This window comes from Ochrobactrum sp. XJ1 (assembly GCF_024701725.1).
GTDB lineage: Bacteria > Pseudomonadota > Alphaproteobacteria > Rhizobiales > Rhizobiaceae > Brucella > Brucella anthropi.
On the sequence record NZ_VDGD01000011.1, the window covers coordinates 172,418 to 228,460 of the forward strand.

The following is a 56,043-nucleotide window of genomic DNA, read 5'->3' on the forward strand; positions in this document are numbered from 1 at the left end:
CCTTGCCAGGCTTGACGGCGTTGGTCTTGACCGCAACCCACAAGCCGCCAGCATGTTCGATGACATTGCCGGGGCGGATTTCGTTACCATTGATCTTCATGAGCTTGATCCGGAATGAAAATGTGAAACCATGTGCGGTTCGACGCATGACGACGAAAAGGCAACCGTCCGGCATTATTCCGGAGATTGCGCACCTGCCTTATACTCGAACCACGATAATCGGCGTCTCAAGACCATAAAAAGGCGCTTGGCGCAAGCCTGAGCGCGAAAAGAGAGCCAATCCAGCCTCAAAATTCGCCCAAAAATCAGCGGACGCGCAGATTGTTGGCGGTTTCTATGGCCTGTTTAATCTGGTCATCAGCCAGTCCGTCCATCATGTCGTTGAGGTCTGGTGAGCGAAAACCGGCGCGCTGGGCAACAATATACCAGGCCGCTGCTTTGACGAGATCGCCTTCTGTGCCAATGCCATCGCGATAGAGGCGGGCGAGCCAGGCCTGTGCCATCACCATGCCGCGCTGTGCGCCAAGACGCATCCAGCCAAACCCCTGTTCGTAGTCGCGGTCGCCACCGCGGCCCTCAATCAGCCAGCGGCCCAGATCGAACTGCGCCGTATCATAACCCTGTGCGGCAGCAAGCAGGAGATAGACGCGCGCTTTCTTGTCGTCGCGGGGGATGGTCGGGGTACCGTTGGCATAAATCTGGCTGAGTGCATATTGTGCATCGGCCAGCGTGGCCCCGGCCGCCTTCTCGAACCACGGGAAGGCGAGATCGATGCCCGGCTTGCCCGGCGTTTTTTCCATCAGCATCTGGCCGTAGTTGAACTGCGCCATGGCATTGCCACCCTCGGCAGCCTTCTTCATCAGTTCCTCTGCCTTGACGGGGTCTTTCCTGGCGTAGGTGCCCTGAAGCAGAAGTGCGGCATAGCGGAACTGCGCTTCTACAACACCGTTATTGGCTGCTTTCTCGTACCATTCCGCCGCCAGTTTCTGGTTGGCGGGGATGCCAAGGCCGCGCGCATAAATTTCTGCAATGAGTGTCTGCGATGCCGGATCGCCCTTTTCAGCCTGTGGCTTGGCCAGATTGAAAGCGGTCAGATAAAGGCCACGCTGAAATGCACCGAAAGCCTCGTCTGCCGGTTTGTCGCCGAAACGGCTTGGGTCGATGTGGGGCATCGGTTCGGTCGTTGCCGGTTGCGGCAGCATCACCGGCTTGGCAGGCTTGTCGGCTTTCTTATCCTGATGATCGCCCTGATGGCTGTTCTTTTGACCGCGCACCGGCTCGCCCGCTGCCAGAGCAGGCAGGACCGGCAGCGCGATTGTCAAAATGGCAGCGAGAAGAAGTTTGTTCTTCATGGGCATCGGCAAGACCTTGATGAAGGGATCAGTTTTCAAAGCGTGGCGCGTTCTCATCGAGAAGCCGGTTGGCTTCCGCGACAGCTTTTGCAGGGTCTTCGGCGTCGAAGACCGCCCGACCGAGCGCAACGAAATCCGCGCCGGTTTCGGCTGCGGGGATGATGCTTTCCAGCGTGCTTCCGGCTTGCGCGATGCTGGGAATTTCCACCATCTGCGACCACCATTCGGCCAGCGACAGGTTGCGCGGATGGGCATCCGGCTTGTTATCCGCACCGATCTTGCCGAAGAAAACATAATCGGGCTGCAACTCGCCGATTTCCATTGCGCCATGGCGGTCGCGCAGATTGCCGGTGCCGACGATCATCTTCGGCGTATGTTTTTCGATCGCATCTGCCAGATCGGCAGCCTTGCCTTCGATATGAACGCCATCTGCACCGACGCGACCCGCGATGCGCGTATCGTTCAGGATAAGCGCGGCGGCGCCTTTTTCCTGAATGACGGGGATGACCTTTTCAGCCGTGGCCTGAAAAGTGGCTTCGTCGAGATCGCCGGTGTCGAGAATGACGCTTGCAACGTCACCGCCCGAGAGCGCAGCCGTCAAAAGCTTTGCGAGGGCCGCGCCGTCGGCAAGTGGAGGCGCAACCAGCACGATGCGGCAGCGTTCGGTTTCAGTCTGGTGAGCGGGCGTGTTCATGAGCCAAGCCTAACGGGAAAAACGTGATGGAATTCGGGCAATAGAGGCGTTCTGTTTACCGGAAACGGAAGCGGGGCTCTATCTATTTGTTTTGTCGCATTTATGCGACGCAACCGGGCTTCGGCAAGTATTCATTGGCGAAACCTTCTCGGGCCCGCGCCTGTCCGGGCTGGCATAATGTTATCCACTGGAACGAAAGTTGATCGGAACCAACCCGGTTCTGCCGGGATTAACGCGTATATAAGCCACACCAAGACCGGGCGCTGAATGCTCCGGCAGAACGTGTGAAACTGTTCCGGCACCCATCCGGAATGACACGAAGAAAAGTGGAAAGGCTCGCAATCCCAAGTGCAGGCACTTTCCTTCAAAGATAGGCAGGCTGGTAAATGAATATTGCGACCGCTAGAGAAGCGATGCCCGCACAACCGACGAAAATGCGCGACACGCGCATCGACGTGTTTCGTGCGCTCGCGCTGCTAACGATCTTCATCAACCATGTGCCCGGCACGATCTACGAGCATTTCACGCACAAGAATCTGGGCTTCTCCGATTCGGCTGAAGCTTTCGTGCTGATTTCCGGCATGGCCGTGGCGCTTGCCTATGGATCTAAATTCGCTCCCGGCAATCGCCTGCTTCTGTCGCTGAAAATGTGGCGCCGCGCTGGTGTGCTCTATACGACGCACATCATGACGACCATGGCGACCATCGCCATTTTCGCCGCTGCCGCTATCTTCCTGAAGCGTTCGGAGTTGCTTACGCAGATCAACATCGCGCCGCTGGTCAAGCACCCGGTCGAAGCGCTGTTCGGCATCGTCACGATGGGTCACCAGCTCGGCTATAACAACATTTTGTCGATGTATGCCGTGATGCTGGTTTTGACTCCGATCCTGCTTCTGCTGGCGCGCATCAGCCTGCCGCTCATGCTCGGTGTTTCCGGCACGGTCTGGTTCCTGTCAGGCCTCTATCACGTTGCGCCGGTAAATTATCCGACCGAAGGCGTCTGGTTCCTCAATCCGCTGTCGTGGCAGTTCCTGTTTGCAATCGGTATTGCAGGCGTGATTCATGTACGTCGCGGTGGCGAACTGCCGAAGCATCCGCTGCTGATCGGCCTTGCCGTTGGCTATCTGGTGCTGGCGCTGGCATGGGTGCGTATTCCGCTTTGGGGCATCGACGCGTCGATGGGCCTGCCCATGGTTCTTACCGGCTTCGACAAGACTTTCCTGTCGGGGCCGCGTCTGCTGCACGTGCTGGCGATTGCCTATCTCATCGCCGTCGTTCCGACGCTGAACAATATTGCCCGGACGGCGCCGGATAATCCTCTCGCCGTTCTCGGCAAGCATTCGCTGCCGGTCTTCATTGCCGGTACGCTGCTGGCAATGGTTGCGCAGGTGATGAAGCTCGTGAACCCGGGCGGCCTGCCTTATGACACTTTGCTGATCGCAACCGGCATCGTGATGCAGTTCGCACTGGCCTATTATCTGGAATGGCTGCCAACCATCGGTTGGGGCAAGAAGGGGGCTCCCGTTTCGGCAAAGCCCGCTGTTCCTGCTGCCGAACCCGTCAAGATGCAGGTTGCGTCAAACTCCAAACCCGCGATGCAGCGCTATTAAGCACCACTGATCAGCCGCCCATTTCGGGCGGCTTTTCTTTGAGTGAAAAGTGCCGGATTGCGTGAGATTATCCACAGCGCTACGCAGAAATTAACCATTCATTAATCTTAAGAATGTTAAATGGTTTACATCCAGTTCGGCTGGATTCTTACCGAGTGGTTTAGCCACTCTGTTTGACGCCTCCCTGTTAAACTCCTGAGAGCCGCCATTGCGGCTCTTTTTTTGTGCGCTTTTTGCTGCATATCGGGGGAATATCGCTTTCCACATGCAGGCGCGCGGAACGGAACAACTGCCCAATCCGTTCTATTTACAAGCTTTCGTCAAAAGCCTCTGAAAATGTTAACCGAATGTTAAACATAAACTTGCGCGACGGTGTATGAAGGTGCAGTTTATCGTGGACTTGTTTAGCACAGCTGTTCCGTCTCAGCCTCCCCCATGGTCGAACAGCGGTTCAATGGTTTCATTCGTATCCGTCTGGCATATCCCACTGGACGAATACGGCAACGGAATGGGCCGCCGATACAGGCGGTCATGCAAGGTGGCAGAGCAGTGATTAGCGAACAGAGCCAGATGCCGAGCAATATGATCAGCCTCGCAGAGCGCATGGTTTTCTCGGATTCGTTCAAGCCGATCTATGCAGAAGGCATGGATATGGTCGAGGAAGCGGCAAGCTATCTCGACGGCGAAGGCCGTGAGGATGCGCGCAATCTTTCGCGTGTGGCTGCGACGCTCTATGCCGCCGAATCGATGCGTCTGACCACGCGCCTGATGCAGGTTGCTTCGTGGTTGCTGCTCCAGCGCGCGGCGCGGAACGGTGAAATGACCCGTCAGCAGGTTGCAGCCGAGAAAGCCAAGGTGCGTCTTGATACGCCATCGGCGGGTGAAATCGCACAAGGCTGGTCCGAACTGCCTGCAGCATTCATGGAGCTGGTCGAACGTTCCATGCGCCTTCAGGCGCGTGTGCGCCGTATGGACCGCGAAGTTTACGGTGAAGTGGTCTCGCTGCAGGGCGTCCCACGTGGCAATCCGGTTTCCGAACAGATCGTATTGCTCAAAACTGCTTTTGGCGCTTCATAACGATCGATCATGTGCGCCCTTCGTGGCGCATGTTTCTCTTTTGTTCACTTTTCTGCTGTCAAGTGAATCCGTCTGAGGATAGGGTTCGCTTATGAAAGAAACGATTCGCATCATTGGTATCGATCCGGGCCTGCGCCGTACCGGCTGGGGCATTGTCGAATCGTTGGGCAATTCACTGCATTTCATCGGTTCGGGGACTGTGACCTCGAATGCCGAGATGGATCTTGCATCGCGCCTCTGCCAGCTGCATGAAGGTCTTTCCAAAGTCCTGCATGAATATATGCCGCATGAGGCGGCGGTTGAACACACCTTCGTCAACAAGGATGCAACGGCGACGCTCAAGCTTGGTCAGGCGCGCGGCATTGCCTTGTTGGCTCCCGCGCAGGCTGGACTGCCCGTTGCCGAATATGCGCCGAATGCCGTGAAGAAGGCTGTAATCGGCGTTGGACACGGTGAAAAACAGCAAATCCATATGATGGTGAAAGTGCTGATGCCGCGCGCATCGTTCGATACGAGCGATGCCGCCGATGCTTTGGCCATTGCCATTTGTCATGCGCATCACCGGCAAAGCATCGCAAGTGCGCGCCGGTTGCAACAACTTATCGCGTAGGTGGCCATGATCGGTAAGCTCAAGGGTGTGATCGATGAAATTGCCGAGGATCATGCTGTCATCGACGTGCATGGTGTCGGCTATGTTGCGTTTTGTTCGGCGCGCACGCTCGGCAATCTGGGCGGTGCGGGCGAGGCGGCCATCCTGTTTATCGAAACCTATGTTCGCGAAGACATGATCCGCCTTTATGGCTTTGCCAATCAGCTTGAGCGCGAATGGTTCCGCCTGTTGCAGAATGTGCAGGGCGTTGGCGCCAAGGTGGCTCTCGCCGTGCTCGGCACGTTGTCGCCGTCGGAACTCGCCAATGCAATTGCACTGCGCGACATCGCCATGGTTTCGCGCGCGCCGGGTGTCGGCAAGAAGGTTGCTGAGCGCATCGTGACCGAACTCAAGAACAAGGCGCCTGCCTTCGCCGGTGATGCGAGCGGCACGATCGGGCTCAAACAGGAACTTGGCGCGGGCGCTGCCCCGGCGCCGGTTGCCGATGCGGTGTCGGCGCTTTCCAATCTCGGCTACTCGCGTGATCAGGCCGCTAATGCTGTCGCCGCGGCCTTGAAGGAAGCGGGGGAGAATGCCGATTCGGCCAAGCTCATCCGCCTGGGTCTGAAGGAATTGTCGCGGTGATTTACTTGCCTGAGCGATATGTTCATGCGAGGAGGATGGCATGAGCGACCGCAACCCTCTCATTGATGCTGACAGACGCGTAGACGAAGACAATACGCTGCGCCCGCAGACGCTTGACGATTTTGTCGGGCAGGCGGCAGCGCGCGCCAATCTGAAAGTCTTTATCGAGGCCGCCAAAGTGCGTGGCGAGGCGCTTGACCACGTCCTGTTCGTTGGCCCTCCGGGTCTAGGCAAGACGACGCTGGCGCAGATCATGGCCAAGGAACTGGGCGTCAATTTCCGTTCCACATCCGGCCCGGTTATTGCCAAGGCGGGTGATCTTGCGGCTCTGCTGACCAATCTGGAAGAGCGCGACGTTCTGTTCATCGATGAAATTCATCGCCTGAGCCCGGCAGTGGAAGAAATCCTCTATCCAGCCATGGAGGATTTCCAGCTCGACTTGATTATCGGCGAGGGGCCTGCCGCGCGTTCGGTGAAGATCGATCTTGCGAAATTTACGCTGGTTGCGGCAACGACCCGTCTCGGGCTTCTGACCACGCCGTTACGGGATCGCTTCGGCATTCCGACACGGCTCAATTTCTATACGGTCGAGGAACTGGAATATATCGTGCGGCGTGGTGCGCGCATCATGCAGATGGGTATTTCGCCGGATGGTGCGCTGGAAGTCGCCCGCCGTTCACGCGGCACACCACGTATTGCCGGACGGTTGTTGCGTCGCGTGCGCGATTTCGCGCTGGTCGCCGGCGCCGATGTCATCGATCGCAAGATCGCTGATGAGGCGCTGTCACGCCTTGAAGTGGACAACCGCGGGCTGGATCAGCTCGACCGGCGTTACCTCAATATTATCGCACGCAATTTCGGGGGCGGTCCGGTGGGGATCGAAACCATTGCCGCCGGCCTGTCTGAGCCGCGTGACGCAATTGAAGACATTATCGAACCCTATCTGATCCAGCAGGGTTTCCTGCAGCGCACGCCACGCGGCCGCGTTTTGACGGCCATCGCATGGCAGCATCTCGGATTGCCCGCGCCTGCCGAAATCATCCAGCAGTCGCAATACGGCCTCTTCATGGAAGACGAATGACGGAACGACAGGAACAATCGGCGCAGGCTGCTGTGTCTGGCGAACTGAAAGACGGCGTGCATCTGCTCTATGCGCGCATCTATTATGCCGATACGGATTTTTCCGGCTTCGTCTATCACGGTCGCTATCTGGAATTCTACGAACGCGGACGCACGGATTTCCTGCGTTTGCAGGACGTTCATCATATCGAATTGGCTGAGGGCGCGCTTGGTGAAGAAATGGTCTGGGTCGTTCGCCGCATGGAGATCGATTACAAATCGCCCGCGAAGATGGATGATCTTATTCTGATTGAAACCCGCGTCAGCGAAATTCGCGGCGCGCGGGTCATCATGGCGCAGAAAATTACCTGCCGGGAGCGTCTGCTTTCGGAGGCGAAGGTAGAGGCCGTGATGATAACCAAAGAAGGCCATCCGCGCCGCATTCCCGACGAATGGCGGGAAGCTTTCACCAACAACCGCAAGAACTGAGTCCCAGGACCGCTCCAATGACTGTCTTCACTGGCATGTTCGTGCGGAATTCGATGCGCTAGCGGCAAATATACCTATTTGGGCGAATGCTAACGCATCTTTAACCATAATATTCCATTAATCACCCTGACGGAATCGGTGGAGAGGCAGGCTTGAAGCGCAGCGCCTTCCTTTCACCAAAATTAACCGTAACAAGCGCGTGATGGATTTAAAGTTGAAATCCGGAATGGCGGTTGCGGTGCGAAGTGTCGGCCGCTCGTCGGGCAGGTACGGCTTCAAGTTGAAAAGCTGCGCAGGTTTGGAGCGTCTGTTTTCAGACGTTGAGTAACGGATTTGCGATACCGCCCGGTCATGTGGCCGGGCGTTTGGATTCGAGGACGGTAGATCGATGGAAAATGTTGCGTTAGCGGCCCCCGCCGCCGATGTTACCCTCTGGGGCCTGTTCATGCAGGCGAACTGGGTCGTCAAGCTGGTTATGCTTGGCCTGCTGTTCGCCTCGATCTGGACTTGGGCTATCATCGTGGACAAGACGATTGCTTACGGACGGGCACGGCGCGCGATTGATCGCTTCGAGCAGACGTTCTGGTCCGGCCAGTCGCTGGAGGAGCTCTATCGCAATCTCGGCGAACGCCGTACCACCGGCATGGCGTCCATCTTCATGGCCGCGATGCGTGAGTGGAAGAAATCATTCGAGAAGGGCGCTCGCTCGCCCATTGGCCTGCAGATGCGTATCGACAAGGCCATGGATGTCGCGCTGGCGCGCGAAAGTGAAAAGCTCGACTCGCGTCTGGGCTTTCTGGCGACCATCGGCTCTGCAGCCCCCTTCATCGGTCTGTTCGGTACGGTTGTCGGTATCATGACCTCGTTCCAGGCAATCGCCGCTTCCAAGAACACCAGTCTTGCCGTTGTGGCGCCGGGTATCGCCGAAGCACTTCTGGCAACGGCAATCGGTCTTCTCGCCGCTATTCCTGCCGTTATTGCCTACAACAAGCTGTCGGCGGATGCGGGCAAGATCGGCGGACGGCTGGAAGGATTTGCGGATGAGTTTTCCGCCATACTGTCGCGCCAAATTGATGAGAAGCTGACGCCGCGTAATTAAGCGGCTTCAAGCATCGAGTGTAGTTTCAGCCTTCGGGAATCTTGCAATGGGCATGTCGGTAGGAAATCAGGGAATGCAGTCGGGCGGGCGCCGCAGGCGCGGCCGCAAGAAGGCATTGATGAGCGAAATCAACGTGACGCCGTTCGTCGACGTGATGCTCGTTCTCCTCATCATCTTTATGGTCTCCGCGCCGCTGCTGACGGTTGGCGTGCCGATTGACCTGCCCGATACGCAGGCCAAGGCGATGAATGCCGATACGCAGCCGATCACTGTTTCGGTCAACAGCGAAGGCAAGATCTTCCTGCAGGAAACCGAAATTCCGATCGATGAAGTGGTGCCGAAACTCCAGGCTATCGCCAAGACAGGCTATGAAGAGCGCATTTTCGTGCGTGGTGACAAGGCTGCCGATTACGGCACCGTCATGAAAGTCATGGCCCGCATTTCCGCCGCCGGTTTCAAGAATATCGGCCTTGTGACCCTCCAGGAGCAGGATAGCTGACGCCATCATGAAGGCTGGCCTGACATCTTCTGTTGCCTTGCATGCCGTTGCGGTCGCGCTGGCAGTGGTTTCGTTTTCCTCGCCGAAGGCTTTCGACGTGCAGGATTCGGAATCGTTCCCGGTTGATATCGTACCGATCGAGTCGATGACGCAAATCCAGCAGGGCGAAAAGACTGCGCCCATGAAGGAAAAGTCGGCTCCTGTGCCGACAACCAAACCGCAGACTGTTCCAAACGCCGAGAATTTTGGCGATCAGGATATCGATACCCAGACACCGCCAAAGCCCGATGCAAAGGCGAAGCCAATTGAGGCGGCGGAAGAACCCAAGGCGCAACCGGAACCGGTAAAAAAGCCGGAACCGAAGCCTGATCCGAAACCGGAACAGAAGCCCGAGACCAAGCCAACGCCGGTTCCGGCGACGGAAGTTCAGGCCAAGCCGGAAGAAAAGCAGGAAGTGAAGCCTGATCCGGTGGCTGAAGCCATCGAAAAACAGGCGGAAACCCCTGACGCTGAAACGCCGAAGCTGCCGGACAAGGTGCCAGCGCCCGACGCCAAGCCGAAGCCGCCGCAGGCGCAGACAGCAAAGACGCCGGACCGCAAACCGACGGAAGACAAGAAGCCGACGCAGAACGCCGCTCAGACTTCGAAATCGAAGAATGATGCGATTGCCGATGAGGTTGCTGCCCTTCTGAACAAGCAGAAGGCGGCAGGCGGCGGAGCCAAGCGTTCCACCGATCAGGCATCGCTGGGCGGCAAGAAGAATACTGGCGGCTCCAAGCTCAGCCAGAGCGAAATGGATGCGTTGCGCGGTGCGATTTCCAAATGCTGGAACGTGCCTGCCGGTGTGGCCGACGCGCCGGGACTGGTCGTGACCGTCAAGATGAAGCTGAATCAGGATGGCTCCATTCAGGGCTCTCCGGAAGTGACATCGGGTGGTGGCGGCGATGGTGTTGGTCGTGCAGCAGCCGAGAGCGCCAAGCGCGCTGTCGCACGCTGCGCGCCGTACAATCTGCCAGTCGACAAATATGATTCATGGTCGGAAGTGATCGTCAACTTCGACCCAAGCGAAATGTTCTGACCGGGTTTCCGGTCGCCAACCAACTTACTGCAAGGACAAAGAGGTCCCAGAAGACATGAAAATCGGCATCATCAATACAAAGATCCGGACGGTCTTTTCGGCTTTCGCGTGTATGATTGCCGCAAGCCTTGTCTGCACCATGCCGGCGCGCGCCGTCGTGGAAATCAACATCAACAAGGGGGTGATCGAGCCGTTGCCGATCGCCATCACCGATTTCCTTTCGGCTGATCAGCTCGGACCGAATATCACGTCGGTCATCGCGGCCGATCTTGAGCGGTCTGGTCTTTTTGCACCGATCGACAAAGGCGCCTTCATCGAGAAGATCTCCAATCCGGATGCGGCTCCGCGTTTCGAGGACTGGAAGGTCATCAATGCGCAGGCGCTTGTCACGGGCCGCATCACCAAACAGCCGGATGGCCGTCTCAAGGCTGAGTTCCGCCTGTGGGATACGTTCGGTGGCCAGCAGATGATCGGCCAGCAGTTCTTCACCACGCCGGACAACTGGCGCCGCGTCGCCCATATCATCGCTGACGCCATCTATGAACGCCTGACCGGTGAAAAGGGCTACTTCGATACGCGTGTTGTTTTCGTCGATGAATCCGGCCCGGCACAGAAGCGTGTGAAGCGTCTTGCCATCATGGATCAGGACGGCGCCAATGTGCGTTACATTTCCGACGGTCGCGCCATTTCGCTGACGCCGCGTTTCTCGCCGAACCGTCAGGAAGTCACCTATATGTCTTTCGAAGGCGGTTCGCCGAAGGTGTATCTGCTGCAGCTCGAAACCGGCCAGCGTGAACTCGTCGGCAATTTCCCCGGCATGACCATTGCTCCGCGTTTCTCGCCCGATGGCCAGAAGGTTGTGATGAGCCTGCTTCAGGACGACGGCAGCGCCAATATCTATACGATGGACCTGCGCAATCGTTCGACCACACGCCTGACCAACAGCCAGGCGATCGATACGAGCGCGTCCTATTCACCGGACGGATCGCAGATTGTTTTCTCCTCCGACCGTGGTGGACGTCCGCAGCTCTATGTCATGGGTGCTGATGGCTCCAATCCGCGCCGTATCTCGGCCGGTGACGGCAGCTATTCCACGCCGGTTTGGTCTCCGCGCGGTGATCTCATCGCCTTCACCAAGCAGTCGCAGGGCCAGTTCTCCATTGGTGTGATGAAAACTGACGGTTCGGGCGAACGCCTGCTGACCTCGGGCTTCCACAATGAAGGCCCGACCTGGGCTCCGAACGGTCGCGTGCTGATGTTCTTCCGCAAGGCGGCGGGTGCAGGCGGTCCGAAGCTCTTCACCATCGACCTGACTGGTCGCAACGAGCGCCAGATCCAGACGCCGAACTTCGCATCCGATCCGGCCTGGTCGCCGCTGCTCGAATAGCGGATTCGCGGATAGTTATGGAAAGTGAAGGCGCGAAACTCCAGTTTCGCGCCTTTTTCATGGATAGAACGGTTCCGGTTCAAGCGGAAACGGGAAACCGTTCTATCTCCTTGTTTTATCGCATTATCCTCACGCAAAACCGCTTCGCACTTTTGCAGGAAATGCTCAAATTGCCACAATCATTGCCAGGAAGCCGTGTTTCTGCCGTATTTTGCCCCCAAGGGCTAACACCAGAACTGCTGCCGGAAATCGCCGGTTGCATCTGGCCGCAAGAAAATATTAACCATACTTCTTGAGCCTGTCTTAACCTCAATATGATTATTGGATGGTTACGCAGGAACATCAAATCTTAAGGAGCTCCGGCCCATGCGCCGTATCCAGTCGATTGCACGTAGCCCGATCGCTATTGCCCTTTTCATGTCGCTCGCCGTTGCCGGTTGTGCGTCCAAGAAGAACCTTCCGAACAATGCCGGTGATCTGGGTCTCGGTGCAGGCGCTGCAACGCCGGGTTCCTCGCAGGACTTCACGGTCAATGTTGGCGACCGCATCTTCTTCGATCTCGATTCTTCGCTGATCCGCGCCGATGCACAGCAGACGCTTTCCAAGCAGGCCCAGTGGCTGCAGCGTTATCCGCAGTACTCGATCACGGTCGAAGGCCATGCCGACGAGCGCGGTACGCGTGAATATAACCTTGCTCTCGGCCAGCGCCGTGCAGCTGCCACCCGCGATTTCCTCGCTTCGCGTGGCGTCCCGACCAACCGTATGCGCACCATCTCCTACGGTAACGAACGTCCGGTCGCAGTTTGCGATGCCGACTCGTGCTGGTCGCAGAACCGTCGTGCCGTCACCGTTCTCAACGGTGCAGGCAGCTAATCTGCGGGCACCTGACAGTGTTACGGAAAAGCGGCTTTCGAGCCGCTTTTTTCGTTTTTGACCGCCTGTTTGGTCGTTTCGACAAACTTTGGCCGAAGTCGCACTTGTCATAGTGAGCGTCAAAAGGCCTTCGCTTTTCGCATTATCCGACGCAAAACCGCTTCGCACTTTTGCGGGAAATGCTCTAAAAGCGGAGCTGATCGTGCGGCAATCATGTTCAGCGTCTGTTCAGGCGCGGCACTCGATCATCGTGTTCGCCCCGAATTGGATGGGTGAATCGGATGGATGAATTAGCAGGGGCAAAAGGGAATGAGGAAACCAATGAGGAAAGTGACGCTGGCAATTGCCATGCTGCCGCTTTTGGTGAGTGCTCCGGTTCTGGCGGCATCTGTTTCTTCGCAAGGGGGGATTCAGCTCGCGCAGGCAGGTGCTCCCGGCGGCGATCAGTTTTCGCAGCAGGTCTGCAATCTGGCACATCAAAACGCCCAGTCCTATGCGCGCATCTTGCAGCTTCGCGACAAGATGCTGAAAATCCAGCGCGACAACGAAGCGCGTTTTCAGGCCTTGGAGAAGGGGCGTGGCGGCGCCCAGAATCCTGTCAGCATCGGTTCGACGGCAATTCTCGATGATGCCATGCGTGATAATGGCAGCGGCGGCGGTCAGGGCGGCGGCTATCAAAGCCCCGGCCTGCAGCAGGAACTGGTGCGCAACCTGACCGGAAAGGTCGAGGACGTGGACGCCCAGATTTCGTTCACCGATAATCAGTTGCAAAAGACGCAGGAAGACAATGAATTCCGGTTTGAAGAACTGGAAAAGAAGAACGGCGTAACCTCGCCTGCTTCCAGTGGTGCAGCTCAAGCGGCTCCCGCGGCAGCATCGCCGGGCGCCGATCTCTGCGCGCAGGGCATGGGCAACCCCGCTGCGATAGCAGATGCGCTGGGTGCGCGTGCGGAAGCCATGAACTTCCAGATCCTCGAAATGCAGGATCAGATGCAGAAGATGCAGGAAGCAAACGAAGGCCGCTTCCAGTTTCTGGAAACCGGCAAACGCGCCGATGCGGAAGTGCAGCAGGCTGGCGGCGACACGTCGCTCGCCGATGCCGGTTCCAGCCAAGGGACTAGTCAGGGCAATAACGGAAACCTCGATGGCGGGGTTTCCGGAAGCGCCCCCAAGAACGGTGGATACAACGCTTCTTCGCAGACTGCGGCCAACCAGTCTTCTGGCGCCGATTCCATGGCTATTGGTTCGAACGCACCCGCACAGGGTGGACCGGAACGTGGAGAGCCGCCGCAGTCGCTGGGTTCCATCCGGTTCGACGCCAATGGCAATGTAATCGGCGAAACGCTTGATGTCACACCGCGCACGGCACAGTCGGGTACGGCACCCGGCGCCACCTCGGGAGGAAATGCTGCAGGCGATACGGTCGCATCCCTTCCGACGGACGATAATCCCAGTTCGCTCTATCAGGCTTCCTATCAGTATCTGATGTCGGGCGATTACAAGGCAGCCGAAACCGGCTTCCGCGAGCATGTGAAGCGTTATCCGGCTGACCCCAATACGGCGGAAGCACGCTTCTGGCTCGGAGAATCGCTTTACGGTCAGGGCCGTTATCCGGAAGCGGCGACGGTATTCATTGATACGCAGCGCGATTATCCCGATTCGAAACGCGCGCCGGAAAACATGTTCAAGCTCGGCATGACGCTTGAAAAGATGGACAATCGCGATGTCGCCTGCGCCACCTTCGCGCAGATTCCAGAACGTTACCCCAAGGCAGCGCCCGCGATATTGAAGCGCGTTGCCGATGAGCGCAGCCGCGCAAAGTGCTGATTGCGGAGTTATTTCGTGGGGCTTAGCCCAAGCAATATTTCCAAATTATTCGAGCCATTCGGATTTGAGCAGGCCAAGGCCGTCATAGCCGCCGTTTCGGGCGGCAGCGATTCTCTCGGCCTGCTTTTCCTCCTCCGGGATTATATGGCCATGCTCCAGAACCCACCCCGGCTGATTGCTGTGACGGTGGATCATCAACTGCGCGCCGAATCGAAGGCCGAAGCCGAAAATGTCGGGCTGCTTTGCCGGCAATACGGGATTGAACACCGCATTCTCGTCTGGGACGAGGCCAAGCCTACAAGCGGGCTTGCCGCTGCTGCGCGGACGGCGCGCTATCGGCTGCTGGTGCAGGCCGCGCGGGATGTTGGCGGAGCCTTCATTGTCACCGGCCATACGCAGGACGACCAGATCGAGACCTTTCTGATGCGCAAGGAGCGTAGCGCCCATGCTGAGGCTCGCGGGCTTGCGGCCATGTCGTCGCGCTCGTTGCTGGACGGTCTTGGGCTCGAAGGCTCGGTTGAACTTGATCGTCCTCTGCTTTCTGTTTCCCGGCAGACACTGCGCGATGAATTGCGGGGCAGGGGTATCAATTGGGTGGATGATCCCAGCAATGCGAACACTGAATATGAACGACCGAGAATTCGTCTGGGCATTGCCGCCGAGGCTGACAGACAGGTGGTTCTCGATCAGATTGCCGAGGCTGGAGCGGCGCGTGAGCGGGACAATGCTGCCTTGATTGCTGCGCTGGGCGACCCGGCGAGCTTGCGTGTAGATGCTACCGGGGCCTTGCTTATCGATCCGCAGCTCTACGCCGTGCTTCCTGACAATGTGAGACGTCTCTTCGCAGGATTGCTTGCGGCCATCGCTGGCGGACGCCGTTTCCTGCCGGGTGATAGCGAGCGGTCGCGCATTGAACGGGTTCTGTCCGGAGATGATGACACGCATCGCTTGACTGTATTTGGCGCCCTCATCGAGCGGGGCGACAGCGGCTCACCGCATCGGTTTCTTCGTGAAAAACGCAATCTGCCAAAGCTCCATCTGGAGCCGGACAAGCCAATTGTCTGGGACGGTCGATTCCGTTTCTTGAACGAAGGCATGATGGATTTTGAGCTCGCTGCACCGGGACGGCAGGAACTTGCCGACTTCCTGAAGTCGCAGAATATCGAAATCGAATCTCGAAAACGTGAGGCCTTGCTGGTTTCGCCGGCTCTTTACAGAGATGGCAGGCTTTTCGCTCTACCTTTCCTATCCGACGGAAACTTTCTGCAAGACATTCATATCGAACGGCATTTTGCGATCTTCGATCACGTGTTGCCGGGGCATGATTTCGACCTTGCAAGGGCCATGGAAGCCCGCATCGGACGTATCTGCGCGGAAATGTCCTAATTTTTGTAAACCAGAGTGAGAAGAATCGAGGATGTGGGGTCGAACGCGCCTTGGCAAGGCCATCCTTCGATCCTATGTTAGACCGAAACATCGTTCCGTGCCCGCGGAATGGCCGTGGTATCGATTGGACCCGATATGAATCCGAACTATCGCAACTTCGCCCTTTGGGCGATCATTGCTCTTCTTTTGATCGCGCTGTTCAACCTGTTCCAAAGCCCAGGTCAGCGCTCCAATTCCCGTGAAGTTTCCTATTCGCAGTTTATTGACGACGTTTCCAACGGTCGCGTGAAATCGGTCACGATTACCGGCCAGCGGATCAGCGGTACGTTTGCTGATAATGGCTCGACCTTCCAGACCTATTCGCCGGGCGATACGGGTCTTGTTTCGCGCCTTGAAAGCAAGGATGTCGCGATTACTGCGCGCCCTGAAACCGACGGTTCCAGCTCGCTGATCGGCATTCTCCTGTCGTGGCTTCCGATGATCCTGATCCTCGGCGTATGGATTTTCTTCATGCGCCAGATGCAGGGTGGCTCGCGCGGTGCGATGGGCTTCGGCAAGTCCAAGGCCAAGCTTCTGACGGAAGCACATGGCCGCGTGACTTTCCAGGACGTCGCCGGTGTTGACGAAGCCAAGCAGGATCTTGAGGAAATCGTCGAATTCCTGCGCGATCCGCAGAAGTTCCAGCGCCTGGGCGGCAAGATTCCGCGTGGCGTGCTGCTCGTGGGCCCTCCCGGCACCGGTAAGACGCTTCTGGCGCGCTCCGTAGCAGGCGAAGCCAATGTGCCATTCTTCACCATTTCCGGTTCGGACTTCGTTGAAATGTTCGTCGGTGTTGGTGCAAGCCGTGTCCGCGACATGTTCGAACAGGCCAAGAAGAATGCGCCTTGCATCATCTTCATCGACGAAATCGATGCCGTCGGTCGTCATCGCGGCGCTGGTCTCGGCGGCGGTAATGATGAACGCGAACAGACGCTCAATCAGCTTCTGGTCGAGATGGACGGCTTTGAAGCCAACGAATCGATCATCCTGATCGCGGCGACCAACCGCCCCGACGTTCTCGATCCCGCGCTCTTGCGTCCGGGCCGTTTCGACCGTCAGGTTGTGGTTCCGAATCCGGATATTGTCGGTCGCGAACAGATTCTCAAAGTGCATGTGCGCAATGTGCCGCTTGCACCCAATGTCGATCTCAGGGTTGTCGCACGTGGCACGCCGGGCTTCTCCGGTGCCGATCTCGCCAACCTCGTCAACGAAGCTGCCCTCATGGCCGCGCGCCGCAACAAGCGCCTTGTGACCATGCAGGAATTCGAAGACGCCAAGGACAAGATCATGATGGGTGCGGAACGCCGCTCCGCCATGACGCAGGAAGAAAAGGCCAATACGGCCTATCATGAAGCCGGTCATGCCATCGTTGCGATCAACGTGCCGAAGGCTGATCCGGTCCACAAGGCAACGATCATTCCGCGCGGTCGTGCGCTCGGCATGGTGATGCAGCTTCCGGAAGGCGACCGTTATTCGGCGACCTATACCTGGATGGTATCGCGTCTTGCCATCATGATGGGCGGTCGTGTGGCCGAAGAGCTGAAGTTCGGCAAGGAAAACATCACTTCCGGTGCTTCCTCCGATATTCAGCAGGCCACCAAGCTTGCCCGCTCGATGGTGACCCAGTGGGGCTATTCCGACAAGCTTGGCCGTGTGGCCTATGGCGACAATCAGGAAGAAGTCTTCCTTGGCCATTCGGTGTCCCGCACGCAGAATATTTCGGAAGAAACCGCGCAGATCATCGACGCCGAAGTGCGTCGCCTGATCGACGAGGCCTATGCCGAGGCGACCCGCATCCTGACCAAGAAGAAGAAGGACTGGATCGCGCTTGCCGAGGGTCTGCTCGAATATGAAACGCTCTCCGGCGACGAGATCAAGGAACTGATTGCGGGCAACAAGCCGTCGCGCGATCAGGGCAACGATACGCCGTCGCGTGGTTCGGGTGTGCCGAAGGCTGGAAGCCCGCGCAAGCGCAAGGGCAGCGAGCCTGGCAACGAACCGGGTATGGAGCCGCAGCCGCAATAAGCTGCCTGAAAGCGAAACCAAGAAAGCCGGGCTTGTCCCGGCTTTCTTGTTATCTGGCTTTGTTTGGGCTTACCGCAAAGGCTCATTAAGGATTTCGGCGCATCATATTGCGTCAGATTACGACTTAGGACGTGGGAACGTTAAACCTGCCGCAAAAGGCGAAATTGCATTTGTGGGTGTTTTCGCGTTAAGAACAGCGAAAATCTGCTGTCCGGCAACCGGCAGCCATTGCTCGCCGATCAATTCAGGCGGCATATATTTGAAGACATAGAGAGCGGTTCATGGCTCAGCGCAAGGCGAAACAGATGACACGGAAATATTTTGGAACCGATGGCATTCGCGGACAGGCAAACAGCTTCCCGATGACACCGGAAGTTGCCATGAAAGTCGGTATGGCTGTCGGTCACATCTTCCGCCGCAAGGGCCAGACTTCGCGCGTTGTGATCGGCAAGGATACGCGCCGTTCGGGCTATATGCTTGAAAACGCGCTGGTGGCCGGTTTTACCGCTGCCGGTATGGATGTTTTCCTGCTTGGCCCGATCCCGACGCCTGCCGTTGCAATGCTCTGCCGCTCGCTGCGTGCCGATATCGGCGTCATGATTTCCGCATCGCACAATCCATTCTATGACAATGGCATCAAGCTTTTTGGTCCGGATGGTTTCAAGCTTTCTGACGAGATCGAGCTGAAGATCGAGGCGATGATCGATGGTGATCTGACCCCTTATCTGGCCAGCCACGGTGATGTCGGCCGCGCCAAGCGCGTCGACGGCGATATCTATCGCTATATCGAATTCGCGAAGCGTACACTGCCGCGCAATATCGACCTGAACGGCCTGCGCATTGTTGTCGATTGTGCCAATGGTGCGGGTTACAAGGTTGCCCCTGCCGCCCTGTGGGAGCTGGGTGCGGAAGTCATCACCATCAACAACGAGCCAAACGGCATCAACATCAACGAGGATTGCGGTTCGACGCATCCGATCGGCCTGATGAAGAAGGTTCACGAAGTGCGCGCCGATGTCGGCATCGCGCTGGATGGCGATGCGGACCGTGTGCTGTTGGTCGATGAAAACGGTACCGTCATCGATGGCGACCAGCTGATGGCCGTGATCGCTGAAAGCTGGGCTGCAAGTGATCGTCTCGAAGGCGGCGGCATCGTGGCAACCGTCATGTCCAACCTTGGACTGGAGCGCTTCCTTGCCGACCGTCATCTGACGCTGGCCCGCACCAAGGTGGGCGACCGCTATGTGGTCGAACATATGCGCGAACATGGCTTCAATGTCGGTGGCGAGCAGTCCGGCCATATCGTTCTGTCCGATTATGCGACGACTGGCGATGGTCTCATTTCGGCATTGCAGATCCTTGCTGTCGCGCAGGAGCAGGGCAAGCCAATCAGCGAAATCTGCCGCAAGTTTGATCCGGTGCCGCAGCTTTTGAAGAACGTTCGTACCTCGGGCGGCAAGCCGCTGGAGAACAAGCGCGTGAAGAGCGCAATTGACGAAGCTACCGAGCGTCTTGGCGTTCAGGGCCGTCTGGTTATCCGCCCATCCGGCACGGAGCCACTTATCCGCGTCATGGCAGAAGGTGATGATCGTGGTCTGGTGGAAAAGGTCGTCAACGATATCATCGACGTGATCTCGTCCGAGGGCAGCGCTGCGGCCTGATGCCTTTAAAGATAATGCGAGCAAAGGCGCGGGTTTTGTCCCGCGCCTTTTGCGTTTGGAATGCATTTTGTACATTAGCGAGTGTTAATGAACTTGGTAAAAAAACAAGGTTAAGTTGTATTTAACTTTTGCCGAATAGTCTCCCCTCAAACATCCGTACCCGTCGCTTTCAGCGGCGCGATTCTCCGATGGGGCAGACATATGAAAAGTTTTACGAAAGCTCTTTTTGCCGGTGTGGCGGCATCGGTTGCCCTGATGGCTGCAGCGCCCGTCGCTTCTGCGGCCGACATACTGGAGCCAGTTCCAGAAGTTCCGGAAGTCGTTGTCGCTCCGCCCGCCGTTGGTGGCTGGTATTTGCGCGGCGATATCGGTTACTCCAAGGCCAAGTTCAAGGACGCTGATTACGCGACCATCGATAATTGCGCGACCTGCGGCGGCGGCTCGCCGACCTTCGGCAGCAACACGCTTTATGGCGATCTCAAGGGGTCGTTCCTCGTGGGCGGCGGTGTCGGTTATCAGGTGACGGATTATTTCCGTACCGATCTGACGGTAGACTACATGACCCGCGCCAAGTTTGATGGCCACACTTATGGTTCGGCCTGTAACGGTGACATCAACTGCGCTTCCGACGAGCGCGGTCGCTTCTCGGCTCTCTCCATTCTGGCCAATGCCTATGTTGATCTCGGCAATTTTGCCGGCTTCACGCCTTATGTCGGCGCTGGCATTGGTGGAACGCGGGTGAAGTGGGGCGATCTGGACGATGTTCGCTATGGTGGTACGCAGGAAGGCGCTGCCAACTGGCGCTTTACCTACGCGCTCATGGCCGGTGCGTCGGTCGATCTCACACAGAACCTCAAGCTCGATGCGGGCTATCGCTATCGCCATATCAATGGCGGCAAGATGTTTGAAGGCAATCAGTGGATCGGTGACGGATACGACAACGGCATGAACGTGCATGATGTGCGCGTCGGCCTGCGCTATATGTTCGGCGGTGCAGGCCCGGCCTATGCTCCGCAGCAGGTTTCGACCATCGTAGACGGTCCCGTTTACAAGTAATTGCAAATCGCGCGATGAAAATAAGGCCCGGTCATCCGGGCCTTATTTGTTTAGAAGTACAGTAAACATATCCCTATATTTATGCGATCTTAACCATGTTCATTCATACATGATGATACATTCATAAGCGGGGATATCATCATGTCTATGCAATGGCGTGCTTTCTGTTCGTCGGCTGCTTTGCTGGCCGGATTATGCGTCGCATCGCAGTCTTTTGCCGCCGATCTCGATATGATCAGCTACGAACCGGGCGCTCCGGTGCAGCAGCCGGTCGAGGTCGGGTCCGGTTGGTATCTGCGCGGCGATATCGGCTACAATCTCTCCTCCAAGGTCAAGGTTCAGACAGAGACATCTTTCTGGAGCGCATCGCAAAGCTATGATCTGGACAAGAATGTCGTGCCGTCCGTCGGTGTCGGTTATCAGTTCACGGATAATCTGCGCGGCGACGTGACGCTCGGCTATTCCAAGCAGAGCTTCGACGACTTGGACGTCGATGTTCGTAGCTGGGACATGATGGCCAACGCCTATGTCGATCTCGGCAATTATTACGGCTTCACACCTTATCTCGGTGCAGGCCTTGGCTTCGCCAATGTGCGCTATTCCATTGATACGGCCTATGGTAACTACAAGACCGACGATGAATATCGTCTCGCCTGGGCGCTGATGGCGGGTGTGGGCATCGACGTGGCATCCAACATCAAGCTTGATATCGGCTATCGTTATGGGGTCATCGAGGGTGCTGATATTGCAAGTGCTGCAGGCCTCACGCTCAGCGACAAGGATATTCAGTCCCATCAGCTGCGCGCCGGTGTGCGCTTCACGACATGGTAATACCAAGTCTCATTGAGTTTGACTCATCGAGACCTGGTTAAGCCCGTGCGGTAATTGAGCATTTTCAGGGTGTGATGCGTTAGCATCTTAGCGCCCTGCTATAATTGCAGCGGGTCTTTCGGCCCGCTTTGCAGTTTATTGTTTTAGTTGTGTCGAATTTTTCGTTTTCATATGCGACCCGAATCCTTACAGGTGAAAGAACGCGTCGAGCGCGTTTCCTGAAAAGGGGAGGGTTATGAAAGCAATTGCAGCATTTTCAGATTTCGTAGGCCGGACTTTTGCCATCTGGGTCATTGTCTTTGCCATTCTCGGCTTTGTTCTGCCGTCTACGTTCAGCGTATTTGCGCCATGGATCGTGGTTCTGCTCGGCATCATCATGTTCGGGATGGGCCTGACCATTTCCGGCAAGGATTTTGCGGAAGTCGCCAAACGACCTTTCGAGGTCGCCATCGGTGTGCTGGCCCAGTTCATCATCATGCCGCTTCTCGCCGTGTTGCTGACGCGTATCATCCCGATGTCACCGGAAGTGGCTGCGGGCGTTATTCTGGTCGGTTGCTGCCCCGGTGGAACGGCCAGCAACGTCATGACCTATCTGTCGAAGGGCGACGTGGCACTAAGCGTGGCCTGCACGAGCGTCACGACCTTGCTGGCGCCTCTCGTGACGCCTTTCCTGGTCTGGTTCTTCGCCAGCCAATATCTGCCGGTCGATGCGATGAGCATGTTCATCAGCATCGTGAAGGTGATTCTCCTGCCTCTGGCGCTGGGTTTCATCCTGCAAAAGCTGGTGCCGGGTTTGGTCAAGGCGGCTGTGCCCATGTTGCCGCTCGTGTCAGTCATCGGCATTGTGCTCATCGTTTCCGCCGTCGTGGCTGTCAACAAGGCCGCTATCGCCCAGTCTGGCCTGCTGATCTTCGCGGTTGTCGTTCTGCATAACAGCTTCGGTCTGGTTCTAGGCTACTTCGCAGCGCGCTTCGCGGGTCTGTCGCTTGCCAAGCGCAAGGCGATCAGCATCGAGGTCGGGATGCAGAACAGCGGCCTTGGCGCGGCGCTCGCCAATGCGCATTTCTCGCCGCTGGCGGCTGTGCCGAGCGCCGTTTTCAGTGTCTGGCACAATATCTCCGGTGCGCTGATTGCGAGCTATTATGCGCGCATGGAAGAAGAGCTGTCTGAAACGAAGACAGCGACCCGATAACGAAATTCTACCCGCCCGAAGCAATTCGGGCGGGTTGGGTAAAAATATTCCCAGAAAGGCGTATTGATGAAAAATGCGCTTTCAGCTATCCCAGTAAGTGGGCCACGTCTCCCCAACGAGACGCGTGCTATCTGAGAGGATAGAAACAACATGACGACGATTGCGAAGCCGGCAGTTCGCCCGGCTAATCCTAATTTTTCATCCGGTCCCTGTGCAAAACGTCCCGGCTGGTCGCTGAATGCGCTGGTCGATGCGGCGCTTGGCCGTTCGCACCGTGCGAAAATCGGCAAGACAAAGCTCAAAGAGGCCATTGATCTTACCCGCGAAGTGCTGCAGGTGCCTGCCGATTACCGTATCGGTATCGTGCCTGCTTCCGACACCGGCGCTGTCGAGATGGCGCTGTGGTCCATGCTCGGCGCACGCGGCGTCGATATGGTCGCGTGGGAAAGCTTCGGTTCGGGCTGGGTCACGGATGTGACCAAACAGCTCAAGCTCGAAGATGTTCGCACCTTCGACGCGCCTTATGGTGAGATTGTCGATTTTTCGCAGGTCGATTTCGACCGCGATGTGGTCTTCACCTGGAACGGCACCACGTCCGGTGCGCGCGTCCCGAATGGCGATTTCATTCCGGCAGACCGCAAGGGCCTGACCTTCTGCGATGCAACATCTGCCGCTTTCGCGCAACGCCTCGATTTTCCGAAACTCGACGTCGTAACCTTCTCCTGGCAGAAGGTTCTGGGCGGTGAGGGTGCACACGGCATCCTGATCCTCAGCCCGCGTGCTGTCGAACGTCTGGAAAGCTACAAGCCTGCTTGGCCGTTGCCGAAGATTTTCCGCATGACCAAGGGCGGCAAGCTGATCGAAGGCATCTTCGTCGGCGAAACCATCAACACGCCGTCCATGCTCTGTGTGGAAGACTATCTCGATGCGCTGAAATGGGCGAAATCGCTCGGCGGTCTCGATGCGCTGGTTGCGCGTGCCGATGCGAATTTTGCAGTTCTCGACGGCTTTGTCGCAAAGACGCCGTGGATTGCCAATCTGGCGGTGAAGCCGGAAACGCGCTCGAACACCTCCGTCTGCCTTACGATTGTCGATCCGGAAGTGACGGCCTTGTCTGCCGACGAGCAGGCCGCTTTCGCCAAGGGCATTGTCACTGCGCTCGACAAGGAGGGCGTTGCCTATGACATCGGCGCTTATCGCGATGCACCTTCGGGTCTGCGCATCTGGGCCGGTGCCACGGTGGAAACTTCCGATCTGGAAGCGCTGACGCATTGGCTGGATTGGGCTTTTGCAACGCAAAAGGCTGCGCTGAAAGCTGCTGCCTGAGCATTTCGTGCATGACGCCGTGGTCCGCGTTGGGGCGGCCACGGTCCGCATCCCCCATTATTCATAGCATTTCCTGAAGCAGATCGGTCTGTGTTTACGGGAAATGTTTGGTCTGAAAATGTTTGAAGGAGGCCTCCATGGCACCTCGCGTTCTCGTATCCGATAAGCTTTCGCCCACTGCCGTCCAGATTTTCAAGGATCGCGGCGTGGAAGTCGATTACCTGCCTGATCTCGGCAAGGACAAGGAAAAGCTTCTCGAAGTCATCGGCGATTATGATGGTCTGGCGATCCGTTCGGCCACCAAGGTCACGGAAAAGCTGATTGCAGCTGCCAAGAAGCTCAAGGTCGTTGGTCGCGCCGGTATCGGCGTGGACAATGTCGATATTCCGGCGGCTTCGCGCCGCGGTATCATTGTCATGAATACGCCGTTCGGCAACTCGATCACCACTGCCGAACATGCCATTGCGCTGATGTTCGCCGTGGCGCGGCAATTGCCGGAGGCAGACACCTCCACCCGCGCAGGCAAGTGGGAAAAGAACCGCTTCATGGGCGTGGAAATCACCGGCAAGACGCTGGGTGTCGTCGGTTGCGGCAATATCGGTTCGATTGTCGCGACCCGGGCCATCGGCCTGAAGATGCATGTGGTGGCTTTCGATCCGTTCCTGTCCGAATCTCGTGCGCAGGAACTGGGCGTTGAAAAGGTTGAGCTTGACGAACTGCTTGCCCGCGCCGATTTCATCACGCTGCACACGCCATTGACCGACAAGACCCGCAATATCATCAATGCGGAAAACCTTGCCAAGACAAAGCCGGGTGTGCGTATCGTCAATTGCGCCCGCGGTGGCCTGATCGTGGAAAAGGATCTGGTGGCAGCGCTGAAATCCGGCCATGTGGCCGGTGCCGGTATAGACGTTTACGAAACGGAACCGGCGACGGAAAACGAACTTTTTTCGCTGCCCAATGTCGTCTGCACGCCGCATCTCGGTGCATCGACCTCGGAAGCGCAGGAAAATGTTGCGCTTCAGGTGGCCGAACAGATGTCGGACTATCTCGTGAAGGGCGCCGTTTCCAACGCGATCAACATGCCGTCGATCACGGCGGAAGAAGCGCCGCGCCTCAAGCCGTTCGTAAAACTTGCCGATGTGCTTGGCGCTTTCGTCGGTCAGGTCACGGATGAGCCGATCCAGGAAGTGGAAGTGCTGTTCGACGGTTCCACCGCCACGATGAACACGCGCGCATTGTTGAGTGCGGCTCTGGCCGGTCTCATCCGTCCGCAGGTCGCCGACGTCAACATGGTTTCCGCACCGATCATGGTGAAGGAACGCGGCATCATCGTTTCGGAAGTCAAGCGCGACAAGTCCGGTATCTTCGACGGTTATATCAAGCTGACGGTGAAGACCACCTTGCGTGAACGCTCCATCGCCGGAACCTGCTTCTCGGACGGCAAGGCGCGTTTCATCCAGATCAAGGGAATCAATCTCGATGCCGAGGTCGGCCCGCACATGCTTTACGTCACCAACAAGGACGTTCCGGGCATGATCGGCCTGCTTGGCACGATCTGCGGCAAGCACAATATCAACATCGCAAACTTCTCGCTCGGACGTGACCATCCGGGTGGCGATGCGATCGCCATGCTCTATGTGGATGAACAGATTCCACAGGCAGCACTTGACGAACTGACGGCTCAAGAGGCAATCAAGGCGGCAACACCGCTTGAGTTCAACGTCGGAGAAGTTTGAGAAAATGGTTGAAGAGATGGTACAGCCGGAATGGCGGCGCATGCACGAGCAGGATATTGCGGGCGTGACTGCGGTTGCTAATGTTGTCCATCTCGACTTCTTTGAAGATGAGGCGGTCTTCCGGGACCGCTTCAAACTCTATCCGGCGGGCTGCTTCGTGCTCGCCCGTGATACTGAAATCCTTGGTTATGGCATCAGCCATCCGTGGAAGCTCGATACGGTTCCGGCTCTCAACGCCGTTCTGGGCGAACTGCCGGATGATACCAACACCTACTATATCCACGATATCGCGCTTCTGCCTGATGCCCGTTCCAGCGGTGCTGCCACACGTGTCGTGGAACTGATGGCCACGCAAGCCGAACGCGACGGCTTCGTTACCATGTCTCTCGTTGCAGTCAACGGCTCGCAAGGCTTCTGGGAAAAGAAGGGCTTTGTCGTCCGCGATCTTCCGGCGCTTGAGGAAAAGCTCAAGAGCTATTCGGATGATGCACTCTATATGGTCCGCGCCGGCTAGGTCGCGGATATTCCGTTTCTGACGGTCTGCAAATGGCGTGATTTTTCGCTTCCGGTGCTCATGTACATCTCCTGGACGCATAGTCTTGTCCGAAAAATCTGCAACTTTTCGGGACTATGCTTGAATGTACATTCCGCTCCGGGTCTCAAATCCCACCATTTTCGCCACGCAATAAACGGAATCTCAAGCGACCTAAGCGCCCTCCGTTTCCGACGGCTGTTCAAAAATAGCAAATTCTTGCACGAAAGAGTCGCGCAATCCCGTTTCAATCTGTATAGAGACGAGGGATCAGCACCCTGTAGCCTCAACTGGCGATGACCGGGCCGCTTCGATCCTTGGATTTTCAAATAGAAGCCAAGGAGTTTCTTCAATGGCAAATGTGGTTGTCGTCGGATCGCAATGGGGCGATGAGGGCAAGGGTAAGATCGTTGACTGGCTGTCCGAACGCGCCGATGTCATCGTGCGCTACCAGGGTGGTCATAACGCAGGTCATACGCTTGTTATCGACGGCGTCAGCTACAAGCTTTCGCTGCTGCCATCCGGCCTCGTGCGCGGCAAGCTGAGCGTCATTGGCAACGGTGTCGTTGTCGATCCGCATCATTTCGTTGCTGAAACCGAGAAGCTGCGCGCACAAGGTATCGACATCAACCCGGATGTGCTGCGTATTGCTGAAAACGCTCCGCTCATCCTTTCCATCCATCGCGATCTCGACGCCATGCGCGAAGGCTCCAATTCGGGTCTCAAGATCGGCACGACCAAGCGCGGCATTGGCCCAGCCTACGAAGACAAGGTCGGCCGTCGCGCCATCCGCGTGATCGATCTGGCCGAGCCGGAAACGCTGCAGCCAAAGGTCGAACGTCTGCTGGCGCACCACAATCTGCTGCGTCGCGGCATGGGGCTTGAGGAAATTGCGGTCGAAACCATTTTGACCGAACTGACCTCGGTTGCCGATCAGATTCTGCCCTATATCGATCAGGTCTGGCGCGTTCTCGACGAACGTCGCAAGGCGGGCGACCGTATCCTGTTCGAAGGCGCGCAGGGCGCACTGCTCGACAACGACCACGGCACGTATCCGTTCGTGACGTCCTCCAACACGGTTGCCGGTCAGGCTGCCGCCGGTTCGGGCCTCGGCCCGACGGCCATCGGTTATGTGCTTGGCATCACCAAGGCCTATACGACCCGCGTTGGCGAAGGTCCGTTCCCGACCGAGCTGAACGACGAGATCGGCGAATTCCTCGGCACCAAGGGCCATGAATTCGGCGTGGTAACGGGTCGCAAGCGCCGCTGCGGCTGGTTCGATGCCGTCATTGTGCGCCAGACGGTTCGTACTTCCGGTATCACCGGCATTGCGCTCACCAAGCTCGATGTTCTCGATGGTCTGGACGAAATCAAGATCTGCGTCGCCTATGAACTCGACGGCAAGCGCATCGACTATCTGCCGTCCTCCATGGGCGCGCAGGCACGCGTCAAGCCGATCTATGAAACGCTGCCGGGCTGGTCCGAAACGACCGCCGGTGCGCGTTCGTGGAATGATCTTCCGGCGCAGGCTGTCAAATACGTCCGTCACATCGAAGAACTGATCGGTGCGCCGGTGGCGATGCTCTCCACCAGCCCGGAACGCGAGGACACGATCCTCGTCACTGATCCGTTCCACGACTGATTGTTTGCAGTCAATGAGCGATATGTTCGGAGCAGCTTTTCCGGAAGCTGCTCCGATTTTGTTTCGACCGTTGTACAAAGAACGCAATGGGCCGTACAAAGCTTCGCATCAGGGTGAATTTTGCCACTATTTCACCGCATCATTTTGAAAGTCTTCGCTAAATCGTAGCCAGAGACTTTGCTTTCCCTTGATTATTGTGATTATTGGGACATTTATTGCATCCTGTGCTTATTGTTCATCTGGACGGGCGGAAACCGGGTAAGACGGAATGGCGGATTTTGTAGCGGTACTGAAAAAGACGATCGATGCGCAGGCGGACAAATCGCCCGAATTGCGCCAGCGCGTTTACGCGAAAGCGCGCGCAACGATCGAGCAAAAGCTTGTTACGGCAAATGCCTCGCAGGCTGTAGCTGTCCGCCAGCGCAATATTCTCGAAGATGCCATTGCCGAGGTTGAAGCCTTTTATGCGCCGCCAGCCGCCGTACCGGAAGAGCCGGTTGAGGATGCGCTGGAAGATTTCCTGCAGGAGGCGAATCAGGACGCAGCAGAGCGCGCGCAGGCGCATGAAGATGATGACGAACCCGCATTCTCCAGTGCACCGCGCGACGAGCGTCGCGACAATTTCTCCAGTGAAGATGATGACGCACCGGCCTTTGCAGCCGAGCGCAGCGACGACTGGAAACTGGACCGCGCCAAGGAAAAGGCGCAGGCCCGCCGCAGCGAATATATCGAACGCACCTCCAAGAAGGAGCAGCGTTCCTATAAGGGGCTGATTGCAGCTCTGGTCGCCGTTCTGGTTCTCGGCGGTGCTGGCTATGCGGTCTGGGCCAACAAGGACAAGATTCAGGAACTGGCGTCGAGCCTTGGACGCAGCGATGCGCCTGTGACCGGTTCCGATACCGGGACGCATCCCGAAGATTCGACGACTCCGCCAGCCGACACCAACACGGCGACAACGGGTGGCGAGCAGACACCGGAACAGCCGCAGCAGCCTGCAGGCGAACCGAAAATGACGCAGCGGCTGATGCCGGATGGCAGCGAAACCGATAGTGGATCTGCCGGTGCTGCAAACGGAATCGGCGAGGGTACGTCGACCGCTGCTTCCACGCCTGCGCCCGCTGAAACGAATACGCAGAACGGAGCGCAGCCCGGACAGAACCAGACCGTTGCCGTCGGCCAGCAGGCGCTTCTTTATGAAGAACGCGGTGGCGCCGGTTCGGATTCGGTCGAGCGTGGCAATGTGGTCTGGTCGACGATCGAGGAAAGCCCGGAAGACGGCAAGCCTGCTGAACCGGCAGTCCGCGCGACCGTTACAATGCCGACCAGCAAGGTCGAGCTGAAGATGACCATCCGCAAGAATACGGATCAGTCCATCCCGGCGAGCCATCTGATCGAGCTGGTCTTCACCGTGCCAGAAGGGTTTACCGGTGGCGTCGTGGACAATGTACAGCGCATTACCTTCAAGGACACGGAACAGGCGGCAGGCAATCCGCTGATCGCCGTGCCGTCGAAGATCGGCGACAACTTCTTTATCGTGTGGCTGAACGACGCCCGCACGGCGCAGGACACCAATCTTTCACTGATGCGCCGCCTGCAGTGGATCGATATTCCGATCTCCTACCGCAACGGTCGCCGCGCCCTTATCAGCCTTGAAAAGGGCGTGCCGGGCGAGAAGGCGTTCAACGACGTGCTCGGCACGAACTAGTCTTACATATCGAAACAGAAAAAGGCCGCTTTGAGCGGCCTTTTTTATTTTGACGCGAGCCGAGATAGTGCCGGTTACTTCTTTTCAGCGAAAGCCTTGATGGCCTTGGCGATTTCGTTTCGGGCTGCTTCGGCGCTGTCGAAACCGCCCAGTTCAACGACCTTACGGCCTTCCGGCAACTGCTTGTAGACGCGGAAGAAAGCTTCGAGACGCTGCTGTTCGATCTTCGGCAGATCGGTGATTTCCTTGATGTTGTCATAGGTCGGATCGATGTCCGTGGTCGGGACGGCGACGATCTTGTCGTCCTGGTCGCCACCATCGATCATCTTCAGGACGCCGATGGGACGAACCTTGATAATCGCACCCGGAACAATCGGCTCACGCGTATAGATGAGCGCGTCGAGCGGATCGCCGTCGCCAGCAAGCGTGCTGGTGATCGAGCCGTAATTGGCCGGATAGATCACAGGCATGGACTGGTAGCGATCGACGACGATGTGACCGGTCTTGTCATCGATTTCGTATTTGGTGAAGCTGCCTTGCGGGATTTCGATGGCTGTGAAGAACTCCGTCCCGTCCTGTTCCTTCTGCGGATAATCGAGGAAGGAGACATATTCGGAAGCAGATGCGGCGGTGGCAGCGGTAAGCGCAAGAGCTGCGGCGAGCAGGAGCTTTTTCATGGGATGACCTTCGGGCTGGAGCATGTCTCCCGAAAGTGGGAACCGGTTTCGGGACAAGACATGCGTAAAAACAAAAGGCTGGAGCGGTTCCGACGAATCCGTTTCAACTGGCCCGCTCCAGGGTGAAACACACCCTCGTCCCTAAAGCCAATCCATTACAGTTGTTTGACGGTTTTATATTGCTTGGATGACAGTTTCCGTGAGGAACCGCCTGCGATATTCCGCCGGACTGATCCCGATCTTCTGACGGAAATGATGGCGAAGCGTGTGCGCGCTTCCAAAGCCGACTGAAGCAGCAACATCGTCAATACTTGCCTGTCCCTGAGAGAGCAATTCCCTGGCAGCCGCGATACGCTCCATGGTGAGCCAGTCGCCGGGCGTGGCGCCGGTTGCCTCAGTAAAGCGCCGCAGGAATGTGCGTGGGCTCATCCGGCACGCAGCCGCCATGCGCTCGATTGTCCATTCCGCGGCAAGATCGGCACGCATCCTGTCCAGAACCGGGCTGATTGTGGTGCCTTCGCGCCTTGTGACCGGACGTTCGAGAAACTGTGCCTGTCCACCCGTGCGGTGAGCGGGCATGACCAGCCGCCGGGCAACGGAATTTGCGGCGGCGGCTCCGAAATCCTGTCGAACGATTTCGATGAGGAGGTCTATTCCGGCTGCGCTGCCGGCCGAAGTGAAGATGCGATCATGTTCGCGATAGAGCGACGCATCATCGACATCTATTGCGGGATGTTTGTTACGCAGCGCGTCGGCATAGCGCCAGTGCGTGGTGGCGGTGCCACCGTCGAGCAGTCCCGTCGCAGCCAGGACGAAAGCCCCTGAACAGATGGAGGCGAGGCGCGCTCCGCGCTGGTGCGCGTGTCGCAGCCTTTCGCTGATGGCTTCCGGCACCGGAACGTCTGCACCTTTCCAGCCCGGAATAATGATGATGTCGGCCTCGTCAATGAGATCGGGACCGCCATCGGGCGTGATGACGAACCCGCCATGTGCACGCAACGGGCCGTCTTCAATCGGGCAACTGGCGAAGCGATACCATCCCGGTCCCATTTCCGGGCGGGGCAGGCCAAAGATTTCGGCGACTATGCCGAATTCAAAGGTGCAAAGCCGGTCATAGAGAAGCGCTACGACGAGTGGGCCTTTAAGGTCTGGTATCTGGTTTGTCATTATCTTTACGTATATTGTCAATCACGCCAATTGCAAGTGAATTGGAAAATGGGCGACAATCTTTCCGAAGACAAAGGAGATCGCCCATGGATAGTGTGACAAAGACCGACAGGAAATCAGCCGTAACTGCCATCCCGCCAGCGCCTAGCGCATTGGCGTGGGATCATTTCGCAGCCGAATTCACATTCGAGACGGATTGCTGGGACGTGCACGATGCCTTGTCCAAAGGAGCCGATTTCGTGCTTCTCGACGTGCGTAGCCCTGTGCATTTTGCAGAGGCGCATATTCCGGGCGCAATCAATCTGCCGCACGGCAAGATTATCGCGTCCAAGATGGCGGAATGGTCGCAGGAAACGATTTTCGTCACTTATTGTGCAGGACCGCATTGCAATGGCGCGGCGCGTGGCGCCTTGCGGCTCGCCAATCTCGACCGGCCGGTCAAGATCATGGCGGGCGGGCTGACAGGCTGGATAGATGAAGGATTTGAACTCGCCAAAGGCGAGGGGGCTCAGTAACGCCCAAATAATTCTGCCGCAGAACGGTTGTCCGTCTGCGGCAGAAAGAACTTGTCAGCGTCGGTTTGGTGCCTTGTGACTTTAGGCGTGCGCTTCCTCGACATGGTTCAGCGCCTTCTGCTGCTTGTAGGCAGCGGCCTTCACCGCAGCCTGCACCTTTTCAAACGCACGCACTTCGATCTGGCGCACGCGTTCGCGGCTGATACCGAACTCGCTGGAAAGGTCTTCCAGCGTCATCGGGTCGTCCGAGAGGCGGCGCGCCTCGAAAATGCGGCGTTCACGGTCATTCAGCGTATCCATCGCCTGTTCGAGCATGGAGCGGCGGTTTTCCAGCTCGTCCTGCTCGATCAGAACCTGCTCCTGGCTGCTGCTGTCATCGACCAGCCAGTCCTGCCATTCGCCGGATTCGCCTTCCGAAGCGCGTAGGGGCGCATTCAGCGACGCGTCACCGGACAGACGGCGGTTCATGGAAACCACTTCGTCTTCGCTGACCTTGAGCTTGGTCGCGATCTGCTTGACCTGATCCGGGTTAAGATCGCCATCATCGAGCGCCTGAATCTTGCTCTTCATCTTGCGCAGATTGAAGAACAGGCGCTTCTGATTGGCGGTCGTGCCCATCTTCACAAGGCTCCACGAGCGCAGGATATATTCCTGGATCGAGGCCTTGATCCACCACATGGCATAGGTGGCAAGACGGAAACCGCGTTCAGGTTCGAAACGCTTCACGGCCTGCATGAGGCCGACATTGCCTTCGGAAATTACTTCACCAATCGGCAGGCCGTAGCCGCGATAGCCCATGGCGATCTTGGCCACGAGACGCAGGTGGCTTGTCACCAGCCTGTGGGCGGCCTTGGGATCGGTATGTTCGTGGTAGCGCTTGGCCAGCATGTATTCTTCCTGCGGCTCAAGCATGGGAAAGCGACGAATTTCTTCCAGATAACGGGTAAGGCCACCGTCACCGGACGTGATGCTTGGGAGATTCATCTGGGCCATAGAGCACCCTCCTTTATAATTTCAGGTTCCCGTTTGGCGAACCTGTCGCGGGGGCTGCCTCCTGCACTTCCCTCTCGCGAGCCCTCATATATAGGCATGATTTTGGCGAAAACACGATCCTTTAACTCATGAAACAATCTGTCACTACAATGTGAACGCTGCTCGGGGCCAAAGGTTGCGTGGCTGGAGTATCTTCTGCATTTCCCGAAACACAGAAAATACCCTGTCTTTTTATTTTGCGCGCATCTTGTCCCGAAAACCGGTTCCCACTTTTCGGGATGCGCTTTGGTCTGAAATGAATTGTTTTTTGCGGCAAGAGAGCGGCTTTCACTGCAGCCGCGCCCCCGATCTTGATGATGGAAACAGCCTGTTGTTTATCAGCTATCCATCCTTTCGGCCAACCACGATAGTTGCCAGTATTATATAGAATGCTTCCGGAAATTTTCCAGAAGGTGCTCCATATCTTCCGGTACCGGCGCTTCGAAACGCATCAGTTCCTCCGTGGCCGGATGGGTGAAGGCGAGCAGCCAGGCATGCAGTGCCTGCCGGTGGAAACCGCGCACGGCCTCTTTCAACGGTTCCGGCAGCTTGTTGGCCTTGGTCTTGTAGGCGCTGCCATAGTCCATGTCGCCGACAAGCGGATGGCCGATATGCGCCATGTGCACGCGGATCTGGTGGGTGCGACCGGTCTCAAGGCGGCATTCGACGAGCGAGGCCAGTGCGGTTGCATCTTCAAGGGGGGCGAATTTTTCGACCGTCACATAATGGGTGATGGCGTGTCGGGCATCCTCGCGCTCTTCATTGACCACGGCCTGCTTGGTGCGGTCGCGATGCGAGCGTCCAAGATGTGCATCGATGAAGCCCTGCGGGCGCTCTGTCATGCCCCAGACGAGTGCGAGATAGGCGCGTTCCAGATCGCCGGTGCGGCCATGGTCGGCAAATTGTTCGCTCAAATGCCGATGCGAACGGTCATTCTTGGCCACGACCATGACGCCGCTCGTATCCTTGTCGAGACGATGAACGATGCCGGGGCGGCGAATTCCACCGATGCCCGACAAGCTATCGCCACAATGATATATAAGGGCATTGACGAGTGTTCCCGTCCAGTTGCCGTTGCCTGGGTGAACGACAAGCCCGGCGGGTTTGTTGATCACGATGAGATCATCATCCTCGTAAAGAATATCGAGCGGTATGTTCTCGGCGATCGGTTCGGCTGGTTCCGGCTCAGGCAGTACGATGGCGATTGTCATGCCTTCGCGCAGCTTCTGCTTGGTTTCACGGGCGGGCGCGCCGTCGATGGTCACATGGCCATCGGCAATAAGGGATTGAACGCGGCTGCGCGAGAGTTCCGGCCCCAATGCTGCGGCCAGCCACTGGTCGAGACGCTTGCCTGTGGCGTCGGAGTCGGTCGTAAGCTCTTTCAATCGTGTCTTTCCTTTAAGAGAATGGGCCTCTATGAGAGCGAGCCTGTTTTAACGAAATCGTCAGAACTGCTCTATCTCTTGGTTTTACCGCATTATGCGACGTCAAATGTTTCCATTTGGCTGCAAAATGCTCTATCACGCGCCACACGCCATAACATGGCGAAGTTCGAACCGGAGTCGTTGAATGCAGGATCCACACTATCCGAGATACCAGAATCATCAGGATTCAGGCTATCAGGACTATCAGCAGGGCTATTACCCGGATGAACAGGCTGAGCCCGCGCTTGATCCAGCCATGGAACGTGTGCGCCGCAAAATGATCCGGCTTCTGGCCGTCTCCATCGGTGTCATGCTGATCGGTCTTATGGCCGTGCTTGTCGCCGTTGTCTACAAGATCAATCGCGCGCCGGAAACCCCGCCAGCGGAAGAAGCCCGTTCCGATATTCCCGGACAGGCCGCTTCCGCTCCGGTAAAGCCGGAACCGCCGAAGCTGATCGAATCGCAGATCAACCTGACGCCGGGCACCCGTCTTCTCTCGCAAAGCCTTTCCGGCAATGAACTTTCGCTGGAAACCCTGCTGCCGGATGGCGGTACGGAACTCATCATCTATGACTATCGCGAGTCGCGCATCATCGGGCGCATCAAGCTCGGCAATGTCGAATAATACCAAGTCGCGTTGAGTTTGACTCACCGAGACTTGGTTAAGCCCGTGCGGCGATTGAGCATTTTCAGGGCGTGGATAGCGTTAGCATCTTAGCGCCCTGCTATGAAGCGGATAGAGGCTGATCAGGGCGGCATGATTGCCGCCTTGTTTGTTTCTCCCTTCGAGGATTGCACTTTTTCTCTTTGGCGATTATATCAGCGACATGGCTTAAGCGCCCATCGTCTAGCGGTCAGGACGGCGCCCTCTCACGGCGCAAACAGGGGTTCGATTCCCCTTGGGCGTACCATCACTTCTTCCGGAGACAGTATTTTACACTTTCGCGGATGCGCGTTAGGGTCGATCCCGACAAGAGATCAATCAGGCGCGGAGGAACGATGAGCGTTTCAATCAAGACCGGATCGGCGAACCTCATCTGTGATGGTATCGATAAAGGTGCGGTGGAATATAGCGTCGCTATTCCCGATGACGGCGTGGACCTCACAAAGCGCGGCAAGTTCTGGGGCAGCAAGGATGCAATATCCGATGCGATGGGGGCATCGACGGTCGGCCTCCAATCACATGAAGGCGACATCTATCCGGTAGCAGTCGAAGAGCTGGATCGCGACGGAGCAGCGCTCTTTACCGTGCTTGCTCCAGCCGACTGACAATCACTGGCAATGGCTCTGAATAAAGCGGGTACGCACCGATTAGTGCGCAAGCGGGACTGGTGTTTTTCTGCTGTGGTGTCGCTGGCTTTTGGTGCTGCGACGGCACTCATATTCTTCTATATCGTGCTTTTCGGCGTCGGCGATGATGGATATCTTGTCATATTCAGCATCTATACTGCGCCTGTGGCGATAGTCTTCGGCCTTTGGGGTCTGTTTTATCGGCGCAGTTTTGTTGCGTTCATCGCCCTCTTCCTCTGTCTGTCCCCGCTCATCTATCTGAGCATTTTCTGATTTTTCCATGCCCTTCATTCGTGGATTTGGGAGAAGAGTTCCGCAATGGCGGAACTCTAAACAGGGGATCACTTCTTGCGGGGAGGCGGATCAAATTTAGTACATGCGTAATAGCCATTCTTGCATTTCACACACATGCCCATGTCACATTGCTTTGTGCAGTCAGAACCGCTGGTATAATAGCATTGGCCGGACTGCCCGGGTGCTATCAGCAGACTTGCGGTCTTGTATGGTGTCGGCAATTTCGTTTGGTTTTGAGTGATACTGTCGTTGGATTGGGCCATCGCACCGAAAGACGTGAGAGCTGCAATTGCCATTCCAAAGAATAAGATTTTTGCTTTCATGAATTTCTCCATAGTTACCGGATAAGCGTATTTCACAATCCGAAACAGCGCATTCGCAATAGAACGGGAGACAAAAAGTAGCGCTAGATCACAGATGATTACATGAGCGTTTTGGCGGCGAAGTCTGGACGTTACATTCGAAAAATCTGCAATTATCCCGTGTTCGCGGGATATGAATGTTGCGTGTGCTGGTGATAAAGTTAATGCATGTGGAAAAATGGATCGAATATTTATCCTCAAATCCATAATGCTGTCCGGGTGAAAGGTATTCTTTCCGAACCTTTCTCGCCTAGAGATGTGCGCCGGGTTGCTCCAGGCTGGCCTTATTCCAGATACTTCTCGTTCCTTGCCGAAAACTGCACAGACAACCAACCGGAAGGCAACGCGCTTTTCGTGCGGGTGGGCAGGGGACAATACCATCTGAACGACAAGGCTGTCGGGTTCGATTTCGAACGGTTAGTGGATCTTAGTCACTAAAGTACATTCACAGGAATGGGTTGGGGAGATCGCGGTCGGTCCAGTTGCAAAAATTTGCAACTGGCGGTGCGACGGTGCATAATCGGGGCATGAGTGAATCATACAAGAAACCCGATTATGAACAGGAACTGCGCCAGGCAGGTGTCCGCATCACGCGACCACGCCGGATCATCCTGAACATATTGACCGAGACGGAAGATCATCCCGACGCGCTGGAGATTTTTCGCCGCGCGGTCGAGATCGACAGCAGCATCTCGCTTTCGACTGTCTATCGCACGATGAAGCTTCTCGAAGAGCGCGGTGCCATCCACCGGCACGCCTTCGCCGGAGGGCCTTCGCGTTTCGAACAGGCGAGTGGCGCGCATCATGATCACATCATCGATATGGATTCCGGCGATGTGGTGGAATTCCGCTCCGACAAGATCGAAAAACTGCAGGAAGAGATCGCCCGATCGCTCGGTTACGAGATTGTGCATCACCGGCTGGAACTTTATTGCAAAAAAATACGAAACTGACGGAACCAAGTTTCTTCTGCGGCGTTAAGCGCGCATGAAGGTCGTGACCCCGCCCCCACAACGCGGCCTTCAGAGTTCGCCTCAACCTCCCCGCACGAGGCGAGCGGCGAGAATGCCGCGCTAACCGTCAAACGTTATGCAGCTGGCGTTCCGCAAATTCAGAGCAAGCCGCCGTGGTTCAGGCTCAGGTCTGACCATGGCGGCTTTTTTTGTGGCTGTTGAGGAGCTGCCGCCTGATCAGGCGTCGAACTGTTCGGTCGGGATGACGAGCGAATAAACGGCCCCGGTTCCGTCGATACGATAATCGGCGTGACCATTGACGGAGGCGGGGACGATGCGTTGCAGCACCGCGCTGCCGAAGCGCGGATCGTGCTCGAAAACCTCGGGCATCGCCGGATTGGTTTCTTCCCAGCGGAATTCCAGCCTGTCATCGCCGCTGGCGACATGGATGACCTTCGCCGAAATCTTTACCCGGCCATAAGGGATCGAAAGACCGCCGAAGGAGGTCGCATTGACCACCAGCTCATGCAGCGCAAGGCCGACATGCAGTGCGGCACCGGGGAAAAGATAGGGATTGTCGCCATCGATGCTCAGGCGTTCGTCGCTGACGTCGATATATTTTTCGACCTGTGAATGCACGAGATCGCGAAACAGTGCGCCGCGCCAGTTCGAATCGGTCACCAGATCCTGTGAATAGGATAGGGACTGGATGCGTCCGCGGAACTTCAACAGAAAGTCGTCGATGGAATCGGTGAAGCGTGCCGTCTGGCTGGCAATGCTTTGCACGATGGCCAGAAGGTTCTTGGAGCGATGACTGACTTCACGCAAGAGGGTTTTCAGCACCTGCTCGCGTCGCTTCAGTTCGCTGATTTCAATAGCCGTGGTGACAAGGCCCAGTATATTGCCGTTATCGTCACGATCGCAGTCGATGTGAAATTCGATCCAGCGCAGCTTGTCGCCATCATTGATGGCGATCTCCACATTCTGCGCTTCGCCGGTATCCAGCGCCGCGCGCTTCGCGCCGTCGAGTTTGTGCAAGGTGACGGAGAAAATGAAATCGCAGTCACTTCCACCGATTTTCCACTTTTCCTGCCAGTAGAGCGGAATGTTCTCCCCCCAGGAATAGATCAGATCGGGTGTCTGGTAGAGAACGCAGACATTGCTGTTGCGCACGGCCCTCAGCAAGGCTCGCAGCCGGGCTGCGTCAGGTTCCGTTTCTTGCAGGGTAACTTTTGCGCCAGCGGTCATGTCTGCCCCGATTATCCCGCAACCGAATTCAGAGCATTTCCAGCAAAAGTGCGAAGCGGTTTTGCGTAGGAGAATGCGACGAAACAAATATTTGGGTCGCGCATTGGCAAAGCGGCAAAAGCTCCGGAAAAGTTATGCGGAAATTTGCGTGCCATGGCATCCATTTCATCGACTGGTCGGCGGGTCTCGATCGAGTGATCGTCTTGTGATCCTTGAACTGGCCCGAATTCTGGAACCGATAAACCGCCGCATGACGTGATGCGGCGGCGAATTTCATTAAGAAGCAATATAGGCTGGTGAGTCAGAAGGTCAAAAACAGCCTTTGATTTTATATCTGTTACGCCTTGCGGATCGCCGAAGCGATGAGCGAAATAACGAGCAGAGCAAGGAACACGAAGAACAGAATCTGCGCTATACCGGCTGACGCACCAGCGATGCCGCCGAAACCGAGCGCACCTGCTACGAGTGCCACCACAAGAAATACGAGCGCATAATAAAGCATGTCCGGTCTCCTTTTTATTGTGTGAAGGAGAAACGACATCCAGGCCAGGTTGGTTCCGTGCTTCCGGGGAAATTAAGGCGCTCACAACTCTAAATACTCATGTCAGGACCTAAGGCGGTGTGATTTGGCGGTGTATTGAAGCGCCAACATTAAACTCCCGAAAGCTGTCGCTTTTCGGGAGTTTATGACCTTTGGATTTAAGCTGCGACCTGCGAGGCTTCTTCGAAGAAGAGTGCCTGGCTGATCAGCGCCTTCACCATATCCGGATTGAACGGCTTGGTGACGAGGAAGGTCGGTTCCGGGCGCTCGCCCGTCAGCAGACGTTCCGGGAAAGCGGTGATGAAAATGACCGGGATCGTGTCGTTCTGCAGGATTTCATTCACTGCATCGATGCCCGAGCTTCCATCGGCCAGCTGGATATCAGCCAGAACCATACGCGGCTTTTCCTGTTTGTAGAGCGCCAGGGCCTCATCCTTGGTGCGCGCAATGCCGACGACTTCATGGCCGAGACTTTCTACCATCTGCTCGATATCCATCGCGATCAGCGGTTCGTCCTCGATAATCATGATGCGCGTTGCCACCTGACGCGAAATCTCGGTCGATGCAGCCGAGAGAACACGGCTCAGTTCAACATCGTCCAGTTCGAGAATTTCGGCGGCTTCCTTGTCGGAAAAACCTTCCACCGCCACAAGCAGGAATGCCTGTCGCGGAAGGGGCGCGATATGCGAAAGATTTCTTGCAGCCTGCTGTTCCCATGCAAATTCCGATGCTGGTTCCGGTACGCGAACCGAGGCCGTCTTATAAAGATCGCAGAAAAGGCGATAGAGGCCGATCCGGTCGGACGAGGCGTCCGGAAAAATGCTCACATCGGCAATCAGGGCTTCAAGGGCAGCCGCAACATAAGCGTCGCCGGAAGCCTGGGAGCCGGTAAGAGCACGAGAAAAACGACGGAGATAGGGAAGATGCGGCGCGATACGCGTCGATAACGTCATGGTATTGGAACTCCTCAACTGCCGCTTTCGTTCATTGAATGCACATTGGCGGACACGGTTCTAGAACCCTCCCGCCCATGCTTTGAGCGCAGCATTATGGTACTCTAAACGGGGCGTTTTGAAAAAAGTTCCGAGATTGGGAGATATATTAGGGAACTTTTTGGTAAGCCGCGCATTTCCCGGACAAGCAGGGGCTTAGATTAATAGGGTAGGGCATTTAGCCCGGAACGATCAAGATATGGCAGAAAAAGAGAACCTTCACATGAACGGAGCCGGGGTCAGGTCGTCTCGTCGCGTTCAGAAGGATATACTAGGACCAAATTGTGAAGTCGGATTGAAACTAAAGGCACTGTACACCTCGATACAGGATGAGACGATCCCGGATCGCTTCCTCGATCTTCTCCAAAAACTCGATCAGGCTGAACAGGAGAGTATGCGTGAACACAGCACCCGGTCCGTCGGTTGAGAGTAATGCACAGTTCAAGCGAGAGCTTCTGTCATCGCTGCCGAGCCTGCGCGCCTTTGCGGTGTCGCTGATTGGACAGCACGACAAGGCGGATGATCTCGTACAAGATACGATCATGAAAGCATGGGCCAAGCAGGAGTCCTTTGAAATGGGGACCAATATGAAGGCTTGGCTTTTCACCATCCTGCGCAATGAATTCTACACGCAGATGCGCAAGCGTGGCCGCGAAGTGCAGGACACGGATGGCGTGTTCAGCGAACAGCTCGCCGTGCATCCTTCGCAATATGGCACGCTTGATCTGCAGGATTTCCGCGCAGCATTAGAGCAATTGCCCGACGATCAGCGCGAAGCGATCATTCTGATCGGCGCTTCGGGCTTTGCCTATGAGGAAGCTGCGGAAATCTGCGGCTGTGCTGTCGGCACGATCAAGAGCCGTGTCAGCCGTGCTCGCACGCGCTTGCAGGAAATCCTCAAGATCGAAGGCGAAGGCGACTACGGTCCGGATGCCGATTCATCGCGGGCGACCTTGAGAAGCTTTGCATAACACTTGATCAATTGCCCCTCTTTCCCATGAAAGGGGGGCTTATCACGCTAAAACCTCAAACCTTCGCCTGTTTTCGCCCACAACGATTGCTTTTTATCCTGCCACTTGTAGGTTAGCAGCTGCTGATATTTCCTGTCGGCAAAGTGATCGTTTGTTTGTGGGTTGCGTTCTTGCCATCAGCCTTGTTGCAAAAACTGCTTCAATCGTCATCGAAGCCGGTTGCGGTTATCGTTTCGCTCGGCCTTGTGCTGCTGTCGGCCATCATGACGTTGTTTCTGTCGTCCGGGGTCAATCATCAGGTCGTCGATATTTCCCGCAATTATGCCTTGCGCCAGCAGGTCGACAAGGTTGCGCGCCTTGCCAGCAATATCGAGATGAGCCGTCGCGGCTATCTTCTGACGCTGGATGAGACTTATCTTGATCTGTATCGCAACACGATTCTGAGCGTCGACAAGACGCTTGCCGACCTCGAAGCCCTGACAGACCAGAGCCCGCTGCAGGATGCGCGGGTTCAGCAGATCCGCGCGCTGGTCGAACGCGAACAGGAAGATGTGCGCGAGACGGTCAATCTTGCCCAGTCGGGTGATGTGGCGGCGGCGGTTGAAAAAGTGCGCGGCGATGAGGGCAAGGTGCTGATGGATCAGCTTGCCAATACAGTCACGCAATTCATCGATGCGGAAGAACAACAGCTTCTTGAACGCAACAAGCGGATCAACCGCATGCGCTACTGGATGACGGCGACGTCTATCGTGGCGCTGGCTTCCGCTGCCATGCTGGCGCTTCTGCTGTTCAGCCGGGTTCAGCGTTATGCGCGGTCGATGTTCGAGGGGCAAACGGCGCTGCGTTCGGAAAAGCAATTGCTGGAACAGCGTGTGCAGGAACGGACCGCCGAGCTTGAGCACGAGCGCCGCATCGCCGAGCGGGAGCGCCAGCGGGTCGAGCTTCTGCTGCAGGACACCAATCATCGCATCGGCAATTCATTGGCCACCGTTTCATCCCTGCTTGGCCTTCAGATGCGGCAGACGCGCAGCGAGGATGCTCGCGCGGCTCTCGCCGCCGCTCGCGATCGCGTCCAGACGGTATCGACAGCGCACCGGCGCTTGCGTCTCGGCGAGGATATGGAATCGGCCCGCGTCGACGATTTTCTCGGAACCGTCATCAACGATATCCGAACCGCTATCGGTCAGGATCGCAAGATCGAATTTTCGACCGATTTCGCGCCGCTTGATCTGAAGGCGCGCGATGTGACGACAATTGGCATCATTCTGGGCGAGCTTGTCACCAACGCGATCAAGCATGCTTTCAAGGGACGTCCGGAAGGGCATATCCGGATCAGCCTGAAGCCGGGTGAAGATGCTATCCCGGTGCTGGTCGTGGAAGATGACGGTGTGGGCTTCGACAAGGACCAGCAGAAATCCGGCGAGAAGAACGGTCTCGGTACGCTGGTGATCGAACAGCTTTGTATGCAGTTCGGCGAAAAGCCCGTCTACTGCAAGACCGATGATGGTGTCGGAACCAGAGTGATTGTCCGCTTGTCGTCGCTAGTGGATTGAATTTGACGTTTGATACCCGTCCGATACGAATCTCGTTTCAAACGTCAAATTCGAAAAATCCACCAGAATCATAAGATTACTAGTGGTCTTTTTGATTCCGACATTTGCTCAGCGCTCATATCCGAGGAATTCAAATGTCGGAATCAGACCACTAGCCGAAGAAGGCGAAATGCCGGTTGGCAAATAAAGCTGGCGGTGAAGGGGAAAACAAAACGCCGGCTTGAAAGCCGGCGTGTTTGCGTTTGCGTGAAGCTATCAGCTCTGCGGCGGGCGCTTTTTCTTGTCAGAAAGCAGCGAGACCAGAGCAATGCCTGCAAGCGGCAGGGCGGCGGCGAGTATGGGCCGTTTGAGGATGGCAGGCACGGTCGCGATTGCTGCCGCTGCTACCATCGCTGATTTGTCCGCCTCCATTTTCTGCTTGCGCTTTTTGGCCTCGGACGCAGCCTGAATTTTCAGGACTGCGAGAATGAGAAGCGCCGCGATCAGCGACAATGCAGCCAGAATGAGAGCCGCCAGCGGCCCGCCATAGTTCTGCGCCAGTGCCAGAAAGGCGGCGACGCAGAAAAAGGTGATCGCGATGATTGCGAAGACGGCGATGGCCGCACCGAAAATCGCTGCACGTTTCGTTTGACCCGCGACGAATTTCAGTTCTTCGCCTGCCATCGCAGACAATAGGGGCATGAGAGCTTTCAGCATGATCCGCCTCAGCGGCGCGAGAGCAGGGCCAGCAAATAGCCGACGCCGAGTGCAGTGGCGAGTGCGGCAATCGGGCGTTCGCGCACCGTTGCCGTCAGCTGGGCTTCAACATCCTGCGCCTTGTTGCGCAAATCGTCGATGGCGTCCTCGCCCTGAATATAAGCGCTCTTGTAGGTTTCCTTCGCGCTGCGTTTTGCGTCGCGGACGGTCTGCGAACCGAGATTGGCAAGTGTTGCCGCAATGGCAGCGATATCTTCCTTCAGCTGCTCGACCTGGGCCTGCAGGTCTTCCGTGCTGGCATCGGTCAGCGCTTCCTCGATCTTTTCTTCGATCTTGCTCGTTTTCGCAGATGCACGCGCCATATCAGCTCTCCTGTTCAGTCTCTGGTTATCGTTTGGATAACGTGCGGCTGGCTTAATGGTTGCATGCCAAGCCATCAGCGGCAACAAGACCGGCCGGTTGTTGCAAGTCATGGTAAATGGCGGGGTAAATGGCGGGAAAGTGCGGAAGCACTACAGATAATGCCTCCGCAAATATCGTGAAGCCTTACTCCGCTTCGCCATGAAGGATCGTGCCTTCCGGGTCCTTCTTGTAGGCTTCGTCCGAATAGGCGGACTGTGCCTGCAGCTGTTCCTTGGTGAACTGCGTGAAGACGTTCAGCTTGTCGTCCTTGCCGGTCGCAACGTCGAGATTGGCGATGGAAACGGCCACCGGCTTGGAATTGATGCCAAGGAAACCGCCCACGTCGACAACGAATGCCTCTGTCTGCCCGTCGGCGGTCATCAGGACATCGCCGACCGTTCCGATCTTCGTTTCATCCGCACCGAAAACCGTGGCTCCGATGAGCTTGTCCGCACTTAGTCCCTCGGAGGGAACCGGCTTCATGCCATCAGGCATGATCCTGTCCGCCTTCTGCGTGGTAATGGTCTTTTCGGCGGCTGGCGGTTCGGCGCGCGGTACGCCATCTGCTTCGAAAGCTGCGCTGCGGTCGAATGCCGGTGCCTTTTCGAGCTGCTCCTTGGTGGCATCCACGATCAGCCAGCGCTTGCCGTCTTCGCGAACCACCCATGACACGTGATCGAAGCCGATTGCGACGTTCTTCTCCCCGACACCGAGAAAGCCGCCGACCCCGATCACCACCGCTTGCGGACTGCCATCGGCACCGAGGATCATGTCATTGACCGTCCCGATATTCGCGGCATCGTTGGATGGGCCGTTATAAACCGCCTGTCCGATGAAGCCCGACACCAGAAGCTGGCCGGGGGATGCCACGAAATATCCGTTCTCGCTGGCAATCGGCTTTTCCTGTTTCTCGTCGGAGAAGATCGGTGAACCACCCTGCGCGAAGGCGGGCAAGGCAATCAGCGCGGCAAGAGCCGTCGAGGCGAGAAGTCTTTTCATGGAAACTCCTGTCGGTAATTAAGGCAAACCGAAGGCGAGAGGCAATCTCACCGTCTACAGGAGAAAAAACGAGGGGAAACGGTTTCCGTTCCGCTCAAAATCTGTGTTATTCAAACGTCAAAATTGTGAAACCCGCGTCTTTTCAGTGGCAAAAATGGGGCAAACAACGCTTTTGAGTTGAAAATTTCTGGCTCAAGCAAGCATCAGGCCAGCATCAGGTAAGCAGCACCGGCCAGCATGATAAAGGCCAGTCCCACATGTGATGGCTTCAGCGAACGCTGTTGTACCGGCAGCGGATCATCATTTCCTGCCATGGCAGTACGGGCCGCATGTTCAAGTGTCTGGATATCCTTGAGCATCATAGGCATGTCCTCCGGATTCCGGCTTGGCCGGAATTGCATTTCCTCCCGAGCACCGGGAATTTGTTCTTAAATCCAATCCTCAAGCGCTGCGGTTAACCATATCAGGTCTGATTTGGCACGAATGTGCAACTGGCAAAAAGCCGAGAGACGAAAAATGTTCGCTAATCCTTGGATTGCAAGACGAAAATGCCCTTAAATTGAAAACATGACTTGCGCCATCATGTTATTGGGAGTTAAGAAGAGGCCCAACAAGCGGCGCGACGGCCTGCATGAGGGTTTAGTCATGTGCTCGCGGATTTGAACAATCAAAAGGCGATCAAAATGACTGGTTTCTGGCGAAAAGGCTTCATGGCTGCGGCGATGGGCATCGGCTTGCTGGGTGCGGCTTCTGCATTGGCCCAGGACGTAACCCCATCGACGAATGCCCCGGCCGCCCCCGCCGCAGAGGCGCCTTCCAGTTCTGCACCAGCCAATACAGCGCCTGTCGCTGCTCCGGCGCCTGCGAACGAACCGGGAGCGTCTGCCCCGGCCGCAACCACACCGGCTACGGCACCTTCGCCTGAATTGATCCAGTCCCAGACAGCTGCGCCTGCTGCTGCACCTGTCGAAAGCGAGAACGGTTTGATCCTCCCGCACGATCTTTCGCCATGGGGCATGTTCATGGCTGCCGACTGGGTCGTGAAGGCCGTGATGATTGGTCTCGCGATCGCTTCGCTTGCCACATGGACGGTCTGGGTCGCCAAGACGCTTGAACTGGCCGGTGCGCGCCGCCGTGCTACCAAGGCATTGAAAGTTATCGGTCATTCGGCAACGCTTGCCGAAGCAGTCCATGCGTTGGACGGTGCAAAGGGACCGGGTGCAGTTTTGGTCCGTGCTGCAGAAGATGAGGTGCGCTTGTCGGGTCCTGCGCTGGCGCGCGCCGGTGGCGAAGGCCTCAAGGAGCGTGTTTCCTCGCGCCTGTCGCGTATCGAGGCCAAGGCCGGACGCCGTCTTTCCAAGGGTACTGGCATTCTTGCGACCATCGGTTCGGTTGCGCCGTTTGTCGGTCTGTTCGGCACGGTCTGGGGCATCATGAATTCGTTCATCAATATCAGCCAGGCGCAGACGACGAACCTCGCCGTCGTGGCGCCGGGTATTGCCGAAGCCTTGCTTGCAACCGCCATCGGTCTCGTCGCAGCTATCCCTGCTGTGGTTATCTACAATGTGTTCGCCCGTTCCATCACCGGCTACCGGTCGCTGCTGGCCGATGCTTCGGCAGGGGTCGAGCGCCTTGTCAGCCGCGATCTCGATTTCAGAACGGCCGGTGTGCGTGAAGGCACGCTGCACGCAGCGGAGTAGGCACCATGGCTGGTAAAGTTCGCGAAGGCGGCGGTGACGATCTCGAGCTGAACCACGAGATCAATGTGACGCCATTCATCGACGTCATGTTGGTTCTGCTCATCATTTTCATGGTGGCAGCGCCTCTGGCGACTGTGGATGTGAAGGTGGATCTGCCTGCCTCGACGGCAGCGCCTGCACCCCGTCCCGACAAGCCGCTTTATGTGACCCTGAAGGACGATCTCAGCATCAGTGTCGGCAATGACACCGTTGCCCGCGAGCGCCTTGGTGTGGCGCTGGACGGTCTGTCCGAAAAAAACAAGGAAGCGCGTATCTTCCTGCGCGCCGACAAGAATGTCGGCTATGGCGAATTGATGCGTGTGATGAATCTTCTGCGGGAAGCCGGTTATCTGAAGATTGCACTGGTCGGTCTTGAAACCGTCGGTGCGGATCAGAGCGGAGCCGCACCTGCCAGTGTGCCTGCGCAACCGGCCCCCACCTCGCAAACTCCCGCAGCGCAGGGAGCAGCGCAATGAACGCACTTCCGCCCGACCATCCTCCTGTAAAGGTGGCTTCGGCTGACACTCATCATCATTCCTTTTGGCATGATGCGGGGCGCTGGCTCGGTGCGGGTATTCTCGTTCTGACCGTTCATGCTGCCGGTGCCTATGCCATCCATATGGCGCAGGAGCAGGATCAGCCTGACGGTTCGCAGGTTGCCGCCATGGTGGTGGAACTTGCGCCGGAGCCGGAAGCGCCGATGGAAGAACAGGTTGCGGAAGAAGCCCAGCCGGAAACGGCTGAAGCACCGCAGGAACAGGCAGAGCCGGAACCGGCCCCGCAGCCAGAACCGGTGCAGGAAGAACCGACACCACCTGAACCGGAAGAGGTGAAACCGCCCGAGCCTGAGCCGGAACCACAGGCCGTTCAGGAACCGGAAGAAGTCATTCCGGATGTGGTCGAGGCAGAAAAGCCCGAAGTGGCTGTTCCGTTGCCGGTCGAAAAGCCGGAAGTGAAACCGGAACCCAAGCCGGAGCCGAAGCCAGAACCGAAAAAGGTTGAGAAGCCGAAACCGGAAAAGCCGAAGCAACCCAAGGTCGAGAAGCCCAAGCCCAAGAAGGCCGAGAAGGCGCCAGAAACCCGTCAGGCTGCTGCGCCGCGCATGGATGCAGATGCGGGCGAGAAGGCTGCTGCGAATCGTCGTGGCGAGAATTCTGCGTCGGCGGGCGTCGCCTCCAACAAATGGCAGGCAAAGATGAATGCGCATATGGCGCGTAACACGCGTTTCATGCAGCGCAAGGCACGCAACGCCAAAGGACGCGTGGTCATCAACTTTGTGATTGATCCGTCTGGCAACGTGCTTTCGGTCAAGCTGGCCGGTTCGTCCGGTAATTCGGAGGTTGATCAGCTTGCACTTGAAGCAGCGCGTCGAGCTTCGCCTGTGCCTGCCCCGCCGGCAGCCATTGCCAAGGCGCGTATGCCAATCACCTTGCCGCTGCTGTTCAAGTAAGCAATGCAGAATGTGTTATCTGAAAGGCCGGTCTGAAAATCAGATCGGCCTTTGTTTTGTCCATGGCAAACTATGGATCGCATTGCCTTTGCCGCCCCACGGTCCTATCGATGGGACATGATGCATCCAGACCAACTTCATATTGATGCCGACCTCGTGCGTGTGCTGATCGCCGACCAGTTCCCACAATATGGTCGCGAGAAGGTGGAGAAGCTGGAGACGACGGGTACGGTCAACGCAATTTTCCGCGTCGGATCGAATATCGCTGCAAGATTTCCCCTACAGGCAACGAACCCGGCTGAATATGCAAAGATATTGCGGAACGAAGCTGCTGCCATGGCGGAATTTGCACAACATTCGCCCGTACCGGCGCCTCAGCCAATGGGCATCGGCCACCCCGCTCGCAACTATCCCATGCCCTGGATGATGCAGAGCTGGATTGAAGGGGATGTTGCCACGCCTGATGGGCTTTCCACTTCCAACAATTTTGCGCTGGATACTGCAAATCTCATTGCTTCACTTCGTCTGACTGATACCAAAGGCCGTTCTTTTTCAGGAACTGGCAGAGGCGGCGATCTGACGGATCATGATGAGTGGATCGAGACCTGTTTCAGGAACAGCGAAGACCTGCTGGATGTAGCGCGCCTTCGCTGGAAATGGGAGCAACTGCGCGCATTGCCATCCAGTGGTGCTGACGTAATGAGCCATTGCGATCTCATTCCGGGAAACCTCCTTGCGCGCGACGGACATTTGGTCGGTGTGCTCGATAACGGTGGCTTCGGACCCGCCGATCCGGCGCTGGACCTTGTCGCAGCCTGGCATCTTTTCGATAGGGAGCGACGCAATATTCTGCGCAGGCATCTTCAATCTGGTGATTTCGAATGGAAACGCGGCGCGGCCTGGGCGTTTCAACAGGCGATGGGGCTGGTCTGGTATTATCGTGTCAGCAATCCGGCCATGAGCATGCTCGGACGAAGCACGCTCTCCCGCATTCTTGATGATTCGGAAATTTGACCGCCCTCATTGAATCAACCCGAAGATCGGGCCGTAACCGCCGTGCCACGAGACATCATTCCGTCCCAGCGCTGGAACGTAGATGCCTGCACCGCCGCCGCCATCCAGAAACAGGGCATTGGGGCATTGGAGATGGTCTCGAAACAATTTTGCGAAATCGTGGAAATTGACCGCGTCTTCGCTGACCGCGAATCGGATCGCGCCGCCACTGCAAATGCCGACACCGCTGCGCCGGGTCTTGTCGGTTGAGCCGACGATGAAAATCGGATTGATCCGGTTGCGGATAACCAGCATCGGCCCGGACTGGGTGGCCAGTTGCGGCTTGATCTTTTGTTTCAGAAAACGGCCTGTCGGCAGGATTTCGGCACCCTTGTCGCCGAGGTAGAAGATGCCGTTCGGCTTCTTGTAAAAGTTCGGTACGGGCCCGGACCCACGAACAGGTGTCGTCTTGCTTGCCGGGCGAAGCTCACGGCCATTTTCGACGTAGAGACCCATCGGCGAAAAATCAGGCTGATACATTCCGGCATTGAGCGCGAAAACCAGTGTCTCACCGCGGCTTGCGGCAGCGTCGGCTATTTTCGAAAAATTGCGATAGGGCTCATCGTCGGAATTTTTCCAGAACAGATGCAAGCCTGTGCCGTCCGCCTTTGCATCGCAGATGATGTAGTTTGTACTTTCAAAGGTTTGGCGGTTGCAGGTCTCCGTGCGGCTGGGCTGCGTCAGTGCAGCTATAGCAGCAAGCGCTATGGCTGCGACGGAGAGGCCTCGCTTCAGGAGAATCATCGCTGCACTGCCTCCCAATCAGTGTTTTTCTATTCAGAAGACAGTGCCACAGCCGGGAGCAGGCGGGAAGCCTTGCGCGCAGGCAGGAAACCGAAGATCAGGCCAGTGGCGAAAGCACAGGCGAAGGCCAGCAGGACGGGTCCCAAGCTGTAGCCGACTGAGAGCCCGGCCCAGCCTGCGACGGCAGCAGCGCCCAGTCCGATCACGACGCCAAATGCACCGCCAATTGCCGAGACGGTCAGCGCTTCGGTAATGAACTGCAGCAGAATATCGCGCCGTCTTGCGCCGGTCGCCATCCGCACGCCGATCTCGCGGGTGCGCTCCGTCACGCTTACCAGCATGATGTTCATGACGCCGATGCCGCCGACCAGAAGCGAGATTGCTGCGACCGATCCCAGAAACAGCGTCATCGTATTGCCCATCGCCGTCGCATCCTCGCGGATGGAGGACATGTTGGTTATCATCGTGTCCTGCTTCTTGTGGCGCTGGTCGAGCAGGTCCTGAATCTGTTCCTGCGTCGTGTTGATGAGGTCGGAATCCTTCACCTGCACTGTGATGGTGCGCACGTATTTCTGGCCGAACAGCCGCAGATTGCCGGTGGAAAGCGGCGCGATCACCACGTCGTCCTGATCCGAGCCGCCAAAGCCTGCACCCTTTGGCTCCAGGGTTCCGATCACCTGAAATGGAATTTTCTGGATCAGGATATACTGCCCGATGGGATTACTGCCGTCGGGGAACAGGGTGTTGACGACCGTTTTACCCAGCACTGCGACCGGCGCATAGTTGTCCAGATCGCTCTGGCTGATGAAGTCGCCGGTGGCAACCTTCCACGATTTGGCTTCGGAAAAGGCAGGGACAGTGCCGTTTGCCTGTGACTGATAGTCGACATTGCCACGCCGCAGCGTCACGGTGCCGGTGACTTCGGGGACCGCGGTTCTGATGTTCGGCAGTTCCAGAATGGCAGTGGCATCTTCGGGAACCAGTGTCGCTATCGAGCCTGTTCCCCGGAAGCCCGCCATGGACGGACGTACCAGAATGAGATCGGTGCCCATCGCATTGATGCGGTCGAGAATCGAGTTTTGCGCACCGGTGCCGATGGCGAGCATCGTCACCACGGAACTGACGCCGATGATAATGCCGAGGAGGGTAAGGATCGTCCGGAAGATGTTGGCCCGCAAGGCGCGCATCGCCATCTTCACCGCTTCCGAAATATCGGCGATGCGGGCGGAACTGCCTTCAAGGCTCTCCCGCAACCGGAACGGCGCCTGCGTATCGGGAATAGCTCGTTTTACCGTATCCGAAAGGATCTGGCCGTCGCGGATTTCGATCAGCCGGTCGGCGCGTTCGGCCACTTCGCGGGCATGTGTGATGACGATGACGGTATGACCCTGCGCGTGCATGGAGCGCAGCAGTTCCATCACATCTTCGCCGCTCTGGCTGTCGAGTGCGCCTGTCGGCTCGTCGGCAAGAATGATGCGCCCGCCATTCATGAGTGCACGGGCGATGGAAACGCGCTGCTGCTGGCCGCCGGAAAGCTGGTTCGGGCGATGATCGAGGCGGTCACCGAGTTTCAGCGAGTTGAGCAGTTCGGCGGCACGCGCATGGCGCTCCGATGCGGGCAGGCCTGCATAGATCGCGGGCACTTCGACGTTTTCCTGCGCGGTCGAGGTCGAGATGAGGTTGTAGCTCTGGAAGACGAAGCCAAAGGTTCGGCGACGCAATGCTGCCAGCGCATCGGCATCCAGTGTCGAGACGTCTTCGCCGTCGAGCAGATATTGTCCGCCGCTCGGGCTGTCGAGACAGCCCAGAATGTTCATCAGCGTCGATTTACCGGAGCCCGACGCGCCCATGATCGCGACGAACTCTCCAGCCTGAATATCGAGCGTGATGCCGTGCAACACCTCAACAGCAAGGTCGCCATTGTGATAGGTCTTGCGGATATCATCCAGTCTGATGAGGGGCGTGTCAGTTACGGGATTTTCGTTCATGAGACGGCTCATCAGAACAGGCGCATGCCGGGCCTGCGACCACGCTGTCCTGCGGCGGCTTCAGCTCCGCTGGACGCGCTGGTGACGACGACCTTGTCACCTTCCTCGAGGCCGCTCTTGATCTCGGTCTGCACGCGATTGCGTACGCCGATCTGAACCTGACGTTCGGTGATCGAGCCGTTGTCGCTCACGACCTTGACCGAAATCTGCGGCTTGCCTCTCTGGTTCTGGGGGCCTTCGCGCTTGTAGTTCAGCGCCGACGAGGGGACGATCAACACGTCCTTCGCCTCATCGAGAATGAAATAGACCTGTGTGCTCATGTTGATCATCAGCTCGCCGGTCGGGTTCGGAACGTCGAACAGTGCATAATAGAGCACGACATTGTTCTCGGTCGCAGGCGTCGGCTTGATCTGGCGCAGCGTGCCGGTAAAGCGCTTCTCCGGCTGGCCAAGCAGGGTGAAATAGACCGGCATTCCGGGTTTCAGCCTGCCGATATCGGCTTCCGAAACCTGCGCTTCCACCGTCATGACCTTGAGATCGGCCACGGTAACAATGGTCGGCGCGCTCTGCACGGCATTCAGCGTTTCGCCTTCCTTGGCGGCCTGATCGACGACCGTGCCTTCCATGGGGCTGTAAATCTTGGTGTAGCCGAGATCGACCTTGTCGCTGGCAAGTTGGGCTTCCTGCTGGCGGATTTGCGCGCCGAGCGCCTTCACATCCGCATCGGCCATGGCGAGGTCGGCATCAGCCTGATCGACGGTGGATTGCGATACGCCGCGTGTGGCCAGAAGCGAGCGCTGGCGTGCCGCATTGGCCTTTTTCAGGGTAAGCTGAGCTTGCTTGCTGAGAAGCTGTGCCTTGAGATTGTCGAGCTGGGCGCTTGATATCTCCACCTTCTTCTCAAAGGGCGATGGATCGATTTCGGCGATAAGCTCGCCCTGCTTGACCTGATCGCCGACTTCGACTTTCACGCTTTTGAGCTGGCCCGAAACCTGCGCACCGACATTGATGCTGCGCAGCGCGCTGAGTGTGCCGACAGCGGTAATCGCGTTTTCGATATCGCCGCGCGTGACCGTTTCGGCGAGATAGCTCGTTTTCTGGCCTCCAGCTTCACCAGAGCCGTAAAAATACCAGCCCGCGCCGGCCACGATTGCCGCGACGGGAAGCCAGAGCCACCAGCGGCGCGCCTTGCTGCGCGCGCGCTTCTGCGAAGGTGCTGTTCGCTGCCCGGTTTTGGAAGAATCGGAAGATGTAAGCACCGTCAAACCCTCTAACTTTCAGAACCTCCGATCTCCGGAGATTTATCAATATGTCCCGCCAATTCTCTGTCGCATACAACCAAAGCGAGACAATACTTGCCCACTATGGATTGCTAACGGGATATCTATGCTTCTCCGCTCAGGATTTCATCTTAATTATTTGTCATGCAATAATTGTTGGTGACACAAAGGGATGGATGCCTCTGGTTCCTTCCGGTCATGGTGCGAAAGCAAGCGATGAAGAGAACCAAGTTGGCACCAATATACAACTTGCAGTTATTCTTTTGGAAGTCGCAAAATAAAACAGGATTCTTAAAGTAATTAAGTGTTCTTAAATTATCTCCTGATTAAATAAGATCGGGAAATCACATCTGAAAGTAGATGGAAGAATTTAAAACGTGACCTGTCCGCAAAGGCGGATGGTCGGCGCATGCATGATGCATGTTGCTTCGAATTGACATGGGAATAAGGTTTCAATGCTCTTTGACGGGAGGGCAAATGGCTTACCTTATTATGGGGCGAAAAAGGTTTTTATTCATATCGGACAGGTTTTCAAACCTGCATCGAAGAATACCTTCATTGTTATTTTTCAAGCGAAATAAAAGCGGCACGGCAGCGGTCGAATTCGCAATATTGGCGCCGGTTTTTCTTCTGATCCTGATGGGTATGATCGCCTTCGGCCTTTATCTGGGCGTGGCGAATGCCGTCCAGCAGCTTGCGGCAGATGCCACGCGGACGGCGCTGGCGGGTATCGATCCCCCGGAGCGGTTGACGCTGGCGACAACCTACATCCAGAAAAACGCGGCAAAATATTCACTGATCGATCCAGCCAAGATGCAGGTGAGTGTCGACAATGCCCAGTCCGATCCGAACCAGTTCACGGTGACGATCCGCTACAATGCGCAAAACCTGCCGATCTGGAACCTGATGACGGGGCTGCCGCTTCCAGACACGACCATTACAAGGGCATCGACGATAAGGCTTGGCGGAATCTGACACAGGGTGGGGGTATTCGATATGCGGGGTCTGGTATCGCGTTTCCTGCGTGCGCGGGGCGGCAATCTGGCGACAATGGCGGCGCTGGTATCCCCCATATTTCTGGCGGTGGCGGCTTTCAGCGTGGACACAAGTTCGCTGTTTCTGGAGCGGCGCCAGCTGCAGAGCATGGCGGATTTTGCCGCCGTTGCCGGTGCGGCTTCCCTTTCGCAAGCTAATGATGCGGTACTGCGGCAATTACGGGCGAACGGTCTTGATCCGGTGCTGATGACCGGCGCTTACGATCCGTCCGTCGTCAACGGAAAGACCGACAACAAGACGCGTGTCTGGGTGGAGAAGGGCAATTATTTCCCCGATAAAAGTCGTGCGGTTGAGAAGCGTTTTGTCGCCGGCGGCACCAGTCCCGATGCGGTTCGCGTCCGGCTGGCGCGTCCGGGCAATCTCTATTTCGGACAGGCATTCATCAATCGGCCCGCACTTGGCGCGACCGGCATGGCGGCGACAAAGGCGGAGGCGGCATTTTCGATCGGTTCGCGACTGTTGAGCCTGAATACCGATCAGAGTGTGTTGAACGGACTTCTCGGTGGCTTGTTGGGGACCACCCTCAATCTGAAGCTTGTTGATTACAATGCACTCGCGGCAACCGATATCAATCTGCTCGGCTTTCTGGACAAGCTGGCTCCAAAGGTGGGATTGACGGCCGGGACCTATAACCAGCTGCTAAACACGGATGTTTCAGTCGGGATGCTGGCAAGCGTTATGGCGGAGGTCACAACGAGTAATCCAGCAGCAAAGGCTGCTCTGACCCTTCTCGGGAAGAACGCCGGTGCGCTTAACACGAAGCTACCGGTTGGAAAATTGCTAGGCCTTGGATCAATAGCCGACGCATCGCTCGGATCATCTAATAACTACAATATCACCGCTAACGTGCTGCAGATGATAACCGCAGCGGCAATGTTGGGGGGAAACAATCAAATCAAGCTTGGTCCTGGGCTAAGCTTGCCTGGTGTGCTTACGCTTAAACTGGACATTGCCGTTGGAGAGCCAGCACAAAAGACCCCGTTCTTCACTGTTGGAGGGGTAGGTGCTTTGGTCCGCACTGCACAGATACGCCTGCTTCTGGAACTTGAGGTCGGCAATAACGGTATTGTTTCCTATCTGGCCAATGTTCACGTGCCGATCTTTATTGACGTGGCGAGCGGTGAAGCCGAACTCAAAAGTATAAGCTGCCCGCAGGGACCCGGAAGTGCCACGGTAAAACTTGGTGTTAAACCGGGCGTGGCCGGTGTCTATCTTGGCGATACCGATATCGATTTGATGAAGAATTTCAGCAAAACGCCGACCGTCAAGAAGACGGCGATCGCCGTAGTGAAATTGGGACCTCTGGACATAGCCGAGCTTCGCGGACGTGTTGAATTGCCGCTTGGCAATCCTAAGCAGGAAATTGTGACCTTTACTCCTGCCGATATTGCCGCCAAACGGATCAAAACCGTGGGGACCAACCAGCTCGTGGGGTCGCTTTTTGTCGGGCTGGTAAAGGGGCTTGATCTCGAGGTCGTTTTGATAGGATTGCTGCCTTTGCCTCTGCCCTTGAGTGGGCTTACCCAGCTCCTAGGCACCTTGCTAACGCCTTTGGGCCCGGTGGTGGATGGCCTGCTTTTCGGGGTGCTGGATATGCTCGGGGTCAAGATTGGACAAGCCGACGTTCAGGTTACTGGCGTACTTTGCCAGCGCGCGGCTCTGACGCAATAAGAAATCGGCAATAAAAAAGCCCGGCTGAGCCGGGCTTTTTCGTGCGATTTGTCCGTTTATGCCGTGCCGGTCGAACCGAAGCCGCCAGCGCCGCGCGCCGTCTCGGTTACTTGGGCGCGCTCTTCAATCTTCGGCTGGACGACTGGTGCGAAAACAGCCTGTGCAATACGCATACCGCGTTCGATGCGGAAATCGTCATCGCCCAGATTGATGAGAAGAACCTTCACCTCGCCACGATAATCGGAATCGATGGTGCCGGGCGTATTGAGGCAGGTGATGCCGTTCTTGAAGGCAAGGCCCGAGCGCGGACGAATCTGCACTTCAAAACCTTCGGGAATTTCGAAGATCAGCCCTGTCGGCACCAGCGTGCGACGTCCCGGCAGGAGAACGATCTGGCGATCTTCGGCAACGGCTGCCCGCAGGTCCATGCCAGCCGAACCCGTTGTCTCATAGGCCGGGAGTTCGAGGCCTTTCGCATGTTCGAGGCGGATGATGCCGAGCGTTGGCGCTTGTGCGGATGCTACGGTCATGAGG

At 56.9% G+C, this 56,043-nt stretch carries 59 protein-coding genes and 1 tRNA gene (1 of these 60 running past the window's edge); 41 read left to right on the forward strand and 19 right to left on the reverse strand.

Annotated features, from left to right (window positions below):
• The 3 genes from efp to FG152_RS20315 form a co-directional block, all read right to left on the reverse strand.
• Positions 1 to 100 carry the beginning of an elongation factor P gene (efp, locus tag FG152_RS20305; RefSeq protein ID WP_010661385.1) on the reverse strand. Its footprint begins 461 nt before the window's first position, so 100 of the gene's 561 nt are visible here — the first part of the coding sequence; its start codon is at positions 98 to 100; its stop codon lies beyond the left edge, outside the window.
• A gap of 205 nt (positions 101 to 305) precedes the next feature.
• Complete coding sequence (locus FG152_RS20310; protein WP_029376273.1) at positions 306 to 1,352, reverse strand: tetratricopeptide repeat protein; 1,047 nt, start codon at positions 1,350 to 1,352, stop codon at positions 306 to 308.
• A 28-nt stretch (positions 1,353 to 1,380) separates the two neighbouring features.
• On the reverse strand, positions 1,381 to 2,046 hold the full coding sequence (locus FG152_RS20315; protein ID WP_010661383.1) for a thiamine phosphate synthase: 666 nt from the start codon (positions 2,044 to 2,046) through the stop codon (positions 1,381 to 1,383).
• A gap of 386 nt (positions 2,047 to 2,432) precedes the next feature.
• On the opposite strand from FG152_RS20315, the gene FG152_RS20320 reads away from it, so the two are divergent.
• The 24 genes from FG152_RS20320 (at position 2,433) to FG152_RS20435 (ending at position 29,412) form a co-directional block, all read left to right on the forward strand.
• Positions 2,433 to 3,656, forward strand: coding sequence for an OpgC family protein (locus FG152_RS20320; protein WP_085982332.1), 1,224 nt, complete (start codon positions 2,433 to 2,435; stop codon positions 3,654 to 3,656).
• A 570-nt stretch (positions 3,657 to 4,226) separates the two neighbouring features.
• Entirely contained in the window at positions 4,227 to 4,733 is a 507-nt protein-coding gene (gene rcdA, locus FG152_RS20325; protein ID WP_010661381.1) for a protease adaptor protein RcdA, read from the forward strand.
• A gap of 91 nt (positions 4,734 to 4,824) precedes the next feature.
• The gene (gene ruvC, locus FG152_RS20330; protein ID WP_010661380.1) at positions 4,825 to 5,343 is read left to right on the forward strand and encodes a crossover junction endodeoxyribonuclease RuvC; all 519 of its coding nucleotides are present in this window, start codon (positions 4,825 to 4,827) and stop codon (positions 5,341 to 5,343) included.
• A gap of 6 nt (positions 5,344 to 5,349) precedes the next feature.
• On the forward strand, positions 5,350 to 5,967 hold the full coding sequence (gene ruvA, locus FG152_RS20335; protein WP_010661379.1) for a Holliday junction branch migration protein RuvA: 618 nt from the start codon (positions 5,350 to 5,352) through the stop codon (positions 5,965 to 5,967).
• A gap of 40 nt (positions 5,968 to 6,007) precedes the next feature.
• Complete coding sequence (gene ruvB, locus FG152_RS20340; protein ID WP_010661378.1) at positions 6,008 to 7,048, forward strand: Holliday junction branch migration DNA helicase RuvB; 1,041 nt, start codon at positions 6,008 to 6,010, stop codon at positions 7,046 to 7,048.
• Positions 7,045 to 7,515, forward strand: coding sequence for a YbgC/FadM family acyl-CoA thioesterase (locus FG152_RS20345; protein WP_036581835.1), 471 nt, complete (start codon positions 7,045 to 7,047; stop codon positions 7,513 to 7,515). The genes ruvB and FG152_RS20345 overlap by 4 nt, the downstream gene beginning before the upstream one ends.
• Positions 7,516 to 7,903: 388 nt before the next feature.
• A complete protein-coding gene (gene tolQ, locus FG152_RS20350) occupies positions 7,904 to 8,614 on the forward strand; it encodes a protein TolQ (protein WP_010661376.1) in 711 nt (236 codons plus the stop codon).
• A 46-nt stretch (positions 8,615 to 8,660) separates the two neighbouring features.
• Positions 8,661 to 9,113: a protein TolR gene (gene tolR / locus FG152_RS20355; protein WP_010661375.1), complete on the forward strand. Its 453-nt coding sequence runs from the start codon at positions 8,661 to 8,663 to the stop codon at positions 9,111 to 9,113.
• 7 nt (positions 9,114 to 9,120) lie between these two features.
• Positions 9,121 to 10,191 carry a cell envelope integrity protein TolA gene (gene tolA, locus FG152_RS20360; protein WP_010661374.1) on the forward strand — a complete coding sequence of 357 codons (1,071 nt, stop codon included), beginning with the start codon at positions 9,121 to 9,123 and terminating at the stop codon, positions 10,189 to 10,191.
• A gap of 55 nt (positions 10,192 to 10,246) precedes the next feature.
• A complete protein-coding gene (gene tolB, locus FG152_RS20365) occupies positions 10,247 to 11,578 on the forward strand; it encodes a Tol-Pal system beta propeller repeat protein TolB (protein ID WP_010661373.1) in 1,332 nt (443 codons plus the stop codon).
• A gap of 17 nt (positions 11,579 to 11,595) precedes the next feature.
• Positions 11,596 to 11,874: a hypothetical protein gene (locus tag FG152_RS20370; RefSeq protein WP_010661372.1), complete on the forward strand. Its 279-nt coding sequence runs from the start codon at positions 11,596 to 11,598 to the stop codon at positions 11,872 to 11,874.
• A gap of 70 nt (positions 11,875 to 11,944) precedes the next feature.
• Positions 11,945 to 12,451, forward strand: a complete 507-nt coding sequence (gene pal, locus FG152_RS20375; protein WP_010661371.1) for a peptidoglycan-associated lipoprotein Pal — start codon at positions 11,945 to 11,947, stop codon at positions 12,449 to 12,451.
• Positions 12,452 to 12,760: 309 nt separating this feature from the next.
• The gene (gene ybgF, locus FG152_RS20380) at positions 12,761 to 14,278 is read left to right on the forward strand and encodes a tol-pal system protein YbgF (protein ID WP_010661370.1); all 1,518 of its coding nucleotides are present in this window, start codon (positions 12,761 to 12,763) and stop codon (positions 14,276 to 14,278) included.
• A gap of 15 nt (positions 14,279 to 14,293) precedes the next feature.
• Entirely contained in the window at positions 14,294 to 15,664 is a 1,371-nt protein-coding gene (gene tilS, locus FG152_RS20385) for a tRNA lysidine(34) synthetase TilS (RefSeq protein ID WP_010661369.1), read from the forward strand.
• Between the two features lie 135 nt (positions 15,665 to 15,799).
• Positions 15,800 to 17,728, forward strand: coding sequence for an ATP-dependent zinc metalloprotease FtsH (gene ftsH / locus FG152_RS20390; protein ID WP_010661368.1), 1,929 nt, complete (start codon positions 15,800 to 15,802; stop codon positions 17,726 to 17,728).
• A gap of 305 nt (positions 17,729 to 18,033) precedes the next feature.
• Positions 18,034 to 19,389, forward strand: a complete 1,356-nt coding sequence (gene glmM / locus FG152_RS20395) for a phosphoglucosamine mutase (protein ID WP_010661367.1) — start codon at positions 18,034 to 18,036, stop codon at positions 19,387 to 19,389.
• 201 nt (positions 19,390 to 19,590) lie between these two features.
• On the forward strand, positions 19,591 to 20,445 hold the full coding sequence (locus tag FG152_RS20400) for an outer membrane protein (protein ID WP_010661366.1): 855 nt from the start codon (positions 19,591 to 19,593) through the stop codon (positions 20,443 to 20,445).
• A gap of 141 nt (positions 20,446 to 20,586) precedes the next feature.
• Positions 20,587 to 21,276, forward strand: coding sequence for an outer membrane protein (locus FG152_RS20405; protein WP_029376271.1), 690 nt, complete (start codon positions 20,587 to 20,589; stop codon positions 21,274 to 21,276).
• Positions 21,277 to 21,511: 235 nt separating this feature from the next.
• Positions 21,512 to 22,468, forward strand: a complete 957-nt coding sequence (locus FG152_RS20410) for a bile acid:sodium symporter family protein (protein WP_010661364.1) — start codon at positions 21,512 to 21,514, stop codon at positions 22,466 to 22,468.
• A gap of 150 nt (positions 22,469 to 22,618) precedes the next feature.
• On the forward strand, positions 22,619 to 23,794 hold the full coding sequence (locus FG152_RS20415; RefSeq protein WP_010661363.1) for a phosphoserine transaminase: 1,176 nt from the start codon (positions 22,619 to 22,621) through the stop codon (positions 23,792 to 23,794).
• 137 nt (positions 23,795 to 23,931) lie between these two features.
• Positions 23,932 to 25,533, forward strand: coding sequence for a phosphoglycerate dehydrogenase (gene serA, locus FG152_RS20420; RefSeq protein WP_010661362.1), 1,602 nt, complete (start codon positions 23,932 to 23,934; stop codon positions 25,531 to 25,533).
• 4 nt (positions 25,534 to 25,537) lie between these two features.
• Positions 25,538 to 26,047, forward strand: coding sequence for a GNAT family N-acetyltransferase (locus tag FG152_RS20425; RefSeq protein WP_010661361.1), 510 nt, complete (start codon positions 25,538 to 25,540; stop codon positions 26,045 to 26,047).
• 370 nt (positions 26,048 to 26,417) lie between these two features.
• Positions 26,418 to 27,707 carry an adenylosuccinate synthase gene (locus FG152_RS20430; RefSeq protein WP_010661360.1) on the forward strand — a complete coding sequence of 430 codons (1,290 nt, stop codon included), beginning with the start codon at positions 26,418 to 26,420 and terminating at the stop codon, positions 27,705 to 27,707.
• Positions 27,708 to 27,975: 268 nt separating this feature from the next.
• Positions 27,976 to 29,412 carry a hypothetical protein gene (locus FG152_RS20435; RefSeq protein ID WP_010661359.1) on the forward strand — a complete coding sequence of 479 codons (1,437 nt, stop codon included), beginning with the start codon at positions 27,976 to 27,978 and terminating at the stop codon, positions 29,410 to 29,412.
• Between the two features lie 74 nt (positions 29,413 to 29,486).
• On the opposite strand, the gene FG152_RS20440 is transcribed toward FG152_RS20435, so the two are convergent.
• Both FG152_RS20440 and ftrA read right to left on the reverse strand, forming a co-directional pair.
• Positions 29,487 to 30,089, reverse strand: a complete 603-nt coding sequence (locus FG152_RS20440) for an inorganic diphosphatase (RefSeq protein WP_029376270.1) — start codon at positions 30,087 to 30,089, stop codon at positions 29,487 to 29,489.
• 174 nt (positions 30,090 to 30,263) lie between these two features.
• The gene (ftrA, locus tag FG152_RS20445) at positions 30,264 to 31,256 is read right to left on the reverse strand and encodes a transcriptional regulator FtrA (protein ID WP_010661357.1); all 993 of its coding nucleotides are present in this window, start codon (positions 31,254 to 31,256) and stop codon (positions 30,264 to 30,266) included.
• Positions 31,257 to 31,342: 86 nt separating this feature from the next.
• On the opposite strand from ftrA, the gene FG152_RS20450 reads away from it, so the two are divergent.
• Positions 31,343 to 31,771 carry a rhodanese-like domain-containing protein gene (locus FG152_RS20450; protein ID WP_010661356.1) on the forward strand — a complete coding sequence of 143 codons (429 nt, stop codon included), beginning with the start codon at positions 31,343 to 31,345 and terminating at the stop codon, positions 31,769 to 31,771.
• Positions 31,772 to 31,852: 81 nt separating this feature from the next.
• On the opposite strand, the gene rpoH is transcribed toward FG152_RS20450, so the two are convergent.
• Together rpoH and FG152_RS20460 are read right to left on the reverse strand one after the other, a co-directional pair.
• Positions 31,853 to 32,764 (reverse strand): RNA polymerase sigma factor RpoH, encoded by a 912-nt coding sequence (gene rpoH / locus FG152_RS20455; RefSeq protein ID WP_010661355.1) that lies wholly within the window; start codon positions 32,762 to 32,764, stop codon positions 31,853 to 31,855.
• Positions 32,765 to 33,183: 419 nt separating this feature from the next.
• Positions 33,184 to 34,188, reverse strand: coding sequence for an RluA family pseudouridine synthase (locus tag FG152_RS20460; RefSeq protein ID WP_010661354.1), 1,005 nt, complete (start codon positions 34,186 to 34,188; stop codon positions 33,184 to 33,186).
• A 184-nt stretch (positions 34,189 to 34,372) separates the two neighbouring features.
• Between FG152_RS20460 and FG152_RS20465 the strand changes: the two genes are divergently transcribed.
• The 4 genes from FG152_RS20465 (at position 34,373) to FG152_RS20480 (ending at position 35,790) form a co-directional block, all read left to right on the forward strand.
• Positions 34,373 to 34,852, forward strand: coding sequence for a hypothetical protein (locus tag FG152_RS20465; RefSeq protein ID WP_010661353.1), 480 nt, complete (start codon positions 34,373 to 34,375; stop codon positions 34,850 to 34,852).
• Between the two features lie 211 nt (positions 34,853 to 35,063).
• A tRNA-Glu gene (locus FG152_RS20470) sits at positions 35,064 to 35,138 on the forward strand.
• 88 nt (positions 35,139 to 35,226) lie between these two features.
• Positions 35,227 to 35,496: a hypothetical protein gene (locus FG152_RS20475; protein WP_010661352.1), complete on the forward strand. Its 270-nt coding sequence runs from the start codon at positions 35,227 to 35,229 to the stop codon at positions 35,494 to 35,496.
• A 12-nt stretch (positions 35,497 to 35,508) separates the two neighbouring features.
• Positions 35,509 to 35,790, forward strand: coding sequence for a hypothetical protein (locus FG152_RS20480; RefSeq protein WP_029929574.1), 282 nt, complete (start codon positions 35,509 to 35,511; stop codon positions 35,788 to 35,790).
• 68 nt (positions 35,791 to 35,858) lie between these two features.
• Here FG152_RS20480 and FG152_RS20485 read toward each other — a convergent pair whose 3' ends face one another.
• Positions 35,859 to 36,134, reverse strand: coding sequence for a hypothetical protein (locus FG152_RS20485; RefSeq protein ID WP_010661350.1), 276 nt, complete (start codon positions 36,132 to 36,134; stop codon positions 35,859 to 35,861).
• A 207-nt stretch (positions 36,135 to 36,341) separates the two neighbouring features.
• Here FG152_RS20485 and FG152_RS20490 point away from each other — a divergent pair, with 207 nt between their 5' ends.
• Together FG152_RS20490 and FG152_RS20495 are read left to right on the forward strand one after the other, a co-directional pair.
• On the forward strand, positions 36,342 to 36,611 hold the full coding sequence (locus tag FG152_RS20490) for a hypothetical protein (RefSeq protein ID WP_071634167.1): 270 nt from the start codon (positions 36,342 to 36,344) through the stop codon (positions 36,609 to 36,611).
• An 89-nt stretch (positions 36,612 to 36,700) separates the two neighbouring features.
• The gene (locus FG152_RS20495; protein WP_010661349.1) at positions 36,701 to 37,126 is read left to right on the forward strand and encodes a ferric uptake regulation protein; all 426 of its coding nucleotides are present in this window, start codon (positions 36,701 to 36,703) and stop codon (positions 37,124 to 37,126) included.
• Positions 37,127 to 37,363: 237 nt separating this feature from the next.
• On the opposite strand, the gene FG152_RS20500 is transcribed toward FG152_RS20495, so the two are convergent.
• From FG152_RS20500 to FG152_RS20510, 3 genes are all read right to left on the reverse strand, one after another.
• Positions 37,364 to 38,374 carry a sensor histidine kinase gene (locus FG152_RS20500; RefSeq protein WP_012091357.1) on the reverse strand — a complete coding sequence of 337 codons (1,011 nt, stop codon included), beginning with the start codon at positions 38,372 to 38,374 and terminating at the stop codon, positions 37,364 to 37,366.
• A 337-nt stretch (positions 38,375 to 38,711) separates the two neighbouring features.
• A complete protein-coding gene (locus FG152_RS20505; RefSeq protein ID WP_006473348.1) occupies positions 38,712 to 38,876 on the reverse strand; it encodes a DUF1328 domain-containing protein in 165 nt (54 codons plus the stop codon).
• A gap of 197 nt (positions 38,877 to 39,073) precedes the next feature.
• A complete protein-coding gene (locus tag FG152_RS20510; RefSeq protein WP_010661347.1) occupies positions 39,074 to 39,868 on the reverse strand; it encodes a response regulator in 795 nt (264 codons plus the stop codon).
• 238 nt (positions 39,869 to 40,106) lie between these two features.
• Between FG152_RS20510 and FG152_RS20515 the strand changes: the two genes are divergently transcribed.
• The 3 genes from FG152_RS20515 (at position 40,107) to FG152_RS20525 (ending at position 42,431) form a co-directional block, all read left to right on the forward strand.
• Complete coding sequence (locus FG152_RS20515; RefSeq protein WP_012091358.1) at positions 40,107 to 40,334, forward strand: NepR family anti-sigma factor; 228 nt, start codon at positions 40,107 to 40,109, stop codon at positions 40,332 to 40,334.
• Entirely contained in the window at positions 40,306 to 40,878 is a 573-nt protein-coding gene (locus tag FG152_RS20520; protein ID WP_010661345.1) for an RNA polymerase sigma factor, read from the forward strand. The genes FG152_RS20515 and FG152_RS20520 overlap by 29 nt, the downstream gene beginning before the upstream one ends.
• 170 nt (positions 40,879 to 41,048) lie before the next feature.
• Positions 41,049 to 42,431, forward strand: a complete 1,383-nt coding sequence (locus tag FG152_RS20525) for a sensor histidine kinase (RefSeq protein WP_029376267.1) — start codon at positions 41,049 to 41,051, stop codon at positions 42,429 to 42,431.
• 255 nt (positions 42,432 to 42,686) lie between these two features.
• Here the strand turns inward: FG152_RS20525 and FG152_RS20530 are convergent, their stop codons facing one another.
• From FG152_RS20530 to FG152_RS20545, 4 genes are all read right to left on the reverse strand, one after another.
• Complete coding sequence (locus FG152_RS20530) at positions 42,687 to 43,127, reverse strand: hypothetical protein (RefSeq protein ID WP_010661343.1); 441 nt, start codon at positions 43,125 to 43,127, stop codon at positions 42,687 to 42,689.
• An 8-nt stretch (positions 43,128 to 43,135) separates the two neighbouring features.
• The gene (locus FG152_RS20535) at positions 43,136 to 43,489 is read right to left on the reverse strand and encodes an ElaB/YgaM/YqjD family protein (protein ID WP_010661342.1); all 354 of its coding nucleotides are present in this window, start codon (positions 43,487 to 43,489) and stop codon (positions 43,136 to 43,138) included.
• A 184-nt stretch (positions 43,490 to 43,673) separates the two neighbouring features.
• On the reverse strand, positions 43,674 to 44,528 hold the full coding sequence (locus tag FG152_RS20540; protein ID WP_010661341.1) for a PRC-barrel domain-containing protein: 855 nt from the start codon (positions 44,526 to 44,528) through the stop codon (positions 43,674 to 43,676).
• A 203-nt stretch (positions 44,529 to 44,731) separates the two neighbouring features.
• Positions 44,732 to 44,890 carry a hypothetical protein gene (locus FG152_RS20545; RefSeq protein ID WP_010661340.1) on the reverse strand — a complete coding sequence of 53 codons (159 nt, stop codon included), beginning with the start codon at positions 44,888 to 44,890 and terminating at the stop codon, positions 44,732 to 44,734.
• Between the two features lie 321 nt (positions 44,891 to 45,211).
• Between FG152_RS20545 and exbB the strand changes: the two genes are divergently transcribed.
• The 4 genes from exbB (at position 45,212) to FG152_RS20565 (ending at position 48,731) form a co-directional block, all read left to right on the forward strand.
• The gene (gene exbB, locus FG152_RS20550; RefSeq protein WP_012091362.1) at positions 45,212 to 46,228 is read left to right on the forward strand and encodes a tonB-system energizer ExbB; all 1,017 of its coding nucleotides are present in this window, start codon (positions 45,212 to 45,214) and stop codon (positions 46,226 to 46,228) included.
• Positions 46,229 to 46,233: 5 nt separating this feature from the next.
• Positions 46,234 to 46,743: a TonB system transport protein ExbD gene (gene exbD, locus FG152_RS20555; protein WP_010661338.1), complete on the forward strand. Its 510-nt coding sequence runs from the start codon at positions 46,234 to 46,236 to the stop codon at positions 46,741 to 46,743.
• Entirely contained in the window at positions 46,740 to 47,717 is a 978-nt protein-coding gene (locus FG152_RS20560; protein WP_010661337.1) for an energy transducer TonB family protein, read from the forward strand. The genes exbD and FG152_RS20560 overlap by 4 nt, the downstream gene beginning before the upstream one ends.
• A 117-nt stretch (positions 47,718 to 47,834) precedes the next feature.
• On the forward strand, positions 47,835 to 48,731 hold the full coding sequence (locus FG152_RS20565; RefSeq protein WP_029376265.1) for an aminoglycoside phosphotransferase family protein: 897 nt from the start codon (positions 47,835 to 47,837) through the stop codon (positions 48,729 to 48,731).
• A gap of 6 nt (positions 48,732 to 48,737) precedes the next feature.
• On the opposite strand, the gene FG152_RS20570 is transcribed toward FG152_RS20565, so the two are convergent.
• Genes FG152_RS20570 through FG152_RS20580 form a run of 3 tightly spaced genes read right to left on the reverse strand, consistent with a single transcriptional unit; the run spans position 48,738 to position 52,761 of the window.
• Complete coding sequence (locus FG152_RS20570; RefSeq protein ID WP_010661335.1) at positions 48,738 to 49,514, reverse strand: phosphodiester glycosidase family protein; 777 nt, start codon at positions 49,512 to 49,514, stop codon at positions 48,738 to 48,740.
• Between the two features lie 29 nt (positions 49,515 to 49,543).
• Positions 49,544 to 51,514, reverse strand: a complete 1,971-nt coding sequence (locus FG152_RS20575; RefSeq protein WP_010661334.1) for a MacB family efflux pump subunit — start codon at positions 51,512 to 51,514, stop codon at positions 49,544 to 49,546.
• Positions 51,514 to 52,761, reverse strand: coding sequence for an efflux RND transporter periplasmic adaptor subunit (locus FG152_RS20580; protein ID WP_010661333.1), 1,248 nt, complete (start codon positions 52,759 to 52,761; stop codon positions 51,514 to 51,516). Before FG152_RS20580 ends, FG152_RS20575 begins: the two co-directional genes overlap by 1 nt.
• A 50-nt stretch (positions 52,762 to 52,811) precedes the next feature.
• Between FG152_RS20580 and FG152_RS20585 the strand changes: the two genes are divergently transcribed.
• The 3 genes from FG152_RS20585 to FG152_RS20595 all read left to right on the forward strand — a co-directional run bounded on the left by FG152_RS20585 (position 52,812) and on the right by FG152_RS20595 (position 55,509).
• Entirely contained in the window at positions 52,812 to 53,063 is a 252-nt protein-coding gene (locus tag FG152_RS20585; RefSeq protein WP_010661332.1) for a hypothetical protein, read from the forward strand.
• A gap of 277 nt (positions 53,064 to 53,340) precedes the next feature.
• Positions 53,341 to 53,757, forward strand: a complete 417-nt coding sequence (locus FG152_RS20590) for a TadE/TadG family type IV pilus assembly protein (protein ID WP_010661331.1) — start codon at positions 53,341 to 53,343, stop codon at positions 53,755 to 53,757.
• A 21-nt stretch (positions 53,758 to 53,778) separates the two neighbouring features.
• Complete coding sequence (locus tag FG152_RS20595) at positions 53,779 to 55,509, forward strand: TadG family pilus assembly protein (RefSeq protein ID WP_010661330.1); 1,731 nt, start codon at positions 53,779 to 53,781, stop codon at positions 55,507 to 55,509.
• Positions 55,510 to 55,565: 56 nt separating this feature from the next.
• On the opposite strand, the gene dut is transcribed toward FG152_RS20595, so the two are convergent.
• A complete protein-coding gene (gene dut, locus FG152_RS20600; RefSeq protein ID WP_010661329.1) occupies positions 55,566 to 56,039 on the reverse strand; it encodes a dUTP diphosphatase in 474 nt (157 codons plus the stop codon).
• Between the last annotated feature and the right edge of the window lie 4 nt (positions 56,040 to 56,043).

Coding starts and splice junctions, on each gene's coding strand:
- FG152_RS20345 (WP_036581835.1), top strand. CDS start 7,045: ATGACGGAACGACAGGAACAATCGGCGCAGGCTGCTGTGTCTGGCGAA.
- ybgF (WP_010661370.1), top strand. CDS start 12,761: ATGAGGAAACCAATGAGGAAAGTGACGCTGGCAATTGCCATGCTGCCG.
- tolQ (WP_010661376.1), top strand. CDS start 7,904: ATGGAAAATGTTGCGTTAGCGGCCCCCGCCGCCGATGTTACCCTCTGG.
- FG152_RS20530 (WP_010661343.1), bottom strand. CDS start 43,127: ATGCTGAAAGCTCTCATGCCCCTATTGTCTGCGATGGCAGGCGAAGAA.
- FG152_RS20315 (WP_010661383.1), bottom strand. CDS start 2,046: ATGAACACGCCCGCTCACCAGACTGAAACCGAACGCTGCCGCATCGTG.
- FG152_RS20370 (WP_010661372.1), top strand. CDS start 11,596: ATGGAAAGTGAAGGCGCGAAACTCCAGTTTCGCGCCTTTTTCATGGAT.
- FG152_RS20425 (WP_010661361.1), top strand. CDS start 25,538: ATGGTTGAAGAGATGGTACAGCCGGAATGGCGGCGCATGCACGAGCAG.
- FG152_RS20585 (WP_010661332.1), top strand. CDS start 52,812: ATGTCCCGCCAATTCTCTGTCGCATACAACCAAAGCGAGACAATACTT.
- FG152_RS20410 (WP_010661364.1), top strand. CDS start 21,512: ATGAAAGCAATTGCAGCATTTTCAGATTTCGTAGGCCGGACTTTTGCC.
- FG152_RS20490 (WP_071634167.1), top strand. CDS start 36,342: ATGTGGAAAAATGGATCGAATATTTATCCTCAAATCCATAATGCTGTC.
- rcdA (WP_010661381.1), top strand. CDS start 4,227: ATGCCGAGCAATATGATCAGCCTCGCAGAGCGCATGGTTTTCTCGGAT.
- FG152_RS20310 (WP_029376273.1), bottom strand. CDS start 1,352: ATGAAGAACAAACTTCTTCTCGCTGCCATTTTGACAATCGCGCTGCCG.
- FG152_RS20400 (WP_010661366.1), top strand. CDS start 19,591: ATGAAAAGTTTTACGAAAGCTCTTTTTGCCGGTGTGGCGGCATCGGTT.
- tolB (WP_010661373.1), top strand. CDS start 10,247: ATGAAAATCGGCATCATCAATACAAAGATCCGGACGGTCTTTTCGGCT.
- pal (WP_010661371.1), top strand. CDS start 11,945: ATGCGCCGTATCCAGTCGATTGCACGTAGCCCGATCGCTATTGCCCTT.
- FG152_RS20480 (WP_029929574.1), top strand. CDS start 35,509: ATGGCTCTGAATAAAGCGGGTACGCACCGATTAGTGCGCAAGCGGGAC.
- FG152_RS20450 (WP_010661356.1), top strand. CDS start 31,343: ATGGATAGTGTGACAAAGACCGACAGGAAATCAGCCGTAACTGCCATC.
- FG152_RS20510 (WP_010661347.1), bottom strand. CDS start 39,868: ATGACGTTATCGACGCGTATCGCGCCGCATCTTCCCTATCTCCGTCGT.
- serA (WP_010661362.1), top strand. CDS start 23,932: ATGGCACCTCGCGTTCTCGTATCCGATAAGCTTTCGCCCACTGCCGTC.
- FG152_RS20505 (WP_006473348.1), bottom strand. CDS start 38,876: ATGCTTTATTATGCGCTCGTATTTCTTGTGGTGGCACTCGTAGCAGGT.
- FG152_RS20540 (WP_010661341.1), bottom strand. CDS start 44,528: ATGAAAAGACTTCTCGCCTCGACGGCTCTTGCCGCGCTGATTGCCTTG.
- dut (WP_010661329.1), bottom strand. CDS start 56,039: ATGACCGTAGCATCCGCACAAGCGCCAACGCTCGGCATCATCCGCCTC.
- ftsH (WP_010661368.1), top strand. CDS start 15,800: ATGAATCCGAACTATCGCAACTTCGCCCTTTGGGCGATCATTGCTCTT.
- FG152_RS20485 (WP_010661350.1), bottom strand. CDS start 36,134: ATGAAAGCAAAAATCTTATTCTTTGGAATGGCAATTGCAGCTCTCACG.
- FG152_RS20570 (WP_010661335.1), bottom strand. CDS start 49,514: ATGATTCTCCTGAAGCGAGGCCTCTCCGTCGCAGCCATAGCGCTTGCT.
- FG152_RS20535 (WP_010661342.1), bottom strand. CDS start 43,489: ATGGCGCGTGCATCTGCGAAAACGAGCAAGATCGAAGAAAAGATCGAG.
- FG152_RS20565 (WP_029376265.1), top strand. CDS start 47,835: ATGATGCATCCAGACCAACTTCATATTGATGCCGACCTCGTGCGTGTG.
- ftrA (WP_010661357.1), bottom strand. CDS start 31,256: ATGACAAACCAGATACCAGACCTTAAAGGCCCACTCGTCGTAGCGCTT.
- FG152_RS20405 (WP_029376271.1), top strand. CDS start 20,587: ATGTCTATGCAATGGCGTGCTTTCTGTTCGTCGGCTGCTTTGCTGGCC.
- FG152_RS20430 (WP_010661360.1), top strand. CDS start 26,418: ATGGCAAATGTGGTTGTCGTCGGATCGCAATGGGGCGATGAGGGCAAG.
- exbD (WP_010661338.1), top strand. CDS start 46,234: ATGGCTGGTAAAGTTCGCGAAGGCGGCGGTGACGATCTCGAGCTGAAC.
- FG152_RS20595 (WP_010661330.1), top strand. CDS start 53,779: ATGCGGGGTCTGGTATCGCGTTTCCTGCGTGCGCGGGGCGGCAATCTG.
- FG152_RS20320 (WP_085982332.1), top strand. CDS start 2,433: ATGAATATTGCGACCGCTAGAGAAGCGATGCCCGCACAACCGACGAAA.
- ruvB (WP_010661378.1), top strand. CDS start 6,008: ATGAGCGACCGCAACCCTCTCATTGATGCTGACAGACGCGTAGACGAA.
- FG152_RS20440 (WP_029376270.1), bottom strand. CDS start 30,089: ATGAAAAAGCTCCTGCTCGCCGCAGCTCTTGCGCTTACCGCTGCCACC.
- FG152_RS20500 (WP_012091357.1), bottom strand. CDS start 38,374: ATGACCGCTGGCGCAAAAGTTACCCTGCAAGAAACGGAACCTGACGCA.
- FG152_RS20560 (WP_010661337.1), top strand. CDS start 46,740: ATGAACGCACTTCCGCCCGACCATCCTCCTGTAAAGGTGGCTTCGGCT.
- tolA (WP_010661374.1), top strand. CDS start 9,121: ATGAAGGCTGGCCTGACATCTTCTGTTGCCTTGCATGCCGTTGCGGTC.
- exbB (WP_012091362.1), top strand. CDS start 45,212: ATGACTGGTTTCTGGCGAAAAGGCTTCATGGCTGCGGCGATGGGCATC.
- rpoH (WP_010661355.1), bottom strand. CDS start 32,764: ATGGCCCAGATGAATCTCCCAAGCATCACGTCCGGTGACGGTGGCCTT.
- FG152_RS20495 (WP_010661349.1), top strand. CDS start 36,701: ATGAGTGAATCATACAAGAAACCCGATTATGAACAGGAACTGCGCCAG.
- FG152_RS20415 (WP_010661363.1), top strand. CDS start 22,619: ATGACGACGATTGCGAAGCCGGCAGTTCGCCCGGCTAATCCTAATTTT.
- FG152_RS20575 (WP_010661334.1), bottom strand. CDS start 51,514: ATGAGCCGTCTCATGAACGAAAATCCCGTAACTGACACGCCCCTCATC.
- ruvA (WP_010661379.1), top strand. CDS start 5,350: ATGATCGGTAAGCTCAAGGGTGTGATCGATGAAATTGCCGAGGATCAT.
- FG152_RS20515 (WP_012091358.1), top strand. CDS start 40,107: ATGGCAGAAAAAGAGAACCTTCACATGAACGGAGCCGGGGTCAGGTCG.
- FG152_RS20435 (WP_010661359.1), top strand. CDS start 27,976: ATGGCGGATTTTGTAGCGGTACTGAAAAAGACGATCGATGCGCAGGCG.
- FG152_RS20465 (WP_010661353.1), top strand. CDS start 34,373: ATGCAGGATCCACACTATCCGAGATACCAGAATCATCAGGATTCAGGC.
- ruvC (WP_010661380.1), top strand. CDS start 4,825: ATGAAAGAAACGATTCGCATCATTGGTATCGATCCGGGCCTGCGCCGT.
- FG152_RS20475 (WP_010661352.1), top strand. CDS start 35,227: ATGAGCGTTTCAATCAAGACCGGATCGGCGAACCTCATCTGTGATGGT.
- FG152_RS20545 (WP_010661340.1), bottom strand. CDS start 44,890: ATGATGCTCAAGGATATCCAGACACTTGAACATGCGGCCCGTACTGCC.
- glmM (WP_010661367.1), top strand. CDS start 18,034: ATGACACGGAAATATTTTGGAACCGATGGCATTCGCGGACAGGCAAAC.
- tolR (WP_010661375.1), top strand. CDS start 8,661: ATGGGCATGTCGGTAGGAAATCAGGGAATGCAGTCGGGCGGGCGCCGC.